Below are 49,796 nucleotides of genomic sequence, written 5' to 3'. Positions count from 1 at the left end.
ACATGATCACCGGCACCGTGCCTGCTCTGCTGTCCGGATACCCCTGCCCAACACGGACATGACACCACGTCACTCACGAGACCGGCGAACCGGACGAATCCCGTTCGTGCAATGCCCCTGGGGCACCCGGTGCGCCCATGTGCCCGATCAATGCCCGACTGCGCGTGCTGCGAGCCTTTCACCTGCGGGAACGTTTCCCCAACCCCTGCCAGAGGAAGGGGTTGGACCAGCCGCCGGTCCAGACGGTGGGGAAGGGCGCGGCGAGGCCGGCGAGCCGGCCGTCGACGTGGACGCGGACCTCGCGGTACGGGCCGTCGGCCGCCTTGCAGGAGTACGGGGCCGCGTCCGGGACGGTCAGGTACCAGTACTCCTCGCAGCCGCCGCCGGAGCCGGTCGCGTACACCTCGGCGAGGAGCCGTTCGGTGTTGCGCGGGGTGGTGACGGCCGGGCTGGTGAGCGGCAGGACGCGGTCGGGGGTCGCGGCCGGTCCGGTGGGGCCCTCGGCTGCGTGGAAGGTCAGGGTGACCGTGACGTCGATGACTCCGGTGTAGGTGTCGTCGACGACGTTCCCGATGAGCATCTCGACTGGCTGCGGCCGGGCGAGGGTGTCGCGGTAGCGGGTGACGTCCTTCTCCACGGACCAGGTGATGCCGTCGGGCGAGGGCTGGGGCGTGGAGGTGCGCAGGATCTCCACGCCGCCAAGGGAGAGGTGGCCGAGACGGTCGTACTGGCGGCCCTTGACCTTCCCGTCGAGGCGGAGCACGACCGCGGCCCAGTGGTCGGCGCCGCAGCCGGCGGGGGGTGCGTAGGAGCCCCGGTACGGGGTGAAGTCGCGGAACCGCGCCTCCGCGAGGGTCACCCGGCAGGACCGTGTCGCGGGGCGGGCGACGGGCGGAGCGGGCGTGAGGGGGTCGTGCCAGTCGGTGCCGAACTCGGCGGGCGGGGTCACGCCGCCGGGGGCGGGGGCCGGGGCCGGGCGGAGGTCGGCGGCTACGCCCGGGGCCGCTGCACGGTACGGGGCCGCTGCACGGTACGCAGCCGGGCTCGCGGCTGCCGTCGCGGGTTCCGAGGCGCCGGCCAGGCCGGCCGCGGCGAGGGTCAGCGCGCCGAGCAGGCGCATGATCCGGTGTCGTGTCATGGCCCCGGAGTGAAGCCCGGCGTCCGGTGGCACACCAGGGCGGGCCGCCCCGCCCTGGCGCGATCCGGCCCCCGCGACGGGACTCAAGCTCTGTACGCGGGGCGGTGGCGCCCCGGCGCTCTTCCGGCGGGAGCGCTCGCCTCCCAGCGGGGCTCTGGTGGCCCACTGGACGGGGCCGTTGCCCCGCGGCCGGCCGACCGCGTGCCACCGGGGGCTCCGCCTGCGGGCCGGGTGGCCCCGACCGGTGCCACCACGGGTCACGGCGGGGGTGACCGCCCACCAGCGGGAGTCCGGCGGCCGTTTCCCGCCGGGGCCGCGGACGCCTCAAGCCGGGCGAGGGAACAGCACCCGCCGGGGGCCGGTCAGCTGCCGGTGGGGAGGACGGCCACGCCGTCGTCGTCCGCGTACACGGTGTCCCCGGGGCGGAACGTGACCTCGCTGATCGTGACGGGCCCGTCCACGGCGCCCGCGCCGCTCTTGCCGCTCTTGCCGCTCTTGCCGCTCTTGCGGGGGATCGTGCCCGAGGCCTTGACGCCTCTTCGCCGGCCCGGTCCGCACGCTCGCCGGCCACGGGGACGACGCGCTGCTGCGCGAGCTCGTCCACGGCCCCGGAGAGGGAGCCGTCCTCGTCGTGGACGGCGGCGGCTCGCTGCGCACCGCCCTCGTCGGCGACCTGATCGCGGGCGCCGCCCGGCGCAACGGCTGGGCCGCCCTGATCCTCCACGGCGCGGTGCGCGACAGCGTGGCCCTCGGCGGACTCGACCTGGGCGGTCAGTCGCGGGAGTTGCCGAACAGGATGCGGTAGCCGATCAGCAGGACCAGCGAGCCCGCGATGGCGGAGCCCCAGGTGGCGAGGTCGAAGAACTGCGTCTGGATCGGGCGGTCCAGGAACGTGGCCGAGAGCCAGCCCCCGATGAAGGCGCCGGCGACGCCGATGAGGATGGTGCCGATCAGGCCGCCCGGGTCCCGGCCGGGCAGCAGGACCTTGGCTATGCCTCCGGCCAGCAGTCCCAGGATGATCCAGCTCACGAACCCCATGACCAGTCACTCCGTTTCGGTGGTGCGTCGCGTTCACCGGGGAGGACGCGAGCGGAGCCGAAACGGTTCTCGGGGCCGTGCTCAGCGGCGCGCAGCCGGCCTGGTCAGCGCGAGCACGGCGAGGGTCGCGACGCCGACCGCGCCGACCGCGCCCGCCGCCAGGAAGGCGCCGCGGGAGCGCCAGGAGAGCACGGAGAAGGCGGACTGCGCGGAGAGGACCGAGCCCACGCTCAGCCACGAGCCGGCGGAGCCGAGCGAGAGCGACGAACCGATGGAGGCGGCGGACAGCGCGGAGCCGACCGATCCGATGGACAGCACGCTCCCGACCGAACCGACGGAGAGCACGGAGCCCACCGAGCCGATCGACAGCACCGAGTCCTTGGACCACAGGGAAAGGGACGATCCTTCAGCCATGCGCGTCATGCTGCCACACGGGTGGCCGGTCCGGCGGGAGCGGCGGGGGCGGCGGGAACCGCGGGAGCGGACGGCACCGCCGGGGCGATCGGGGCCACGGGGACCATCGGAGCCGTGGGAGTGATCGGAGCCGCGGGAACGACAGAGCCCGCCGAGGCAGCGGCGCCCGCGGCCACGGCGGCGCCCGTCGGCGCCGGTGGCGTCCGGGTGAGCAGGAGCACGCCGCGCGCGGCCGCCAGGGCTCCCGCCGCCGCCAGCAGCACGCCCGCCGCACCGCCCTGGAGGCGTTCCCCGAGCAGCACCATGCCGATGGCCGCGGCGGCAAGGGGGTTGGCCAGGTTCACGACGGCGAGCGGGGCGCCCAGACCGCCGCGGTAGGCACGCTGGGACAGCAGCATCCCGCCGACCGCGAAGACCACGACGAGCACGGCCACCGAGACGACCCGGACGCTGAGCAGGGCTCCCCCGCGGCCGCCCGCCACGGCCACCGTCTGGGTCAGGGCGGAGGCCGCCGCGGAGGCGAGTCCGGAGGCCGTGGCGTGCCGCAGCCCCGAACGCGGATCCCGGGCGGCGGTCAGCAGCAGGATCACCGCCGCCGTGGCGCCGGAGACGGCGAACGCCTCGGCCAGGGTGAGGGTGTCGTCGGGAGCCGGCCCGGACGCGGGGAGCAGCAGCAGGCCGAGTCCGGCGACGGTGGCCAGCGTGCCCCGCCATTCGGTGGCCGCGACCCGGCGCCCGGCTCCGCGTGCCCCCAGCGGAACGGCCGCCACCAGGGTGAGCGCGCCGAGGGGCTGGACCAGGGTGAGCGGGCCGTACCGCAGGGCCGCCGCGTGCAGCAGCGCCGCGGCGGCGTTCAGCCCGGCCGACCACCACCAGGCGCCGTTGCCGAACAGCGCCTTGGCGGTACGGGCCTCGGCGGCGCGGGCGAGCCGCTCCTGCGCGACGGCGGCGGCCGCGTACGTCACGGCGGAGGCGAGGCAGAGCCCTACGGCGAGGACGGTGGCGTTCACCGTCCGGCTCCCACGGCGGCGCACTTGCCGCCCGGGCGCGGCAGGCGGCGTACGGGGACGGCTCCGGAGGCATCGGGCACGCCCGGGCCGCAACCGGCCACGCCGCCTCCGCCACCGGCCACGCCGGCCACGCCGGCACCGGCGCGTTCGGTGGCGGAGGGTGCGGGTGCCGCGGAGTTCTCGGACGTCTCGGACGCCTCGGCGATGCCGGGGCCCGCGCCCGGCGTCGGGCCCGCGGCGCCCGGTCGGGAGATCAGCAGCAGCGCCGCCCCCAGCAGCACGGTGGCCACGATCGCGTCGAGCCAGTAGTGATTGGCGGTGCCGACGATCACGAGCAGGGTCACCAGCGGGTGGAGCAGCCACAGCACCCGCAGCCGGGAGCGGGTGGCGGCCATCATGCCCAGCGCGAGCATCAGCGCCCAGCCGAAGTGCAGCGAGGGCATCGCCGCGAACTGGTTGGCCATCGTGTCGGCGGCGGGCGCGGCCCGGTAGACGGTGGGGCCGTAGACCTGCCCGGTGTCGACGAGGTGCGCCGCGCCGAGCATCCGCGGAGGTGCGAGCGGGAGGGCGAGGTGGAGCGCGAGGGCGGCTCCGGTGAGCACGACGAGGACCCGGCGGGCCCAGAGGTAGTGGGCGGGGCGGCGGGCATAGAGCCAGACCAGGAACAGTGCCGTCGCGGGGAAGTGGACGCCCGCGTAGTAGGTGTTCGCGGTGCGCACGAGGGTCTCCCCGTGCAGCAGCAGCCCCTGCACCAGACCCTCTCCCGGGAGGTGCAGGGTGCGCTCGGCGTCCCAGATCCACCCGGCGTTGCGGAAGGCCTCATCGGTGCGGCCGGTCGAGAGCGTCCGGCCCGCCTTGTAGACGGTGAAGAGTCCGGCGACGAGCAGCAGCTCGCGTATGAGGCGGCGGCGCGCGGCTCTCGGTCCGGCTGCCGGGCCGGCAGGCGTGGTGTGGGAGGTCATCCCCCGGTCTCGCTTCCTGTATGCGCGCACATCGACACGCCAGTGTATCGATACATTCGCGTATCGATACGCCGCTGTACCGATACGCTCGCGTTCCCGTACACTCCGGACTGGAACGTGCCACCGAAGCGCCCCCGAGGAGAGCCGCAGCCCATGACGTCGACGCCGGTCACCGCGCGCCGCTCCAAGATCAGCCCGGAGCGGGAGCAAGAGTTCTACGACGCCGTCCTGGACCAGCTGCGCGAGGACGGCTACGAGGCCCTCACCATGGAGGGCATCGCCGCACGGGCCAGCTGCGGCAAGTCCACGCTGTACCGGCAGTGGAAGACGAAGCCCCAGCTCGTCGCCGCCGCCCTGCGGGCCGGCCGGCAGGGCACCCTGGTCGCGGTGGACACCGGGTCGCTGGCGGGCGACCTGCGCGAGGCGGCCCGGATCGCCGGCTGCACCTCGGGGCGGGACACCCGGCTGATGCAGGCCCTCGGGCACGCGGTCCTGAGCGACGAGGAGCTCCAGGCCGCCCTGCGCGAGGCCCTGGTCGGGCCGGAGCTGGCCGCCTTCGACGAGATGGTGGCGCGGGGCGTGGCGCGGGGCGAGATCACCGCGGACCACCCGGCCGTGGAGTTCCTGCCGGCGCAGCTGATGGGCGTGCTCCGCATCCGGCCGGTGCTGGAGGGTCGGTACGCCGACGCCGAGTACCTGGTCCGCTTCGTCGACGCGGTCCTGCTGCCCGCCCTGGGTCTGACCCCGCCCGGCTCCCCGGACGGCCCGACCCCCTGATACCGGTGGCCCGCCGGCTCGATGACCGGACGGCGGACCGCCCGCGCTGCCTCGTGGGGACGGCGGCAGCGCGCCACCCGGACCGGGCGGCGGCCACTCCCGAGCGGAGTGCCCGCCGCCCGATCTGCGCGGCCCGCCACCGCTCGAGGTCTGTCATGATCACGAGGTGCACCATGCGAAGCTGCCGACGGCACGTGCCGTCGCATCGCACGTCGGGGCACGACCATGATCGCCCACTACCACTGCGGCGGCCATCAGCCGGCCCTGGAGCACAGCATGCCCATCGGTGAACCGTGGGTGCCCGGCTCGACCTGCGGCCAGCTGCTGATCAGCCTGCCCCTACCTCCACGGCCCGGATCTTGAGCACTGTCCGCTACCCGGGGGCCACGCCCGCATCCTCTGGACTCCGCCGGTGACAGCTGCCGAAATCGCGTTCCGCAGGCGTCAGGGGCACGAGGCGTTGGAGCGGCTCTTCGGCGAGGCGCAGATCGTTCCCGCGGACCCCTTCCGGGCGTCGGCGGTCTGACCCCCGCCGTGGAGGCGCCGGACGCGCCGGCAGACCGCCGCCTCCACGGCGGGAGGCCGCTCGGGGGCGTCAGCGGGCGGCTCCCATGATGCGGGTGAACTCCTCCGGGTCGGAGTCGAAGCCGTGCAGGCGCGCGGTCAACGACCAGCCGCCCGAGTCGTCCCGGGCGAACTCGGCCACCGTGGCCGCGTTGGCGGTCGCGATGGAGTCGAAGTCGGTCGCCGCCAGGTCGATGTGTCCTTCGCGTATGCGGACGCCCGCGCCCTCGATGTCGGCGAACGTCTTCCCGGCGTCGCCCGCGTCGGCGCGCTGTATGACCACGCCCACCACGACCCGGCGCAACTCCGCTGCCATCCGGTCCAGTTCGAGGGTCATGACCTCGTCGAAGCCGAAGCCCTGGCCGGTGTGGCTGTCCCGGTTCAGGGTGATGGTGCCGTCGGGGGACCTGCTGCCGAAGTGGACCAGGTGGACGGGGCTGCCGTGCAGGTCCGCCGCGCCGTAGACCGCGACGACTATGTCCAGGTCGTTCGCCGGTGTGCCGGCCCGACTCGGGTCCCACCGCAGTGCGACCTCTACTTTGGCCAGGCCCTTGCGTACACCGGTCACCGAACTCCCCCTCCGTTTGCCGGGATCTGCCAGGCCATCGTGCCACGCGGCCCGGGCGGCGGGCCGGGCGACCGTACGATCCCGGCCGCGGGCCCGCCGCCCGGAGGCGTCACCAGTTGCCGTCCTGCACGGGTTTGCCCGGCCGCGGGGCGTTTCCGAGCGGCTTGATCTGGCCGGGAACCGGCTCGGACCACGGGGTGTGGTCGTCGCCCAGCCACTCCCCCACCGGCTTGACCTGACCCAGGGGTCCGGCCGGGGCGAGGTCGGTGCCGGACTCGTCGTAGTAGTCGAACCAGGGCAGCCCGGCCCGTGTGTAGGCGGCCCGGTCGACGGGCGACGGCGGCGCCTCCTCCCCGGTGATGCGGCGCCACGCGGGCGGGGTCACCAGGTGGACGAAGACCCGGGCGGCCGGCTGCTCGTCCCAGTCGGACAGCGGCCGGTCGTCGCGGTAGACCTCCTGGTGCATGGAGCCGCCGGCGCCCAGCCCCATCGCGGGGGCGGGAGCGGGCGCCGCCGCGGCGCGCGGGGCCGATCCGGACTGCGGGAGGCCGCCCGGCGCCGCCGCCATCGGCATGGGCACCGCGCCGCCGTACCCGCCGACGGCGCCGGGAGCACCCGGGGGCGGGCCGGCCCCGTACCGCGGGAGGGCCGCGCGGAGCCTGGCCTGCTCCACCCGGAGCCGTTCCTCCTCCGCCCGGCGCCATTCGGCGAGCGCCCCCGCGCGCAGCGGGAACGCCTGGAGCTGCACACCGCCGGTGGTCTCCTCGCCGGTGATCTGCCCCTCGACGGTGGCGCCGAGCCCCAGCGGCACTGCGACGAACTGGCGGACGGTGCCCTCGCCCGAGTTGATCCCGTCCAGCCACGGCTGGCGCGGCAGCACCAGGTAGTTCTGCGGGGTGCGCGCGAGCCGTCCGGTCCAGCGCTCGCCGGAGACCGCGCACACCTTGCCGACGCCGACCTGGAGGGCCCCGGGCTCCCGGGTCCCGCCGAAGCTCAGCCACATCGCCTCGCGCAGGTACACGGGCAGCATCACGCCGCCCTTCGCCAGCCACTCCGGCGGCACGGTGTCCGGATAGTCCTCGACCCTGCGCAGCGGGAAGTCACCGAGACCCGGGGGCAGCGCGTGCGTACCCCACTCGGGCAGCCGCAGGGTCCGGACGAACCGGATCCGCACCCCCTCGCCCAGTAGCAGCGTGCTTCCGTCGATGCGTACCGAACCTGCTCCCATGCCCACCCCTTTATCCCGCTCCGGCCCGTTTCGACCGCAGATCCTGTGGCCGATCCGGATCGTTATCCTCAAGTTTTACTCAGATCTAGTGACGCTGCGCCCGTCGTCTTCCTAGCTTCCTCGTACACGTGTCACGACGTCCCCCCGCGTCCCCGTGGTTCCACGTGCGCCGGCGATCCCCGCGCACGTCCCGCGTTCCGAGGAAAGAGTGCAGCATGAAGGTTCCCCAGGCCGGCGCGGTCTCCGCAGTGATCGCCCTCGCGCTGACCACCTCCGGATGCGGTGGCGACGAAGAGTCCAAGGGGATCTCCATCGGCATCAAGTTCGACCAGCCCGGCATCGGGTTGCGCGAGGCCGACGGATCGTTCACCGGCTTCGACGTGGACGTCGCCACGTACGTGGCCAAGCAGCTCGGCTACAGCGCGGACCGGGTCGAGTTCAAGCAGGTCTTCAGCAACGACCGCGAGCTGCTGCTCCAGTACAACGAGGTCGACTTCGTCGCCGCGAGCTACTCGATCAACGCCAAGCGCAAGGAGAAGGTCGACTTCGCCGGCCCGTACTTCGTCGCGCACCAGGACCTGCTCGTACGCGCCACTGACAACAGCATCACCAGGGCGGAGGACCTCAACAGCAAGAGGCTCTGTTCGGTGACGGGCTCCACGTCGGCGGAGAACATCAAGACCAGCCTGGCGCCGAAGGCGAGCATCCTGGAGCTTCCCGGCTATTCGGAGTGCCTCGTCGCCCTCCAGGAGAACCAGGCGGACGCCATGACCACGGACAACGCCATCCTGGCCGGGTACGTGGCGCGCAAGGGCAACGAGGGCAAGTTCAAGCTGGCGGGCCAGAGCCTGAGCAACGAGAACTACGGCATCGGCGTCAAGAAGGGCGACAAGGAGCTCCAGGTGAAGATCAACGACGCGCTGAAGAAGATGGTCCAGGACGGCTCCTGGGACGAGGCCGTGAAGAAGAACTTCGGTCCGGCCAACTTCAAGTACGACCCGGCCCCGCAGGTCGCCCCGGTCGGCTGACCCGCACCGGCCCGCGGCCCGCCCCCGCCTCCGCGCGGCGGGTCGCGTCCGGAGCCGTGCCGCGGCTCACGCCGTGGGCGGCGCGTAGTGCGCCAGGTAGCCGCGCAGCAGCGGGTCGAGGCCGGAGGGGTCGCCGCCGTGCACCGCCCTCCACAGCCGGTTCTCTATCCAGAAGCGGTGGGCGAACTCCTCGAAGGAGGGCGCGCACCACAGCATGGCGGTCCGCTGCTCCTCCGTGTCGCCGAGGTGGTCCCCCTCGTATGCGTAGTCGAGGTGCGAGTGCACGACGAACGCCTCGCCCGACGGTCGCAGGTAGAGGTACCAGATGACGCAGTCCTGCTGGTCCCGCAGGAAGCGGACGAGGAAGGCCCCCGGCTCGACCGGGCTCGGTATCGGGTCCGAGACGTCGCTCCAGCAGCCCGTCACGGAGACCTCGTCCAGCATGCGGTGCAGGCGCGCGGAGGTCTGGAAGACGGTGAAGTCCCGTGGCAGCCGCAGGCCCTGGGCGTCGAGCAGGCCGGCCAGGGCTTCGAGTTTGGCCACCTGCTGCGGGACGGCGTCGCCCGCTCCTCCGAGTTCCTCGAAGGCGCCGGTGAACCGGCTCGGGTCGAGCGGCGGCAGCGTCTCGTAGGGGTAGCGCTCGTACGTGTAGCGGCAGGCGCGGTACTCGCCGAGGTCGGTGGCGCACCAGGCGGCGCCGAAACCGGCCGGGAGCAGGGCGGATCCGGATCGTTCACTCATCGAAAACCCCGTTGGTCACTGCGAGCGGTTCGTATCGGATCCAGCCTCGCACCCGCTACTGACAACAGCCCCGGCTGCGGGCGCCGATCAGGCATCGGGCGGACGCCCGCCGCACGCGTTCCGCCCCGACACCGCACGTGGCGCGGCGTTCCGCCCCGGCGGGAACACTGATTTCCGCGTTCCGGACACATGGTTTTCATCTGATCAGCACATGACAATGCGAGCCTCAATCAGCCACCTGACACCCCGCCAACCGCAAGGGCGGGGACGGTGCGTGTGGAGAGGAACCCCCACGTCATGAGATTCTCCCGCCTCACTCCCGGGGCCGCCGGCCTCGCGGCGATCGCCCTGCTGGCCGTACCGGCCACCGCTTCGGCCGGACAGGAGCGGACGGCGGCTCCCCACGCCGCCGCGACCGGTACCGCCGCGATCGAGCCGTACTACGCGGCCGCCGAGGGAAAGACCGGCGCCGCGTTGAAGTCGGCCCTGCACAACATCATCAAGACCCAGTCCACGGTGAACTACGACGGGGTGTGGAACGCCCTGAAGGCGACCGACCAGGACCCGGCGAACCCGAACAACGTCATCCTGCTCTACTCCGGCCGCTCCCAGTCCAAGTCCACCAACGGCGGCGGGGCCAACGACTGGAACCGCGAGCACGTCTGGGCCAAGAGCCACGGCGACTTCGGCACCGTCACCGGCCCGGGCACCGACCTGCACCACCTGCGCCCCGAGGACGTCACCGTCAACAGCACGCGCGGGAACAAGGACTTCGACAAGGGCGGCAGCCCCGTCGGCGAGGCCCCCGGCAGCTTCACCGACTCCGACTCCTTCGAGCCGCGGAACGCGGTCAAGGGCGACGTGGCACGGATGCTGCTGTACATGGCGGTCCGCTACGACGGCGGCGACGGCTTCGCGAATCTCGAAGTGAACGACAAGGTCAACAACGGATCCGCACCCGCCATGGGCCGGATCAGCGTCCTCAAGCAGTGGAGCCAGCAAGACCCGCCGGACGCCTTCGAGAAGCGTCGCAACCAGGTCATATTCGACAGCTACCAGCACAACCGGAACCCGTTCATCGACCACCCGGAGTGGGTCGCCTCCATCTGGTGACCCTGCGGCGGTCCGGTGACCGCACGGCGCGGGGGTTGGGCCGCGCCAGGAAGGGTATTTCGCCGGTCACAGGCCACCGACCGCACCCCGCGGCCGGTGGCCGAGCCGACGGAGGTACGTCGCCATGGACGGAGCCGGACTCTCGGATCGCGAGCAGCGCGCCTTCTCCGCGATCGAGGCCCAACTCAGGCAGGACCGCCCCCTCGACCGGATGCTGCGCTCGGCTCCCCGACGCCATCGCATCGTGGTGGCCTGCCTGCTGGGCACGGTGACGGCGGCCCTGTTCGTGGCGGCCTCGGTCACCGTGTCGCAACCCCTGATCTGGGCGTTCGCCGCCACCTGGACCCTGACCGTGGTGACCGCGCTACCGCTGCTCGGCCGGTGGCTCCTCCGCCACTGGCAGCGCCGGGACCACACGGCCGGCCGAAACCCCGACGGCCGGGTATAGGCCGCGCCGCGGGATCACGGGGTGTGACATGCGGCCGACCCCACCCGCGGGGCGGCGCATGGCTGTGTGCCGCTGCCATCGCTGTGACATCGGCACACAGGACACGGGGCACGAGCTAGTCGGTGCAGTACCTCTTGAGCGCCGAGTCGAAGGCGGCCGTGTAGGCAGCGTCGTGCGCTTCCTTCGCGGCCTTCTGCGAGGCGGCGTCAGGCACGAGGCCCTGCGGCGGCGGCTTCAGCTTCGGCTTCGCGTCACAAACACCGGACTGGGCCAGGTCCTTGCCGTCCGTGAAGCCCTCCTTGGCGCCGGCCTTCCGCGCCGTGTCGACGGCCTTCTGGTTGACGGCGTCCTGGGCCGCCTGGCCGCCCAGGCAGGTCGCGTTGATTCCGCCGCCGCCCGCCTGCGTGGCCGTGTACTTGCCGGCGGGTACGTCGGCGGCCGTGAACTTCCCGTCCTCGCCCACGGTGATCAGCACGCCGCCGGGGCCGTCGGTCTGGTCGATGGTGACCTTGGTCCCCTTGGTGAACCCTTCGCCGGTGACGATGGCCTTGGTCGCGTCGCCCGCTTTCGCTTCGACGAAGCACGCCGCGGACGGCACGGCCTGCGGACTGGCCGCCCACACCGCTGCGGCCGTCGGCCCGATGGCGAGCGAACAGGCCAGGAGGGGGGTACAGAAGATGATGCGAGTGCGCTTGTTCATCTCGTGGTCCTCACCTTGGTGGGAGAGGGGTAAAGGACGTCAAGTCCGCGCCTCGGAGGCGGGCATGCGGACCGGGACCCCGAGCGGTTTCGTCGTACGGGACGGGTACGCTCCCCACGCACGTACCGAACCGCTCGAAAGACAGGCCTTCGCTTCCATAATCCCCTGCCCTCCAACGCCTGTCGACTCGCGGCATCAGGACGCTCGAGGCGATACATGAACAGGGGCATATCGCATTCCTGTGATCGTCAATAGACGCCGCCCGCCTCGCGGTCAGAGGCGGTCGGACAGGGCCTTGAACTCCGCCCAGGTGCGGGCGGGTTGACGGTCGTCCCAGACCTTCTGGGAGAGCGCGGCCAGCGGGGTGCGGATGCCCTGCGCCACCTGCGCCTGGGTCTGGGCGTTCGCCAGGTCGCTCCACACGGCGAGCCGGGCTCCGAGTATCTGCGGCCCGTACCGGGCGGGGACCGGGGTCGTGCCGCGCAGCACCAGCGGGGTCCACTCCTCGTAGATGCGCCGGCCGGTGGGGTAGGTGAACTGGTTGGGCTGGCCGAGGACGTAGTACAGGTACTCGTCGTTCAGGTTGACCACCTTGCGGCCCTCGCGCAGGTACTCCAGCGGCGGGCGGGCGCCGAGTTCCCTGCCCGTCCAGTACTCGACCTGGAGGTCCCCGGCGGCCTTCGCGACCCCGCCGGAGAAGAAGCCGTCGTTCCAGGCCTTGAGCGCCTTGCCGGACGGACGGACCACGTCCGCGCGGTCGTTGAGCCAGCCCGTCGCGAGGTCCTGGACGCGTGCCGTGGGCCCGTAGCGCTCCCGGGCGGCCGCGGCGAGCTGCGGGAAGGAGGCCTGCGGGTCGCGGACGACGAGGGCCTGGTACTCGTCGGCGCCCAGGTGCCAGGCACCGCCGGGGAACAACGGCAGGTACTCGTGCAACAGTTCGTCGATGAGCTTGGCAGCGGCCGGGTTGGATATGTCCACCGCGCCCTTGACGGCCTTGCCCTGTACGTCGCGCAGTTGCAGGTCCGGGTGGGCGCGCAGCACCGCGCCGAGGTGTCCGGGCGAGTCGATCTCCGGGACCACGGTGATGTGCAGGCTCGCGGCGAGGGCCGTGATCCGGCGGACCTCAGCCTTGGTGAGGTGCGGGGTGGAGACGATCTCGGGATGGCTGTCGGACTCGATCCGGAAGGCCTGGTCGTCGGAGAAGTGCAGGCCGAGCTGGTTGAGTTTGAGGTCGCCCATCTCGCGCAGCCGGTCCTCGATCCAGTCCGGGGTGAAGTTCTTGCGCGCGATGTCGAGGTTGAGGCCGCGCTGGGGGCGGGCCGGGGCGTCGCGCACGGTCCCCTCCGGGGCGGAGCCGGCGACCTTCACGGCCTGTTTGAGGGTGCGTGTGCCGTAGAAGACGCCGGCCTCGTCGCGGGCGGTGATCCTGGCCCGGCCGTCCTTGACCGTGAGGGTGTACGACTCGGGCGCCTTGGAGGCGGCGTCGTCCATGGACAGCTGTACGTCGCCGGGGTCGGGGTCCTGTGCCTCGGCGAAGCCCATGCCCAGTTCGCCGGCGAGCAGCTTGGCCTCGTCCGTGAGTGCCGCCGCGTCGTCGGCGCCGACGATCACGCGTGCGCCGGTGGCGGGCTTCCAGCCGGGACCGCGGGCCGGGACGTGCTCGCGTACGGCGGGGATGGTGCTCGGGGCCGTCGACATCGGGTACGTCTGCGTCGGAGTGGGGGCCGGGGTCGGGTCGGCCGCTCCGGGGGTCGTGGCCCGGGCCGGGGTGCTGTTTCCGGGGGTGGGGGCGGCTGCCGGGGTCTTCTCGGATGCGGCGGAGCAGCTCGGGACGGCGAGGGTCACCAGCGCGGCCACCGTTGCCGTCGCCATGGCGTGGACCCTCATGTGTCGCCCCCTCATGTGTCGCCTCGGATTTCGCATCGTGCGCCCGTGTCCCCCGTACCAACGTGGCACGGGGGACACGGGCGCGCGACCCGGCGGGTTCAGACCAGGGCGTCGAGGGCGGCCGCGGCGAACCCGTGGTCCTGGTCGGGGGCGCCGCCGCCGACGCCGATGGCGCCGATCAGGCGGCCGTCGCGGTGGACGGGCAGGCCGCCCGCGATGAAGAGGAGTGGCCGGTCGAGGGCGGTCGGCAGGGTGTGGAAGAGGCCGTCGGGCCGGACGGCGGCGGCCAGGTCGGCGGTGGGCGCGTCCAGCTGGAGGGCGGTGAAGGCCTTGCGGGTGCTGGTCTCGCCGGAGATCAGGACGGCGCGGTCGTCGCGGCGGAAGGCCAGCAGGTGGCCGCCCGCGTCCAGGACCGAGACGCCCACGGTGACCCCGGCCGCGTCGGCCGCGTCGCGGGCCGCGGCGACGAGCAGCTCGGCGTCCCCGGTGGTGAGCGGGGCGACGGCGGTGCGGGTGGGGTGGGTGGTGGTCGGCATGGTGCGTGCTCCTTGAACGGTACGGGCTGGGTGCGGGGATTCGGTACGGGCCGGGGTGGGGGTCGGCGGGTGTCAGTGGTGGGCGGGGACGGGTGCGGCGCTCCCCGCGGCCGCGCTCCGGTCCGCGTCGGCCGGGAGGACGCCGGCGGCCGTACGGCGCTCCAGCGCGCCCGAGACGAGGGCGACCACGAGGGCGGAAGCCGCCAGGGCCGCGCCGACCCAGTTCGGGGCGGTCCAGCCGAGGCCGGCGGCGATCACGAGCCCGCCGAGCCAGGCGGCGAGGGCGTTGCCGAGGTTGAAGGCGCCGATGTTGACGGCGGAGGCGAGGGTGGGCGCGCCGGCGGCCTGGTCGAGGACCCGCTTCTGCAGCGGCGGGACGGTCGCGAAGCCGAGGGCGCCGATGAGCACGATGGTGACGGCAGCGCCGGTCTTCGTGTGGGCGGTCAGGGTGAACACCGCCAGCGTGACGGCGAGGGCGCCGAGGGACACGTACAGCATGGGCATCAGGGCGCGGTCGGCGAACCGGCCGCCGATGAGGTTGCCGGCGACCATGCCGAGGCCGAAGAGGACCAGCAGCCAGGTGGCGGAGCTGTCGGCGAAGCCGGCGACGTTGGTCATCATCGGGCTGATGTAGGTGATCGCGGCGAAGACGCCGCCGAATCCGAGGACGGTCATCGCCATCGCGAGCAGCACCTGCACGTTGCGGAAGGCGGCGAGTTCGCTGCGGATGCGGACGCCGCCGGCGGGCCGGGGCAGTTCGGGCACCAGCTTGGCGATGCCGAGCAGGCCGAGGACGCCGAGTCCGGCGACGATCAGGAAGGTGACGCGCCAGCCGAGGGTCTGCCCGACGAGGGTGCCGAGCGGGACGCCGATCACGTTGGCGACGGTAAGGCCGGTGAACATCATCGCGATCGCGCCGGCCTTCTTCTCGGGGGCGACGAGTTCGGCGGCGACGACCGCGCCGATGCCGAAGAAGGCGCCGTGGGCGAGGGAGGCGACCACGCGCCCGGTCAGCATGACGCCGAAGGCGGGGGCGAGCGCGGAGAGCACGTTCCCGGCGATGAACAGGCCCATGAGCAGCATCAGCGTCCGCTTGCGGGGGATGCGGGTGCCGAGGACGGTCATCAGCGGCGCGCCGATGACCACGCCGAGGGCGTAGCCGGTGACCAGGAAGCCCGCCGTGGGGATCGAGACGCCGTAGTCGCCGGCGACCTCGGGGAGCAGGCCCATGATCACGAATTCGGTGGTGCCGATCCCGAAGGCCCCAATGGCGAGGGCGAGGAGTGCGAGAGGCATGAGGGGAGGTGCCCTTCAGGGAGGTGGTGGAGCGGGGTGCGGCGCGCGGCCGCCGAGGGCGACATGCGTTGCTGTCGCCGCTTGCATGCGTCCAATTTAATTGCAGACGCGGGATATACGCAAACGCGGGATATTGCGCGAGTGGCCTATCCTGGTGGTGCACGTGCCGCCACGCCCCGCACCGAAGCACCGAAGCACCGAAGCACCGGAACCACCGCATCCGCAGTTGGAGGAGCCCATGACGGCCACGGATAGCGCGCTCACCGCCCTTTCGCAGGGCTGGTGCGCGCTCTCCCTGTTGCATGGGCGGATCGAAGCGAACATCGAGCGGGCGCTGCAGGCGGGGCACGGCCTCAGCGTGCGCGAGTTCTCACTGCTGGACGTCCTCAGCCGCCAGCACAGCGGACCGGGCGGGCACCTGCGGATGCATCAGGTCGCGGACTCGGTGGTTCTCAGCCAGAGCGCGACGACGCGCCTGGTCAGCAGGTTGGAGGACCGCGGCCTGCTGAACCGCTACATCTGCGACACGGACCGGCGCGGCATCTACACGGACGTGAGCGCGGCGGGCCTGGACCTCCTCGCCGCTGCCCGCCCGACGAACGACGCCGCCCTGCGCGAGGCCCTGGACGAGGCCGCGCTCGACCCGCAGCTGGCCCCGCTGGTCACGGCGGTGGAGAACACCGCCCCCGCAGCGCCCCGGGGGCACTGACCACGAGTGGGCGGTCCCGTCAGCGCTGCCCCGGTGACGACGGCGTGGACCCCGGGCCGGCCGACGGGGCCGACGAGGACGAGGACGGCTGCCGGGACGGGCTCGGCCCGCCCGGCGGCTGCGGCGACGAGGCCGCGGGGGCTGCCGACGGGTTCCCCGCCCTGGACGTCGGGGTCACGGACGGCGTCGCCCGCGGGACCGGGTACGACGCCGTCGCGTCCGGGCCGGGGGCCGAAGTGGGCTCCGCCGGCTCCGCGGTCCCGGCCGACGGGGACGGGTGCACGGACGGTGACCGGCCCGGCGTCGGGGTGGACGGCGTCAGCTCCGGCGGCGCGGCCGGCGGGACCGGCCGGGGCGGTCCGGGGTCCGGCGCGAGCACCAGGTAGCCCACCATGGCCGCGGCCGCCGCGGCGAGACCGGCCAGGGGCAGCGTGAACCCCCGCAGCCGCGCCACCGGAGACCGCCGCAGGCCCGTCCCCGGCGGGTCCGCCGGGCGGAGGTCGCGCACGGTGATCCCGGCGGCGCGGGCGTCGAGGGCCTGCCGCAACCGCCGCTCGGCGGGGTGTTCGGCGTCGTGCGTCGTACGCGTCATACCCGACCCTCCAGAATCCGTTCCAGCGCGTCCAGTCCCCGGCTCGCGTTCGACTTGACCGCGCCCCGGCTGATGCCGAGCGTGGCCGCTATCTCCGCCTCGCTGAGGTCGGCCCAGTACCGCAGCACCAGGACCTGCCGCCGGCGCGGGGTCAGTCTGCCGAGCGCGGCGAGCACCTCGCGGTGTGCCTCGCCGAGCACGACGTGCGCCTCCGCCGACGGCACGTCGGCCGCGGCCGGCGGTGTCCACGCCCGCACGGTCCGCCGGCGGCGCAGTACCGAGCGGGAGGTGTTGACCACCGCCGTGCGCAGGTAGCCGAGGGCGTTGTCCACCTCGGTGATGTGCTCCCCGTGGCGGCGGTACAGGGCGGTGAAGGCGTCCTGGACCACGTCCTCAGCGGTGGCCAGGTCGTCGACGAGCAGCACGGCCAGCCGCACCATGCCCAGCCGGTGGGCGTGGTACAGCGCGCTGACCGTGGGCGGGGCCCCGTCCCCAGGGGCGGGCCCGTGGCCGTGGGCGGGCCCGTGGCCGCCGGGTCGCTCGTACGGGTACGCGTACGCGTGCCCGGCCGCAGGCGGGGAGGAGCGGTCGCGGCGCAGGAACGACCACAGGCCCCGCCGCGCCCGGTCGATGACGGGAGCGGCGGGGCCGGCGGTCGGTGCGAGGTGGAGCACGTGGTTCCTAGGCGTTGGCGCGGCGCCGTACGGCGTACAGGGCTCCGCCGCCGACGACGATCAGGCCGACGGCCCCGGCGCCCAGGGCGGTGGTGGTGGCGGACGAGCCGGTCTCGGCGAGCTCGGGCGTACCGGACGGTGCGCCGGGGGCCGCGCTGGGAACGGCGGCGGGAGCGCCGGTGGGCCGGACGCTCGGGGCGGAGCTCGGGGAGGCGCTCGACGGGGTACTGACGGACGGAGTGGGCGCCGGGGCGGCGCTCGGCGTGGCGCTCCCGGGAGCACTGGGAGCGGCGCTCGGCGTGGCGCTCGCCGGAGCGCCGGGGGCGGCCGGGGCGGGGGCGGCCGGGGCGGGGGCGGCCGAGGAGGTGGTCGCGGCGGAGGCGGGCCCGGCGAGAGCGACGGCCACACCCACGGCGGCAACGGTGACGGCCACCGCTCGGCGGACGGGCTGGGGGACGCGCTTCAGGTTCTTCACGGTGGTTCTCCACGGTCGGTCGAGGACGCCGGATCACGCCCTTCACCCCCGCACGACGCGCGACCCGCCGTTCGGTTGCCGCCGTCGGCGAAGAATTTTCCGCCGGCCCGGAACTCCGCCGCGGCCGCGCCGGTCGGCGGACGTCCGGGCGCTGCGTGCGCCGCGGGTGTCAGCGCGCGGGCAGGGGACGGGCCGGGGCGGGGCGGGGCGGGGCCCGTAGGACTCGTCGCCCGAGCTCGCACCCGCCAGCATGACGAGCAGCCTGACCCAGCCGATCAGCGGGACGACGACCGCCAGGATCCACCAGCCCGCCCGGCCGATGTCGTGCAGCCCGCGTACGGTCACGGCGAGCGTCGGCAGCAGGGCGGCGAGACCGAAGAGGAACGCGGGGCGGTCGTTGCCGAGGAGGAGATCGCCGAGGCGGACGCACCCCGCGATGATCAGCGCGTTGACCGGCCAGAACGTCCAGAACTCGCGGCGCGGGGCCCGGCCGCGGCAGACGGCGTACTTCCCGAGGACATCGGTGGGGTGGTGCATGACTTCCCAGGGGAGCAGGAACGGGGCCCCGGGCCGCAGTTGAACGGGCCGGACTCGGACCGTAGAGCGGACGGGCCCGCTCGTCAAGGGGCATCGGCCCAGGTCAGAAGGGCCGGGCGGGGATCCCCGGCCGACCCGCTTCCCGCTCCCCCGGCCGACCCCGTCCGCCCTCTCAGTCCCCTCAGTCCCCTCAGCCCGCTCAGCCCGCTCTGCCCCCTCCGCCCCGTCACCCGCTCGGCCAGCCCCCTCAGCCTCCTCGGCCCGATCCGCCCAGCCCGCTCAGGGCCGTGGCCAGGATGGCGACGCCCTCCTCGATCTCGCCGGCCGGTCCCGCCGCGTAGCCGAGGATCAGGCCCGGCGGCCCCGGGCCGAGGCGGTGCCAGGACAGCGGGTGGGTCTTGACCCCGAGCGCGAGGGCGGCCGACGCGAGCGCGGTGTCCTCGAAGCCGGCTCCGTCGAAGGTGACCATCAGGTGCAGACCAGCCGCCGCACCGTGCACCCGGGCCCCGGGCAGCTGCTCCGCGAGCGCCCGGAGCATCGCGTCCCGGCGGCGCCGGTGCCGGCGCCGGACGAACCGGAGGTGGCGTTCGAGCTCGCCCGAGTCCATCAGCCGGGCGAGCACCAGCTGGGCGAGGACCGGGTTGCCGAGGTCGGCGTAGCGCTTGGCCTCCGTCACCGCGTCGCGCAGCCGCGACGGCACCAGCAGCCAGCCGAGGCGCAGTGCCGGGGCCAGCAGCTTGGACACGCTCCCGGCGTAGCAGACGCCCTCGGGTACGAGGGCCCGCAGGGCGGGCACGGGCGCCCGGTCGTAGCGGTGCTCGGCGTCGTAGTCGTCCTCGATGACCAGTCCCCCGCCGGCGGCCCAGCCGAGCAGGTCCCGGCGCCGTTCGCCGTCGAGGACGACCCCGGTGGGGAACTGGTGCGCGGGGGTGAGCAGGACTGCGGCGGCCCCGCACGCGCGCAGCCGGGACACGTCCAGCCCGGCTTCGTCCACCGGTACGGGGACCGGCTCCAGCCCCCAGTGCTCCAGCTGTTGGCGGGCGCCCAGCGAGCCGGGGTCCTCCACCGCGACGCGCCGTACGCCGTCGTCCCGCAGGACCTGCGCGAGCAGGGCCAGCGCCTGGGCGACCCCGGCGACGACCACCACCTCGTCGGGGTCTGCGCGGATGCCCCGGTTGCGGGCCAGCCAGCCCGCCACGGCCGCCCGGAGCGCGGGCGCGCCCTGGGGGTTGCCGTAGCCGAAGTAGGCCGGGGTGAGCCCGGCCAGCACCCGGCGCTCCGCCTGGAGCCAGGCGGTACGGGGGAAGGCCGTCAGGTCGGGCACGCCGGGCGAGAGGTCGATCCGGCACGGCTTCGCCCGGAGCGCGTCGACCAGCCCGCCGCGGGCCGGGACGGTGGACGGTCCGGTCGGCGCGGGCGGGGCGGCGACGACGACCGTGCCGCCGCGGCCCCGGCCGGAGACCTGGCCGGTCTCCGCCAGCCGTTGGTACGCCTCCGTGACGAGGCCCCGGGACACGCGGAGCTCGGCGGCGAGCACGCGGCTGGCCGGGAGGCGGGAGCCGACGGGCAGCGTGCCGTCGGCGATGGCGGCGCGGAGCCGGGCGGCCAGCCACTCGGTGCGCCCGCCGGCCGGCGCTCCGGCCAGGTCGAGCTGGAGGAAGTCGGAGCTCCCGGCGCCCGCGCGCCCGTCCGGAACCGCTGTATTGGACCCCTGAGACGCATCGTCATTGGACCTGCTCACGGGACCATTGTGGGACCAGGATCAGCCGCATGAGAACACCCGCCCCTACACCCGCCACCCCGACACCCACCGCGACATCACCCGCGACATCGGTCGCGGCTTCCCGTGCCACGCCCGCCACGGCGACCAGCGCCCTCCGGGATCTGGCGCCGGGCATCGTCGGCATGGCGCTGGTCGGCAGCAGCGTCACCGTCTCCCGCTCCCTCGTCGACGCGCCGCTCTTCGCCGTCCAGGCCGTCCGGTACACGGCGGCCGCCCTGCTGCTGCTCGCGCTGGCGCGGGCCGCCCGGGTTCCGGTCCTGTGTCCGCGCGGCCTCGAATGGCTCTGGCTGGCCGGGATCGCGGCGACCGGGCTGGTGCTGTTCAACGTGGCCGTCGTCCGCGGGGTCGCGCACGCCGAACCGGCCGTCATCGCGGTCGCCGTGGCCTCCGTACCGGTGTTGCTCGGGGTGATCGGCCCGTTCCTGGAGGGACGGCGGCCCAGTCGCCGCGTGCTGTTGGCCGCCCCCGTCGTGGTCGCCGGGGCGGTGCTGGTCGAGGGGACGGGCCGGACCGACGCCGCCGGGGTGGCCTGGGCGGCGCTCGCGTTGGGCTGCGAGGCCGGCTTCACCCTGCTCGCCGTGCCGGTGCTGCGGCGGCACGGCGCGTGGGGAGTCTCGGTGCACGCGGTGTGGATGGGGGCGGTGATGCTGACGGGGCTCACGCTGGTCTTCGAGCGCCCGGCCGACCTGGCGTCCCTCGGCACGGGCCAGTGGGCGGCCGCGGCGTACCTGGCCGTCATGGTCACGGCGGTGGCATTCCTGCTCTGGTACCGCACGGTGGCCGCCGTGGGCGCCGGCCGGGCCGGGCTGCTGACCGGGGTCGCGCCGCTCGCCGCAGCCGGCGCCGGAGCCCTCACGGGCGGCGGGGTCCCCGGCCCGGCGGTCTGGCTGGGGCTGGCCGTCGTGGTCGTCGGGCTCGCGGCGGGACTGCGGCCCGAACACGGCGCCGCGACGCCCCGAGCGGCGTCCGGCCCCGCGCCGGCCCCCGCCCCGCGCGGTGCAACGTACGCCCCGGCGCCCGCGATTGCGGACCCCGCACCCCACCCCGCAACCCCGCACCCCATCCGGCACCGGCCGCACCGGCCGGCGGCGCGGCCGCCCCGGACCGCCGCGACGGCCGGGGGCCCGCGTGACGACCGGGCCCGCCCCGGCCTGCCGGTCGCGGGGATCGCCCGGCGGGTCGGCTACGAGGACCCGGCCCACTTCAGCCACCTGTTCAGCCGCCGGGTGGGCACGGCTCCCGTCAGGTTCCGGGCCCAGTAGCCGGTACGGGGTCCGGGGCCGGTCCGCTGAGCTGCCCGTCGGGGCGCCGCGCGTAGCAGAACAGGTGCTCCTCCGGTTCGGCGAGGCCCCCGGCGGGCTGGAAGAGGACCGTACGGTGGTGCAGCACCTCCAGCCCCCCGGCCGCGAGCCGGGCCAGGTGGTCCCCGGTGGACAGGCTGCTGACGGTGACCCGGTGGCCCATGAACTCGATGCCCAGGCCCCGGATGTCACCGGGCACGGTCGCCAGCACGAGGTAGCCCCCCGGCCGGACCCACGACGCCATCCGCTCCAGGGCCGCCGCCACCTCCGGCTGGTCCATCATCAGCAGCGGGAAGAACGAGCACACGGCGTCGAAGCCGGCCTCACCCGGAGCGTATGAGCGGACGTCGGCCTGCTCGAAGCGGGCCTGCGGTACCCGGCCGCGGGCCAGGGCGACCATCGCCCCCGAGACGTCGATGCCCGTCACCGCGCAGCCCGCGGCGGCGAGCCTTTCGGCGGTCGGCCGGCCGGTGCCGCTCCCCACGTCCAGCACCCGGGCGCCGCGTGGCAGCCGGGCGGCGAGCCAGTCGAGGGCCTCCAGCTGCGCGGGGTCCTGCCCGAAGGCCTCCTCGTAACGCGTGGACAGGGCGTCGAACACCTCGGCTGCGGACGGTTCCCGCTCGTTCGTCGGCACGTACGTTCCTCCCGGTCGGTCGTCGGCTGTGCGGGGTGCCCCAGCACAGGTCCAGGGCGTGCATGCAGGCCCAGGGCGTTGCAGGTCCGGGGGCAGGTCCGGAGCCGGGCCCGGGGTGGGTCAGCGCAGGATGCCGGCCCGGCGGGCGTCCTGGATCCAGGACGGGAACTCCGACAGGAGCCGGTCGTACAGCTCGGGGTCGGAGAGGGTCTCGATGTCGTCGACCGCGAAGAAGCCGACGTTGTCGACGCGGCGGCCGGGCAGGGTGTCGAAGCGTTCCAGTACCCCGTAGTCGGCCCGGCCGAGGCCGATGAACTGCCAGAAGACCGGCTCCTCCACGGCTGCGCGCAGTTCCCGTTCGATCACGTCGTTGCGGTAGACCCCGCCGTCGGAGAAGAACAGCACCAGCGTCGGTTCGGGCACCGGATGGTCGCGGACGAACGCCCGGACCTCCGCGATGACCTTCTGTTCCTCGTTGCCGATGCCGACGGCGCGCATGTCGACCTGGCCGGGTACCAGTCCCTTGGGCGGCTTGCGGCGGCCGAAGAGGCTGAACTCGCCTCCGCGCACGTGCAGGCGCAGCCATTCGGGCAGGGCGCCGATCGTCAGGTCGGGCAGCCGCGCCGGGTGCGAGGCGAACGTCCAGGCCTGCATCTCCCCGTCCTCGTCGAGCTGGGCGGCTACGGCGGCCATCCGTTCGGCGACGCGCGCGACGGTGCCGCGGCGGTAGAGCCCGGCCATGGAGCCGGACGCGTCGAGGACGAGGACGACCCGGGCGGACAGGCCCGTGACGCCCCGCTTGCTCAGGCTGACGGCGACCTGCCGCTTGCGCAGGGACAGGCGTTCGCGCACGTCGGAGGGGAGCCGCTCCTCCCCCTTGGTGAACCGTACGGCCGGCTCGGCGGGCGCGGGGGCGGCAGGGGTGGGCGGCGCGGGCGCGGGGCGCGCAGGGGCGGCGGCCGGAGCCGGGCCCGCCCCCGGGCCCGCGGCCCGCGGTGCGGCCGGCGGCTGCGGCTCGTCCACGGTGATGCCGAAGTCCTTCGCGAGGCCGGCCAACCCACTGGCGTACCCCTGGCCGACGGCCCGGAAGCGCCACGCCCCGGAGCGCCGGTAGAGCTCACCGCTCACGAACGCGGTCTCCGGGCCCGCCCGCATGTCGAAGCGGGCCAGCTCGACCCCGGACGGCGCGTCGAGGAGGACCAGGTGGAGCCCCGGCACCTGCCCGAAGCTCCCACCGTCCGCCGACGCGCAGAGCAGGACCCGTTCGACATCGGGTTCCACCGCGGCCAGGTCGACGGCGACGGTGTCGGCGCCGGGCCGCTTGCCGAGGTGGCGCACGGCCCCGGAGGCGTGCCGGGGCTGGTTGTAGAAGACGAAGTCGGCGTCGGAGCGGACGCGTCCGCCGCCGGTCAGCAGCAGCGCGGACGCGTCCACGTCCGGCACCCCGGGCTCGGCCGCCCAGCCGAGGACGGCCCGGACGCCGGTCGAGGTGATCGGCAGGTTGGCGCCTTTGTCCATGAGGGTCACGGCGTCCAGTCTGCCGCTCCACCCCTACGGGCGGTAGCCGATGTTCAGTTCCGCGACGGACGTCCAGGGGCTGCCGCCCAGCTCCCGGGTCGCCTTGAGCCCGACGGAGCACGCGGTGTCCTAGCCACGGCACAGCGCCGTGTCCACGACCGCCTCCACACGCCTCGTGCCCGAGATGTCGGCCGGAATACTTGTCACCGCGATGTTCGCGGCCTGGCGGCCGTCGTCGGTCACTCCGCCCCGGGTCTCGTATCCCACGAGATCGCCACCGTGGCCCCAGTAGACGCCGCCGCAGGAGAGTTTCCTGCTCATGAGGCCCAGGCCGTAGTGGGCGCCGGTGTCCCCGACCGGAACGGTGGTACGCATCTGGACGAGCTGGGCGTCCTCCAGGAGGTCGCCGCGGAGGAGCGCGGTGAAGAAGCGGTTGACGTCGGAGTTGGTGGAGATCATCTGGCCCGCCGCCCCGCCCGCCGAGGGGTCGACCTCCGTGGAGTCGCGCAGCTCCCCATCCGCCATCACGCGGTAGCCCTTCGGGTGGGGTTCCCGGATGGTCTTGTCCCCGGGGGCGGGGAAGTAGGTGTCGCGCAGCCCGATGCGCTGGACGACACGCCGGTCGATCTCCTCGGCGAGGGGCCGGCCGGTGACCTTCTGGATGATCAGGCCGGCGACCACGTAGTTCGTGTTGCTGTAGCTCCACCTCTCCCCGGGGTCGAACTCGGCCTTGTGCTTCAGGGCGATGTCGACGAGGTCCCGGGGCTCGAAGTACCGGTGCGCGATTTCGTCGTCGCTGATGTGCACCCCGTAATCGGGGAGTCCGCTCGTGTGCTGCAGGAGCTGTCGGACGGTGATGCGGCGTCCGTCGATGCCGTCCCCGCGCAGCAGCCCCGGGAGATGGGTGTCGACCGGGTCGTCGAGGCCGATCCTTCCCTCACCGACCAGCTGGAGCAGGACCACCGCGACGAACGTCTTGGTGTTGCTGCCGATCCGCACCTGGCCGTCCTTGGGCACCTTCGCGCCGGTGGCCAGGTCCCCGACCCCCGCCGTGTACGTCCGGTTACGGCCGTCGTCGCCCCTGACGGTCGCCAGCGCGGCGGGCTGGCCGTCCCGTACCAGCGCGTTCAGACCTTGCTGCACGCTGTCCGGCCGCGCGGCGGCGAACGACGTGGTCGGGGCCAGGACGTTGGCGGTCACGATGGCCGTGGCCACCGCGGCCACGGCCGCCAGCGCTCCGCGGCGCCCGCCGCTCCGCCGCTCGGTGGAACGGGGCCAGTGCCGTGTCTGCTCGCGCATGTGTCAACTCCGTTGGAATCGTGGGGTCCTGCCGGCTGTTCCGGCCACCCGTCGACCGGGCAGGGCACGATCATGGGTTCACGGGGCTCCGGCGCGCATCCCGGGAAGGCGGGAGAACGGCCTCCCCCGATCGGGGGAGGCCGCGGGTGAGCCGCCCGTACATACTGGGTGATCATGATCAAGGGACTCCGGCCGCTGCTGCGCCACTCCACGTACGCGGGTGCGCTGTTCGCCTACGGCGCCGTTCTCGCGAGTCTTCCTCTGCTGCCCTTCGCGATGGTGCCTGCGCTGGCGTGGCGATCCGCTCCCGAAGGCGTGCAGATCGTCGTGGTCCTGCTCGTCTGGGCCGCCCTGATCGGCCTGGTCGGACTCGCCCGCACCACGCGACGGGTGCTGATCGTGTCCGCCCGGCGACTGCTGGGGGTGCCGTTGCCCGAGCCTGTCGCCGTACGGGCGGCCGGGAGTTCGTCCGTCGGACCGGCTCTCGCTCTCACCGTGCCGGCCCAGGCCGCTCCGTCCCGCGCCGACCGCTGGCGCACTCCGCTCTGGCTGCTGCTGCACGTGGCACTCGGGTGGACGGGCGCGCTGACCAGCGGTCTGCTGCTCTTCGCGGGCCTGACCCTGCCCGGAGGCTGGCTCGACGCCAAGCTGAGACTGAGCCTGTTCGGCCGGTCGGTACGGGTGGAGGGCGGCTGGCAGAGCTGGGTGGTCGGGGTCGGCTGCCTGCTCCTCGCGGCCTCCGTGTGCGTGCTGGTGACGAAGGCCCTGCGGTGGTCGGCGCCCAGGCTGCTCGGCCCGTCCGCGGCCGAGCGGCTCGCGCTGGCGGCCGACAGGGAACTGCGGCTGGCCGAACGCAACCGACTGGCCCACGAGTTGCACGATTCGATCGGGCACACACTGACGACCACCACTATCCAGGCAGCGGTGGCCGGTGAAGTGCTCTCGTCCGACCCGGCGGCGGCGCGGGCCGCACTGCGCAGCATCGAGGAGTCTGCCCGGGCCGCCCTGGAGGACCTGGACTACGTGCTCGGCCTCCTGCGCGAGAGGGAGACCGAGACAGCACCTACCCGCACCCTGGTTGATCTGCCCGAACTGCGCGACAGGGTGCGGCACACGGGCTCGGTGGTGGAGTGGGAGCTGACCGGGGATCTGACACAGGTGCAGGGGACGCTCTCACGGGCCGCGTACCGGATTCTGCAGGAGGGGCTGACGAACGCGATGCGACACGGAGCGGGCGGCCCGATCGGGGTCCGCGTGGTGGCCGCGCCGGAAGGACTGGAGCTCGGTGTGGTCAACACGATCGGTGCGGGTACGGGTACGGGTACGGGTACGGGCCAGGGCGGGCGTGCCTTTCCGGCGTCGGGGCATGGTCTGCCCGGCCTCGCGGAGCGCGTGCGGTTGCTGCACGGCGAGTTCGACGCCGGCCCGGACGGCCCGCGGCACTGGCGGCTGGCCGTCAGGCTGCCCGTACGGTGGTCGCCGTGACCGATCCCGGCAGCGCACCCGTCACGCTACTGATCGCGGACGACGACGACGTGACCCGAAGCGGTCTGCGCACGCTGCTCGCGGCACAGCCCGGGCTCACCGTGGTAGGAGAGGCCGCCGACGGTGTCGAGGTGGTCGAGCAGGCGCGGCTGCTGCGTCCGGACGTCGTGCTGATGGACGTACGGATGCCCCGCCGCAACGGGATCGAGGCCACCCGGCACCTCCTCGCCGAACCGGGCGGATCGGTCACGTCGGGCGGTCCGGCCCGGCATGCCGGCCTGAACGGGGCGCCGGGAGCGCCGAAGGTCGTGGTGATCACCACCTTCGAGAACGACGACTACGTGACCGCCGCGCTCAGCGCCGGGGCCAGCGGCTTCGTGCTCAAGCGGCTTCCGGTCCGGCAGATCGCGGAGGCGGTACGCGTGGTGGCGACGGGAGAGGCGATCCTCTTCCCGGCCGCCCTGCGCCGGATGGTCGCCGCCCGTCCGCTGGACTCCGCCGATGCCCTGCCGAAGGCGGCCCTGACGGGGCGGGAGGAGCAAGTCCTGCGGCTGATGGCCACCGGTCTGTCCAACCCGGAGATCGCGGAGTCCCTCACGGTGAGTCTGGAGACGGTCAAGACGCACGTCGGGAACGTGCTGACGAAGCTCGGCGCGCAGAACCGGACCCACGCGGTGGTCATCGCGTACGAGTCGGGACTGGTGGCTCCCGGATTCACGGGCTGAGGCACCGCGAAACGCGTTCCGGTGCGCCGTGCGGTAGGCCCCTCCCCCCGGGCGCCACCTGCATCGGGTGACGGCGATCCGGCTCCGAGGTCGACCCGGATCCACTGCGGGTCCTTGCCTTGGTCGCTGGCCCAGTGGTGGGTAGCTGCGGAGTCGTCGAAGGCATTGGCGGGCTGCCCGCGCGAGATGAGCGGGTCGGCGGCGGCTCCGGCTCGGGGCGCTCACGGCTGGACGTCCCCAAGCGCGAGAGGTGGGGTCCGGGGGTGACGGGACCGGCCGTGCAGCGGCACAGCCGTCTGCCCCGGCCGGTCCCGTACGCCTCGTCGCGGACGGCGGCGCGATCCCGGCCGACCGGCCCGCAGCGGGACGAGGGTCGACCGGAACGGCCGCACCGCGGACCGGGGCCGTCCCGTGGACGAAGGGGAGCGTCGTGCCGGAATTGCGTGCGCGGGCGTCGTGTACGGCCTGCGCGCGTGCGGGGACAGGGCGCTGGGGCATCCGTGCACGCGGCGGGCGGGGAGCGGGGAGCGGGACGACGGTCAGCCGGAGGCGGGGACCAGCACGACGGCCGTCCCGTAGGCGCACACCTCGGTCCCGACGTCGGCCGCGTCGGTGACGTCGAAGCGCATCATGAGCACCGCGTTGGCTCCGCGCGCCTTGGCCTGCTCGATGAGCCGGTCCATGGCCTGGTTGCGGGTCTCCACCAGGGTCTTGGTGAGGCCCTTCAGCTCCCCGCCGATCATGGACTTCAGGCCCGCGCCGATCTGGCTGCCCAGGTGGCGGGAGCGCACGGTGAGGCCGAAGACCTCGCCGATGACCTGCTCGACCCGGTAGCCGGGGACGTCGTTGGTCGTCACGACGAGGACGCCCGTCTGCTGGGCCCCGGGGCCGCCGCCGTAGTCGTCGATTCCCATGGCACCCACTCTGGCGCCGCGGGACAGCGCCCGCATCCGGAGGGGCCGGGCGGTGGCATGCGGCGCGGCGGTCAGCGGCTCCGCGCGTCCGGACCGGATCCGGCCCGGGTCGTCGAGGCCCGTTCCGGCCGGGGTACGGGGATCCGCAGCCGGACGTGGAACCCTCCCTCGGGGCGGGCCCGGCGATCACCGTGCGGGGGCGCCCCACCGCGCCCTGTCCCGTGCCCCACCCCGCGCCCTCCGCCGGGCGTGCGGAACGTCGCACGTCAACCCCTCCGTGTACACCCCTGGTTGTACGAGGTCTCCCCCGAGGCGGTAGCCGACTTTCAACCCGTGGATGGGCGCGGGCGGATGCCGTCCGGCCGTAGATTCGCCAGCGCCGGTCCACCGGCCGGCGCCGGCCCCTCCCCCCGGGGCCCGCCGCGCGGCCGTGCCCGTTCGGGGGAGGGCACGGCCGCGCATGCCCATGCGCATGCGCACGCCCCGGCGCGGACCGGTCGGGCCGGGCCGGGCGGTGGCCGGTTCAGGCGAGCCAGGCGGTGAAGCGGGTGCCGAGGAGGCGGAAGCGGAAGGAGTCCGCCGGACCGGGCGACGGCGTCGCTCAGCACGGGCCCGGGGACGAACTACGTGGCGAGCCACGCCGCGGGGTCTTCGGTGTCGGCGTCCACGACCGGGACGGCCCAGCGGCTGCGGACCTTACGGGCGACCGCCACCTCCAGCCGGAAGCGGACGCGGAAGGCGGGCCGTCGGCGCACTCGGCCCGGACCAGTGTGACGGCGGCGAGCGCGCCGCCGGCGGAGCGGCCGAGCAGGACCACTCCCATGCCGCCGGAGCCGAGCCGCCCGAGCGTGCGGTACGGGTCGTGCGCCACCGTGCCCGCCGACCGGGAGTCCGGGTCGAGCGCGGCGGCGCAGGTCAGACGGCGCGCCTCCCTCCCCGGTCCGCAGGACGCGGGCCGGGTCGGGCGTGAAGGTGTACGCCGTCGGCAGCGTGCCCGGGGGCGTCCTTCCGGGCACGGCGGGTCCACGGACCACTCGAGAGGGACAGATTGGGCATTTCGGGCTAAACGACGGTGAGTCAGCGGGGCTGCCGGGCCCGGCGTCGTCATAGTCGACCCTGGCAGCCGCCTGGTTGCCGCCCCGCGCCGCACGTCGCGGCCGGGTGGATGTCTTCGTAGAGGAGCCGGCTCATGCTGAAGCCCACCAGGACCATCCTCGCTCTCGCCGCCGGAAGCCTGGTTCTCGGCCTGGTCGGGACGGGCGCCGCCGTTGCGGACGAGAACCCGATGGCCGGGGCGCCGTCGCAGGCCTCCGCGGTCCGGGACGGCCACGCCGTCGGCCGGGTCGTCTCGAAGGGCCCGCTGAAGGTCCGCAGCAAGCCGTCCACCCGCTCGCGGATCGTCGGCCAGGTGTACCCGAACCGCAAGGTCGAGATCGAGTGCAAGAAGTACGGCGAGTCCGTCGACGGAAACCGCCTCTGGTACCGCCTGGACGACCGCAACGGTGAGGTGGAGAACGGCAACGGCGACATGGACGAGCGCGAGGACGGACGCGAGGACGGACGCGAGGACAACCGCGAGGACGAGCGCCAGGACGACCGCGAGGACAACCGCGAGGACGAGCGCCAGGACGAGCGCGAGGACGGACGCGAGGACAACCGCGAGGACGAGCGCCAGGACGACCGCGACGACGACCGCGAGGACGAGCGCCAGGACGACCGCGACGACGTCAGGGCCGGCGACGGCGACCGCTGGGTCTCCGCCCGTTGGGTCAAGAACCTCTCCCCGGTGAGGTTCTGCCGCTGACCGGCTCCCCGTCGAAGCCCCCGTGCGCCCGGTGCCCGCTCAGGGCGCCGGCCGCACGGCGCGCGGGCCCACGCACTCGGCCCCGTACGCCCGGACCCGCTCGCGCAGCTCCCGGTCGGCGGTCACCACGGTGCAGCCGCGCTCCGCGTGGGCCGCAGCCAGCTCCACGATGAGGTCGTCGCCGCTGCCGGGCGCCGACTCCACGCGCACGCCCGGTACGGACTCGACGCCCCGGGCCGCTCCTTCGACGACGAGGACGACCTCCTCCCCGCCCTCCCACCCGGCGAGCCGGTCGCGCAGGCGCTCCGCGGCGCCCCGGCGGTCGCGCCACCAGCCGTCCGGAACCGAGCCGACGACGTTCGCTCCGTCCACGATGAGTACGCGGGCCACGGCGGCTAGAAGTCCCCGTAGTTGACCTGCCAGGTGGGCAGGCCCATCCGGCGCCAGACCGCGACCACCCGGTCCCGGTCGTCGAGCGACACCCGCACCGCGTACCGGTGGCGCACGTGCGCGTCGAAGAGCTCCGCCTTCACCACGTCGTCGCGGCGCCCGTCGCCGGCCGCACGCATCCACAGCTCGTCGTACGGCACCTCGTGCCGGCGCAGCCAGGACTCGGTCTGCGTCCGGTGCTCCTCGCTGCGTCCCGACAGCAGCACGATGGTGTCCCCGTCGGCTCGCCGGAAGGCGTCCAGGGCGTGCTTGACCGACTCGTTGAGCAGGTCGAGCTCGCAGCGCGAGAAGTCGTACGGGCCGCGGTCGCCGGTCAGCGCGAGCGTCCCGTCGATGTCGCACATCACCGCGGACGGCAGAGCCGGATCGGGGACGTACTCCGTCACGGGCGGCACGGCCGCGCCGGAGCCGCCGTTCATCCACTCCGCCGTCAGCCGCCAGCCGCCCTTGCGGACCTTTTGGTGCTTCTCGGCCAGGATCCGGATGATCTCCTCGCCGACGGGGCGCTCCCGGGCCGCGTCCCGGCGCAGGCACTCCTCCAGGGGGACGTCGGTGAAGTCGTGCACGACGAAGGTAGCCAGACCGCCGACGGCGGCCTTGAGCCGCTTGGGGATGTGCTTGGTCAGGTGGGTGTTGTCGACGACCACGTCGAACCCGCCGTCGACGGCCGCGCGGAGCGCCGCGTCCTGGACGGCCAGCACCGTCTGTTCGTGCGCGAAGCTGCGGCCCCGCTCGGGGTCCGGCAGGTCGAGCATGCTCCTCAGGTCGTCGAGGTTCACGCGACGCATGCGCCCGCCGGCCTCGGCCTGCAGGGCGCGCGCGGCCGTCGTCTTGCCGGAGGCGGGCAGGCCCGTCATGACGTGCACGACGGGCAGCGGGGCCTCCTCGGCGGCGGCGAGCGCCTCTGCCGCGGCGTCGGCCCCTGGCACGGTCCGGGTCTCGGCTTCGGCTTCGGCCACGGGCTCGGGCTCGGGCTCGGCCACGGGTTCGGATGTCTCCTGGGACACGGGTCAGCTCTCCTCGTCGTTCGTGAAGGGGGCGGCGGTCTCGGGCCGGACGAAGCGCCAGACGACGAGGTCGGTGGCCTTGCCGTCCAGGCGCAGGAACATCGCCGCGCGGATCCCGCCGTCGGACAGTTCCTTGGCGGCGCGGGCGAAGGCGCCCCGGTCGGCGGCCAGGTGCGCGAGTCCCGCGTACGCCTCCTCGACCGCGCGCTCGCGGAGCGCGGCCTCGTCCTCCAGGCGGGCGATGACTTCGCGGACCCAGTTGTCGAACTCGTCGGGCACCTGCTCCAGCAGTGCGTCGAGCGGCTTGCCGCCGGCCGCCTCGACGTCCGCGACCCGGCAGTTCAGGCCCTGGGCGAGCTGCTTGGCGGGCAGGCCGGCGAACCGCTGGACGCCGTGGGACCGCCAGATGTCCCGCTCGGTGACGCCGGTGAGCACCTTGTGCAGGCGCACGTACTCCGACAGCTTGGCCTTCGCCCGGACGCCCGAGGCGAAGCGCAGCACGAAGCCCTCGGCCTGGGTGCCGGTCGCGGGGGCGCCGCCGGGCAGGGTGTTGGAGTCGGCGAGCGCGATCAGCTCGTCGAGGGGCATCGCGGGCCACACGGTGACGACGGAGCCGATCCCCTCCCAGTGGGGCGCGGCCTCGGCGAGCGGCACCTCGGCGCCGTCCGTGGTGAAAGCGGCGAGGAGGACGAGGTCCCGGCGGTCGCCGTAGTCGACGACGATGCGGTTCTGCGGGTGGAGGACCTCCGCGAGGTAGGTCGTCCCCGGCACGAGCGCCGTGGTGTCCCGGGCGTCGAGGTGGCGCTGCGCCCAGGTGGCCTGGGTGCTGGTGAAGGACCCCTTGGATGCGGCGCGCCAGCGGCCCGCGTAGTGGAAGACGACCGCGAGGCTGCCGTCGACCTTGTCGTAGACCTCGAACGGCTCGTCGGGCAGGGCGGGCGCGTACGGCTGGCCCGACTCGTGCTCGCCGACGTTGAAGAACTTCGGCAGCGGCAGCGCGACGATCGCGCCGGTGGCGTCGTCGGCGACGAGTCCGCGGCAGCGGGTGGTGACCTGGTTCCAGACGCGCTCGTACTGGGCCGTCCGCGTGTACGTGTAGATGGACAGCGGCAGTTCGGGGTGCGCCTTGCGGGTCACGTACCCGGCGTCGATCGAGGCGGCGAGCTCCTGCGCGGGCATCAGGTCGTGCAGAGTCAGGCGGTCCTGGCTCATGGGGTCCTCCCGGATTGAGATGGTCCATTCTCACGTGCGGGAGGGTCTGCCCGGTACTCGATTATGACTGGTCGGAGCCCGTTGCCAGCCGGTTGATGTCGCGGGGGCGCAGGATGCGCTCCGGGACACCGGCGTCCGGCGGGACGGCCGCGACGGCGATCATGCCGGTCGCGCCGAGGAGGATGACGTTCACGGCGGCAGCTTGGGCCGTGGCGGCGGGCTCGGGCCCGCCGCGCCCGTCCCCGCGCGTGCTCAGTGGGGCAGCCGGGTGCCGCACCGGGCGCAGTAGCGGGCGTCCCGTTCGGCGGCGAGGCGGGCGCACTCGGCGCAGACCCGGTCCAGGAGGCACGCCGGATCCCCCGCGTCGCCGACCGGGTCGGCCGCGCGGACGGCGGGGGGCGGGCGGCGGCGGTGCGCCGTGGCGCAGGCGAGCCCCTCGGCGCCGGCCCGCACGGAGCGGACGGTCCCGGCCGGGAGCCAGGCGACGGATCCGGGGACGAGCTCCCGGGCGGCGTCCAGGGTGCGGAGTTCTCCCGTACCGGAGACGACGAGGAGGACGCCGAGGGCCGTGTCGGTGTGGTCGCCGATGCCGGGGCCGAGCCGGACCAGGTTCGCGTCGAGGTCACGGGCACCGTCGCCGAGCGCCCACACGACGCCGGCCGGCGCGTCGTCGGCGGCCGGGTGCGGCGGGGCGAGGAACACCGGCGAGGCTGCGGGACCGGGCGTGCTCATCGAGGGCTCCCCTGCTGCGGAGGCGGTGCGGGCGGGACGGGGCGCCCGGGCGCGCGGCGGGGTGTGCCGGAGGGGACGTGACGGCAGGGGTGTGACAGAGGGGACGTGACGGCAGGGGTGGCGGCGGGGATGTGACGATGCGTCAGTTCGAGATGCAGATCTCGTTGCCCTGCGGGTCGGCGATCGTGGTCCAGACGCTGGGGCCCTGGTGGCCGTCGTGCAGGAAGGTGGCGCCCTTGGCGAGGAGCCGCTCGACGACGCTCTTGTGGTCCTCGTCCGGCCCGGTGCGGACGTCCAGGTGGACGCGGTTCTTGACCGTCTTCGGCTCGGGCACGAACTGGAAGAGGACGCGGGGCGCGCGCTCCGGTCCCTCCGGGTGGCGGATGGCGGCGCCCGCCTTCCACACGAGTTCGCCGTGGTGGGTCGTCGTGTCGTCCTCGGCCGCGTGGCCCGCGGCGATCAGCCCCCGGATGAACGCTTCGTCACTCGGTTCCACTTCCCATCCGAGTGCGTCGGCCCACCAGTCGGCGAGGTCGTGCGGGGAGGCGGAGTCGATGGTCACCTGGAACGTGTATGCCATGCCGGGACCCTACTGAGCGGACGCCGTGCCCGCCACAGGAGCCGGCGCGTAGTGGGAGGCGACGGCGGGCTGCCCGGTGTGGTTCGGACCCGCGGCCGGATCGGCGCCGAGGTAGCGGAAGGGCAGCCGGACGGTGCGCGGGCCGTCCAGGGAGATCCGGTGGTGACGGGCGCTGCACCGGAACCCGGCCGCGCGCAGCGCCGCGACGGCCGCCCGACCGGCGGGCGCGCCGTCGGCCCGGCGCAGGGACCCGGGGTCGAGGTGCGCGACGAGCAGCCCGCCGGGCGCGAGCCAGGAGGCGGCCCGGGCCAGCAGCCCGAGCTGGTCGCCGACGTAGTGCAGGCCGTGGACGCAGGTGATCAGGTCGTACGTCCGATACGGGGCCCAATGCGCGACGGAGGCCCGCAGCAGCTCCAACCCCGGCGGGACGGGGGCGGGCACGAGGGGACCGACCAGGTCGACGCCGGTCAGTACGGCTCCGTCGGGCAGCCGGGAGGCGGCTTCGCGCAGGGCCCGGCCCTCACTGCTGCAGAGGTCGAGCCAGGCCGGGGCGGTGGAGCGGACGGCCAGGTGGGCGGCGGGATCGAGGCCGAGCTCGCGGGCGTAGCTGTTGACCCCGGACAGACCCCGCTCGCGGTTCATCGTGTTGTTCGCGACCACCGGGGATCGTTCCAGTTCGTCGGCGGGGAACAGGCGGGGTGCGGTCATCGGGCCATTGTCCGAGGCGGTCGCCGGCCCCGGAGCGGCGTGTCGCGCGGGACGCGGCGGCCGCGGCAAGCACCATGCAGGGGGGACCGCGCGGGCCTCCCACGCCCGTCGGCGGCACGGACCGCGCCGCCGGACGGGCGGCACCGACCGGGGTGGCCCGGCGCTGCTCGGCGCGGCGCACGGGAGGGACCGGACGGACGGACCTGCACGGCACGGCACGGCACGGACGTGCACGGCACGGCACGGCACGAACAGGCACGGGTGGCACGGATCGGCACGGCACGGGAGGACTTCATGACGTCAGGCACAGCTGTCCTGTCGCACTGAAGCTGTCGGATTCCCACTCGGTCTCGTTCGTGCTGGCATATTCTCGGTGCGGCGGCTCTTGAGCGGCGGTGCAGTAGGCCGGCAGCCGGGCCGGAAGACCCCGGCCGTCCGCCCGGACGGTGTGTCAGACCACGGCGAGCCGGTCCACCAGCAGCTCCACCCTCCGCTCGGCTTCCGCCGGTGGCAGCCGTCCCGCCCGGGTCAGGGTGGCCAGCCCGTGCAGGGCCGCCCAGAACACCTCGGTGAACAGCCCCGGGTGGACGCCCTCCCCGGCGACCTCACCGAGGCTTTCCAGCAGGGCGGCGAAGCCGTCCTTCAGCGGCTCCGGGGTGTCCTCGACCGCGAAGGCCAGACCGCCGTCGAGCTGGAACATGGCGTCGTAGACCAGCGGGTTGCGCTCGGCGAAGTCGAGGTAGGCGCGGGCGAGAGCGGTGACCCGGGCGCGCGGGCCGTTTGCGGCGGAGGTCGCGGCCCGCAGCGCCGCGGCCATCTCGGCGGCACCCTCCAGGGCGACGGCGCCGATGATCTCGCGCTTGCCGCGGAAGTGGCTGTAGAGGACGGGCTGGCTGTATTCGATGCGCTCGGCGAGCCGGCGGGTGGTGACCGCGTCCCAGCCCTGCTGCTCGGCGAGTTCGCGGGCCGTCGCCACGATGAGGCGCTCGCGGGCCGCCCGTTCGCGTTCCTTGCGTTCCTGTACCGACATAACCGGATCCTAGCACCGCTAGACAAGTGAGCGGCAGTAGTACTAGCGTTGCCTCATCATCTAGCGACGCTAGATCTCAGGAGGGGTCATCATGCTCGACACACTCAAGGTCGTCACCATCGTGGTCGTCGGAGTGATGGTGGGGGTGGAGTTCTCCGTCGCCTTCGTCATCAACCGGATCCTCGACGCACTCCCCGGCGACAACGGCCAGCTCGGCCGCGCCCACGGGGGCCGGATGCTCGGCGCCGTGATGCCGGTCTGGTACATCGGCTCGCTCGTCCTCGCCGCGGTCTGGGCCATCGCCGGATGGCACCACCACGGCACCGGCCTCGTCGTGACCGCCGCCGCGCTGCTGATTCTCAGCGTGCTCATGTCAGTCTTGCTGCTCGTCCCGATCAACAACCGGAGCAAGACGTGGACCCCCGAGAACCGGCCCGAGGACTGGAAGGAGCAGGCGAATCGCTGGGACCGCTTCCACTACGTCCGCGTCGCCGTCATCATCGCCGCCTTCGCCCTGCTGGCCGCCGCCCTCGTCTGAGCCCGCGGTCCGAGACCGCGCAGGCGGCGCGCGCTCCTCTGCTCCGCGGGCGGCAGACGACGATTCGCACGGATCCACACCGCCCTCGGAACCCAGGACCCCCTCTGACGGAGGTTCTTCCTCTATCGAGATCGCGACTTCCGCGAATGCCGGGTCGTTCGAGAACCCGGGCCTCCGCCTTCTCGAACGCCTGGCATCCCGGCAGGTCAACGGCTCACCATCTGACAGATGCGCTGCAACAGGACAATTGCGCTGGCGCCGTCGGCGAGGAAGAGCATGAAGGCCCACGTCCGGTCCGGTGAGAAGGTGCAGCCGATCCTGACCTGAACGACTTCGAGGCGGGTGAGGATGTCGACGGTGGATGGCAAGGCGAGAGTCTCAGTACCCCGCCTCCTCGCCCGTCGGGGGCGAGCCGCGTAGATGTCGGCAAGCTGCTGGCTGGGAACGCTGCCGTCCCGTACAACGAACCCGCCTCCGTCGAGAAGCGCCGCTCTGACGGGTTCGCAGGCCCTGGTCTGGCCTCTCAGCATCCCGGCGAGTTCTGCCCGGTCCATCTGTTGCCCTTTCGCCTGCTGTCCTGCCGTCCTGCCGTCCTGCTGTCCGCTCAGTCGTCAAAGCGGAGCTCAGGTCGGGTCCAGAGGGTGAGGTCGCTGCTGGTGGCGACCGCCAGGGTCAGGCCGGAGGGAGAGAACCCGGCTGCGCGGAGTTCTGAGTACTCGGAGTGAAAGATGTGCCACCACGTCCCTCCCGCCGGGCCTTCGTGGGACCCGCCGTCGGCGGAGAGGATGACGCGGTCGTGGGGCCACTCGGGGCTGACGACGTCCAGGGTCCAGCCGTCTGGTGTGGTGCTGTGCAGGCCGCCGCCGAAGAGCCCGGCGATACGCACCGGCGTGCCCTCGATCGGGCCGAGCCCGGGGCAGGTGAGCTCCGGCGACGCGTCCGGAGTGCCGGTGTCGGGGTCTGGATCCCGATCGCGGGCGACCTTCTCGCCGCTGACCGCGTCGAAGAGTCCATGGCCACCATCGCTGGACACGACCATGACGAGGTCGTGCCCGCTGTCGGGATGGACGGCGAAGCCGATGCCGAGTAGACCGCCGATGGGGGTCCTGTGGTCCAGCACCGGCTGCCACGGCTCCGGGGCCGGCATGACGGTGGCGGCGATGTAGCGCTCCCGCAGCTTCTGCTGGTACTCCGTGATCAACTCGTCTCCTCTGGGCTGTCTGTGTCGAGGGTCAAGACCACAAACGATCTCAAGGTGACAAGAACGATGCACCTTCAGTGACAGCAGTCCTGCTCACGCCGGCACGGAGGACGGGGTCGGGGCAGCTGTCAGGTGACAAGTTCCGTGCTCAGTCACAGCAGCTGGCGGTGGTCGCGCCGCCGGCCCTCGGGATGGGGGTGCAGAACGCGGTCGTCCACCGGCTCGGCGTCCCGGATCTGACCACCACCCTCGTCACCCGGACCCTGACCGGCCTGGCCGCCGATCCGTGGGGCGCGGCCTCCGTACGCCGTCTGGTGTCGGTCGGCGCGCTGGTCTGCGGGGCGCTGTCCGGGGGCCTGCCGATGCTGCGGCACGGATCCCGGTGGGCGCTGCTGGCGGCGGTGGCCCTGCTGGTCTGGGTGGCGGTCCCGGGGTGGTGGAGGCGTACGGAACTCAGCCCGGCCGCCCAGCCGCCCGGCGCGAGGTGACCATGGCGGCGAGGGTCAGCAGCCAGGCACTCACGGCGATCCAGAGCAGCACCTGGCCCAGCGGGCGCAGCCAGCCGATCCCCGCCGGTCCGGCGGCGGAGAGGCAGGCGGTGGCGGTCATCCCGAGTGGGAAGACGGTGGACCAGCGGCGGATGTCGTAGCGCGTCCGGGGGTGGCGCAGCTCGGCGACGAGGAGGACCGCGTACCAGGCGAGGGACACGGCGAGGGTGACGAGCGTGGCGGCGCGCAGGGCCTCGTGCGCGGGACCGGTCCACACCGGTGACGCCGTGAGCTTGGAGCCGGCCAGTGCGGAGATGGACAGGGCGCCGCCCGCCACCCAGTGGTCGCCGGCGCCGCCGACCACCTCGCGGAGGTCGAAGTGCACGAGGGCCCGGGCGTAGAGCACCAGCCCGAGGCCGAAGGCGGCCAGGGCCGCCCAGGCCAGCCAGGTACGGGACAGGGCGACGGCAAGGACCGCCGCCAGGACGGCGAGCCCCTGGGTGGCCACGCAGACGAGGAAGGCGACGCCGGGCATCCGCCGCCGCCAGTGGCGTACGACGTGGAGCATCAGCCAGGGACACAGCGCGGCGGCCACCGCGAGCAGCGCGGCCGCGGCGCCCTGCCACCCGAGCCCGGAGATCCGGGTGCCGATCACGGTGGTGGCGGCGACGGCGGTCAGGCCCGCCGGGGTGTCGGCCTCGGCCCGGAACCGGCCGCGGTCGCCGATCAGCCGGGCGGTGAAGTCGATGCCGAGCACCAGCCACAGCGCCACGGCGACGGCCAGCGCGGCCAGGGACAGCACCTCGTGCCCGACGAGTCCCAGGCCGACGGAGAGGATGCCGGTCGCCATGACGGCGGCTCCCGCCGCGGGCGGGAGCCCGGCCCACCAGCCGCGCTCGGGAAGAGGGCTCACCCCTCCAGCGGACACCACCGCTCGGCGCCCCGCCAGCGGAACCCGGCCCGCACGGTCGGGACGAACGGGGCGGGCGGGCGGCCGGGCCGGGACCGAGCGCGGGCGTACGCACGGGCCCGAGGCGGCGGCCGTGCGGGTGGGCCCGCTGAGTAGGGTGGCGCGCATGGAGTCCTACACCATCGGCCAGGCGGCACGCCTGCTGGGCGTCAGCGTCGACACCGCCCGCCGGTGGGCGGACGCCGGCCGCTTCCCCACCCGGCGCGAGGCCAACCGGCGCATCGTGGACGGCTCCGACCTGGCGGCGTTCTGCGTGGAGGCCGCCCGGGAGGGCGCCGAGGACGAGAACCCTGCGTACACCTCCGCCCGCAACGCCTTCCCCGGCATCGTGACCGGGATCCGGCTCGGCGACGTGTCCGCCCAGGTCGAGGTGCAGGCGGGCCCGCACCGGGTGGTGTCGCTGCTGACCCGGGAGGCGGTCGAGGAGCTGGGCCTCGAAGTCGGCATGCGGGCCACGGCGCGCGTGAAGTCCACCAGCGTGCACGTCGACCGCGGCTGAGCGACCGCCGTGGAGTGGGGGACGGTCCTGGGCGGCCTGGCCGCCGGGCTGCTGATCGCCGTGGTGACGGCGCCGGTCGGGGTGTCGGGGGCGGTGTTCCTCCTGCCGGTGCAGGTGAGCGTGTTCGCCGTGCCCAGCCCGGCCGTGACCCCGACGAACCTGCTGTACCACGTCGTCGCCGGACCGGGGGCGCTCCTGCGGTACCGGCGCACCGGCGCCCTGCGCGGGCCGCTGGTACGGCAGTTGGTGCTGGGCACGCTGCCGGGCGTCGTCCTCGGGGCGGTCATCCGGGTGTTCGCCGTACCCGGGCCCGGTGTCTTCCGGGTGCTGGTGGCCGCGCTCCTGCTGCCGCTGGGGGTGTGGCTCGTCGTCCGGACCCTCCGGCCGGCCAGGCGACCGGCCGGATCCGGTTCCCTGCCGCGGCCCCGGACGGTCACCGGGCTGGCGCTGGCGGTGGGAGTGCTCGGCGGGATCTACGGCATCGGCGGCGGCTCGCTGCTCGGTCCGGTCCTCGTGGGGCGCGGCGTGCCGGTCACGCAGGTCGCCCCGGCCGCGCTGGCCGCCACCTTCGCCACCTCGGTCGTGGGCGCGGCCACGTACGCGCTGCTGTCGCTCACGGGCTCGGACGAGATCGCGCCGCACTGGCTCCTCGGCCTGTCCTGCGGCGCGGGCGGGCTCGTCGGCGGCTACCTCGGCGCCCGGCTTGCGCCCCGCCTTCCCGACCGGGCCCTGCGGCTCCTGCTCGGCACGCTGGCGGCGTTGGTCGGCGCCCTGTACGCGACGGGAACGCTGGGCTGACGGGTCCGCGGTCACGCACCCGCGACGCCTGCACACATTGAAGCGATTCGCCCCTTTTTCAGCCGAATTGCACCGACGCTACTCCGGACGCATGGTGAGCTTGCGTGACCAATCTCCCCAGGAAGGAACGACCCCATCATGAGCAAGGCGAAGGCGAAGGCCAAGCAGGTCAAGGGCAAGCTCAAGGAGACCGCGGGCAGCGCCACGGACGACAAGAAGATGCAGGCGGAAGGCAGCACCGAGCAGATGAGCGGCAAGACCGAGGGGATGGCCGCGAAGGCCGGCGACAAGATGAAGAAGGCCAGGGGCCACCACTGACGCTCCGGCCGGCGCAATGAAGCGGCGCCCGTCACCCGTACGGGCGCCGCACCTGACTCTTTACCCGTGCTGACACGTACGCCCCCTCGGCGCATCCCCGTCCACACCCCGGGCACGCACGAGGGGCCACCCCCTGCCGAAGGGACCGTCGTGATCTTCACCGTGCTCCTCGTGCCGCCCCTCCTCCTCTGCGTCATGCTCGCCCTCGGCCGCTACGAGGAGCACATGTTCGATCCCGACCGGCTGCAGCCGGCCCCACCGCTCCGGCATCTGACGCCCGTCCCCGAGGCGGAGACCGAGACGGCGGGCGAGACGGCGCCCGCCCCGCCCGCCGCGCCGGTCGTCCCCGGCAGCCAGGCCGCCTGAACCGGGCCGCCCGAACCGGGGCCGCGACCGAGGCCGCCCGAGCGGAGGCCGCGCACCAGCCTGGCCCGCTTCGCGCGGGCACGCCGGAGCCCGAGCCCCCTCCGCCTCAGGCCGGCTTCAGCGCCAGGCGCCGGATCGGGCGTACGGCCAGCAGCGCGAGGGCGCAGCCGAAGCCGACCACCGCCCCGGTTGCCAGGAGCCGGTGGACGCCGAAGAGGGCGCTGGCCGGGCCGGCCAGCGCCTGCCCGAAGGGGACGGCCAGGATCGATCCGGCGACCTCGTAGGCGGTCACCCGGCCCAGCCGGTTGGCAGTACAGGCCACCGCGTACGGCTATCCCCGACAGCGCCCCGTACTGGTCGGACCGGTCACCTGCCTGCTCCTGGCCAAGCCCGCCCCCCGTGTCGCCGCCGGCTTCGAGCCGATCACCCTACTGGACCAGTCCTACGGCACCCGGTACGTCCGCCCCCGGTCCTGGCCGGGGACATCTCCCGCCCCGAGCCGATGACCGTCCGCTGGACGACGTATGCGCAGGCGCAGACCGCCAGGCCGGTCAAGGGCATGCTGACCGGTCCCGCCACGATGCTCGCCTGGTCCTTCGTACGCGACGACCAGCCGCTCGGCGAGACCGCGCGCCAGGTCGGCCTGGCCCTGCGCGACGAGGTCAACGACCAACGACCTGGAGGCGGCCCGCTCCCACATGCAGGTCGCGACCGAGCTCACCGAGCACGGATACCGGCGCGAAGCCGGTCCCGGCGTGTGGGACATCCACTCGCCGCGCATCCCCTCCGCGCAGGAGGCGGCCCTGCTCCGCAAGGGGCTGGAGGCCATCCCCGCCGAACGCCTCTGGGTCAACCCCGACTGCGGCCTGAAGACCCGCGGCTGGCCCGGGACCCGCGCCTCGCTGGAGCACCTGGTATCCGCGGCCCGCGAGATCCGGGCGGAACTCTCCCACTCCTGAGGCGGTTGGGGCCGGGCCGGACGGGGCTTCCCGTACGGCCCGGCCCGCCTGTTTCCGGGGGCATATTCCACGGCTGGATCCCACCTGTCCCCCCAGCGCGCACACCCTTAGGTTAGGTTTACCTAAACAAGGGGGTGGGTGGATGCGCGAGAAGGCACGACGCCAGTCACAACAGGACGAGTGGGCCGACGAAGTGGTGGCCTGGCTGGGGTCCCAGGAGGACATGGACCGGGCGCTGCGCGATGCGCTGCGCCGCACGCCCAGCCAGCGTGAGGAAACGATTGCCCGCATGGCGGACGCCCTGCGCGGAGCCGCCCAGGGACTGACCCTCCCCGGATGTGCGGCCGTCGCCGGCGTTCCCGAGCGCACCCTGCGCGAATGGCTGGAAATCGACGCCAGCTTCGCCGCGGCGGTCAGCGCCGCGCACGCACTGGCCGAGGCCCACGGGCTGAGACCGGGGACGGCCCCCACACCCGCCGCGCTCCAGCTGATGCTGAACGCTATCCGCAAGGGCGCCGCGTGGCCGGCGGCGGCGACCCTCGTCGGGATCTCCATCCGCGGGTTCAACCGGCTGCGGGCCGAGGCGCCACCCGTGGGGGCCCTGATCGCGGCGGCCCAGCGGGCCCGGTCGGCGAAGGCGGCCGCGGGCCAGCGGCGCCGGCCGGCCAAGGCGGCGAGCAGCCGGGCGGGGTACCGGATCGTACAGCTCGACGACCCCCTTCTGTCGCCGCACGGTCAACCCGGCTCCCGCACGGACGGGTTGGAAGAGAGCGCCACCCACCGGGACTGAGCACCGGACGCCAGGCGGAGGGCGGGGCTCGCGACCGTATACCGGCCCGCACGCCGGAACCACCGCCGCAGAAGCCGGGGCCCGCCGCCGCAGAAGCCGCCACCGGCCGCCGAAGACGCCAACCTGGCGCGACGCCTACCACCGGTCCGCGGAGCACCGCGGCCGACGCCTCCGGCACGTGCGGACGGGCGTCCGTGGACGCGGCGCGCACCGCGTGGATCAGCCGCGGGTGGTCTTGCGCCAGCCGAAGGGGCCCGGCAGATCCACCGAGGTGGTGCGGCGGCCGGTGCTGCTGTGCGTGTGGCGCGGGCCGTGCTTGCCGCCGCCGGTGGTGATCGACCACGACTTGCGGTTGATGTTCAGCCGGACGCCGGGCAGGATCCTGAAGCTCTTGCGGAATGTCAGCGGCATGACGTCTCGCTTCCTCGGTGCGCGTAGGGACGGGCGGCCCGACTGTTCCTGTGTACAGGCCAGTTGGCATACGTGTGTCCCGCGCCGGCCGTTCCATGCACCCGAGTTCCGCCCGGGCGACGGTCAGGGGGTGTCGCCGTCCCAGACGAACCGCTCGTCGGGGTCGGTCGGGGAGGGGCTGTACAGCGTCCGCCCGCCCGGGCCGAAGAGGCCACGGTCGGTGGCGAGGAGCACGCCGTCCACCCGCTCCTGGTCGGGCAGGTTGGTGACGTCGAGGAGCTGACCGTCGAGAGGACCGCCCGTCAGCCTCACGTACACCCGGCCCGGGGTCGGGCGGACCCAGTGTCCTTCGTCGCCGCAGTACACCCGCTCGTCCACCGTGCCCACCTGCCCACCCGCCCCTCTCCCCGTCGGACCCGCTTCGGAGGCCATCCTCCCCTACGCGTCCGGGTCGGTGGCAGCCCGGTGGGGTGCCGGACGGCGGCCGGGCCGCAGCCGCCGTCCGGCCTCCCGGATGTCACCGGCTCCGCGCACGTTCCCGCAGGTCGTACCGATTGAACAAGTGCCGCCGCCCGCCTCCCAGTTCGTACCCAGCACGGTCCGGAACCCGAAGGCCGCGGCGCCGGCGGGCAGGGCGCGCTGACCGCGCCCTGCGCCCTCTTCGACGGCATCCGGGCCGACGCACAGCCCCTCGGCGAGGCCGCACCCACGGACACCGGCGGCCCGAACCCCAGGAGCCCACCACCATCGCCCGGCTGCCCGGGGTCACACCGACGAGACCATCGCCAAGCGCCTCGGCGCGCGCGGCCGCTGCGAAGCAGGCGTCGGATGCGTTTCAGCGCGGCTGGCCGCGGGGGTAACGACACCCGTCGCCCGGAACCCCGATCGGTCCGCACCTTGACTCGGCCTACGGGGTGCGGCCTACAGGGTGCGGGCCGCCTCGACGCCGTCCGCGATCGTGAACAGGTCCCGGGCCTGCGTGAGGAGCAACAGCCGGTCGAGCTGGTGCGGTACGGGTCCTGCCAGGACCAGGCGACCGGTGCGCAGCAGCATCAGCATCTGATTGAGCATGGAGGAGTCCGCGAAGGAGACCCGGCGGAGGTCGAGGACGATACGGCGGACCTCGGGATCGGCGGCGGCCGCCGTACCCACAGCCCGGAAGGGCTCCAGGGTGTCCTGGTCGAACTCCCCCGCACACACGATGACCCGGACCCCGCCGACGTCCGGCTCGACCCGCACCTGCTGTTCCATCGCCTACTCCCTCCCACCGGTGACCAGCCCATTCTCCCCCTTCGGCCCCGCGCCTCGTACAACAGGAGCGCGAGAAGCGGCGGACCGGGGGCCCGCGCGGCTCCCACAGGTTCCGTACCGCGTCGGTACGTGCACGGCCGCCGGGGGAAGGCGGTGATCGCGGGCCGATCATGGTGGTGCAGGCCGGTCCCGTGCCGGGAGACTTCCCGTGGAGATCACCGGAAGGTGTGTACCCGGCCGTCACCGCCGGGCCGGGCCCCGGTAGGTTCGACAGACGAGGGTGTGCGGCCTTGGCCAAAAGGGCCGCGACGGGGGCCGCACACCCCGGCCCCCACCGGTGAGCAGGCCGGCGCGCGACGTTACCGCCGACCAGGCGACCGCGGCACGATGAACAGCGGCACGATGAACAGGCGCCGGCGTACACCCGAGCCCGCGTAGGTGGCGTTCGAGGGCGGGCCCGGGGCAGTCGCGGCGCGGGGTCAGGGCTTGGCACCCGTGGTCTGCGCGTTCGTGAGGGTCACGGGCTGCCCGCCGGAGTCGTACAGGCGCGTGACGAAGATCCGGAAGCCGAGTTCGCGGAGTCTGATCTCGGCTTCGGCGGTGCCGGCGGATTCGCAGCCGCCGAGGACGGCGCGCATGAGCGGCAGAACGGGCACCAGGCGTCCGCCCACGTGGGCCATCACCCAGTAGTCGTTGCGGCCGTGGGCGGTGTACTCGGGTGTGTCGAGTGCGGCCTCCGCGACATCGGCGCGGGTGATCGCGATGAATTGGCCGCTCTTCGTCCTGACTGTGACCTCGGACCGGTTCTCAGGCATGGGTGCGCTCCTGGTTGCGTGGCATCTCGTCGAAATCGGGTGATCGTGACCCGGACCGTGACCCGGACCGTGACCGTCCCGCCCGGCCGTCGGGTGTGGAGCCCTCACGGATCATTTGGCGTCGAGGTCATTCCTGATCATGGACACGGCTGAGGCCAGTCGGCTGAGGCCGGTCAGCACCTCGCGGATGCCCTCCGCTGCCTGCGGTTCGTCGTTCTTGGCGGCCCCTGCGACGCACTCGTTGCCTCCGTGCTCGAAGGCGGTCAAGGCTTCCGTCCAGAATTCCCGGGCGTTGTCACTCGGGATGGTGTTCAGCTTCTTGGCCTTCGCCACCGCGGTGAGCAGCTCCCGGCAGGCGGTGTCCCGGCTGTCCATCGGGCCCGAGTACACGTTGCTGACCCCGTTCGAGGCGTCGGAGAGGGCCGTGACGCTGCTCTTGCCCCCGGACGACCACCAGTCCTCCAGTTCCTCGGCCGGGGTCGAGCTGCACCCGGCGAGCAGCAGCCCGGTGGCCGCAGCGGTGGCGGCGCGTGTGAGTAAGCGGGCGCGGAAGCGCATGGAACTCCCCAGAGATCGGTTGTGCCGATGCTGCCAGGAATCGCCGCGGCCGGGAGGGCGCGTGACAGTACCGTGACTGCGCGGCCATCGGCGCGCACATCCGGGCCCGCACCGGGCGTACGTCCTCGGACGACAGGAAGCTGACATGACCACATCCCGTACGCACCGCCACCACGGCGGTATCGGCGCCCTCTTCACCGCCGCGGCGCTCGCGGCGACGTTGGCCGGGTGTTCGATGAAGGACGCTGTCTGCCGTGGTGGGGAGTACCCCGTCATGACGGTCGGGGACACCGGCTCCGCCTGCGTCACGAACGGGAAGCCGCCGCCCGAGGGCTACGCGCGCTATCCCGAGGGCAAGGTGCCGAAGCACGTGGACGACACCTGGGACGTGTACTGGCGCACCCACACCCTCGACTCCGAGGGCAACACCGTCGACGCCCCGGCCCCGCGCTAGATGCCTCCTTGGCGGAGTCGGTGGGACCCCCTGCCGACCTCGACGCGCCGGGGACCCCGCGCCGTGCGCCCGGGGCCCGCGCACCCGGAGCCACGCGCACCCGGGGCCCGGCGACCCCGCGTGGCCGGCCACCCCGCGTGCCCGTCGACCGGTCTGCCGGGCAAGCAGCCGTCGGCGTCGGCGTCTCAGTCGATCCGGAGGGTCCCACTCCGCCTTACCTCGACGCCCATGGCACCCACCGCTCGCACCACCGCCCAGCGCTACCCCGATCGCGTCACCTACGCCGGGAAGCCGCCTACGCCATCCGAGACGAGGCACTCGCGGTACACATCGGCTTCACCACCGACGAGGGGCCGATGATCATCCCCACCCTGCACTGCGCGAGGGCAACCGGCTCCTCCTGCACGGTTCGGTCCACGGTCGCTTCATGACCTCCGCCGCGGCCGGCATCCCGGTCTGCGTCACGGCCACCCTCGACGGCCTGATCCTCGGCCGCGCCGCCTCGCACCAATCGGCCGCCTACCGCTCCGTGGTGGTCTTCGGGCAGGCCACCGAGATCGAGGACCTGGAGGAACGCACCGACGCGCTGGCGTGCATCGTGGAGTGCGTCGTCCCGGGCCGCCTCTCCGGGCCCCACGCGGCGCGCCGCCCCGGCGTCGAGGAATCGCAGTACACCGCGGTCCTCATGCTGCCCATCGAGGAGTTCCTCGATCAAGACCCCGCAGCGGCTTCGCCGGGGACGAGCCCAAGGACGACGCGGTCGAGACCTGGGCCGGCTTCATCCCCCTCACCTCCACCACCGGGACCCCCGTACCGGACGGCATCACCGGAACGCGCTTCCAGGCCCCCGCCCCCGCCCTCCTGGACCGCACCAGGCGCGGCCGCCCGGCACGCCCCCGGGCCCAGCCGTACGCCCCGGAGGAGTGGGAGCCAGCGTGCCCGTAGAACCCGTAGAGCCCGTGGGCCGCAACGGCGCCTCACCGGTCCCGGTTCAGGGGATCCGCCAGACGTTGGCGAAGGCCGCGTTCTCGATGGACCGCCGCTGGCGCACCGCTTCCAGCTCCATCACCGCGTCGTTGACGGCAGCCAGCACCGTCGCCACCGCATCACCGTCCCAGGCCGCCTCCTCGTCGGACGTGTCGCGGCCGATACCGACGGCCGCCGCGAGAGCCACGAGTACGGGCTCGTCCTCCTCCCAGCGGCTCCGCGCCCGGCTGCGGCCGGGGGTGTCGACGAGCTCCATGCGCTCGGTCCCGAACGGCAGGCGGCCCCGCCGGGCACGCGTCAGCAGGCCGTCCTCCTCGAACGCGGCCTGGTAGGCCGCGGACAGGTCGCGGCCCCGCCGCCACAGCCAGTCCTCGACGCGCTCGTACGGCACCTGCCGGACCAGCGCCGAATCCGCCGCGGCGAGCAACCGGTCCTCCGGCGCCGGCTGCGCGCCCGGCACGACGAGATCGCCGTCCAGGGCAACGACCTGCGCGGTCAGGAGATCGATCAGTTCGGCACCCGCGAGGGACAGGGACAGGTCGCCCTGCCCCACGGCACCCTCCGGGCGGGGTTCCATGGCAAGGCTGAACAGGTCTTTCGCCGTGGTCATGTACGACTCCCTCGTCGTCGGCCGGACCGGCGTCCCGGGGCCGGGGTGGTGCGGGTCACAGGCCGCTCCTGAGCGCCAGCTAACCACACGCCGCCGACGGACCGGGGCGAACGGACACCGGGCCCCGGCCCGCGGTGCGGTCCGTCCGACCGGCCGTCGGCCGGCGCCCTCCCGGCGGGTGTCACGGTCCTGCGCGTGCAGGCAGCGGTGCTGACAGAACGGGTCCTGGAACGGGTGCGACGCACCCCCGGGGCGTCCGCCCTGCATGCAGTACCTGCACGTGCCGTGGGTGACCGGCGCTGTCCCCCGGCCGATGGACGCAGCGGTGCGGGCGCGGGCCGCGTCCCCGTCCGGCCGGCCCCTGCCGCCGAGCCTGCGCGCATGGCTGACGTACGACAGCCTGCCGGAGCGGTACGTCGTGGCGGTTCTGCGAGACCTGGACGAGTTCGTCGTTTCTCTCGACCAGCTCGGATCGCGCCAAGCCTCTCGTAGTCGCGTGCGTGGCGTAGGGCGGGCATGAGCCGGACCAGCGTGCGCTCGACGACCCACCGGCGCGGCAGGACCACGAATCCGGTGACGTCCTCGGGTCAGCCGACCGTATCGATGGTGAGCGGTAGGTGGCCGACACCGCGGGCCTCCTGTCGATGGACTTCCCGACGTACGCGGCGCCGCCCGGGCCCGCCCCCGGGTACGGCGGCGGGCCCGGTGGTTCAGCCGGTGAAGGCCTCGACGAGGGTCCAGACGGCGAGGCCGGCCATGCAGACGGCGCCGATGCGCTGGACGGTCTTCAGCGGCACCCTCTTGGCGATGAACTGCCCCGCCACGAGGGCGAGTGCGGACACGGACATGAGGGCCACCGCCGAGCCGATCGCCGTGGGCAGCCATCCGTTGGAGGCGGCGAGGTTGGCGGTGGTGATCTGGGTCAGGTCACCCCACTCGCTGATGAAGACGGCCATGAACGCGGTGGTGTAGACGGGCCAGAAGCCCGTCACGATCTTGCTGTCGGCGTCTTCCCCGTCGTCGTTCCCACTGCGGAGCAGTACGAACGCACCGAAGGCGAACAGGGCCGCGGACACGAGCTTGACGGCCATGTTCGGCAACAGGCCGAGCAGGCTGCCCGCGCTCACCGCGATGGCGACGTGCACGATGAACGCGGTCGACGTGCCGAACCACACGTACAGGGGGCGCATGCGCGTGCCCATGGCCAGCGAGGCGAACATGGTCTTGTCGGGAAGCTCGGCGAGGAAGATCAGCCCGAAGGCGGTCAGGATCGCCACTGGGTCGAAGGTCATTCCGGGTCTTTCTGCTGGGGCCGGGCCGCCAGCTCCTTCTGCACCCCGGGCGGGCGACGGGAAGAACCACTCGGCCCGGCGCGACGAAGCAGCCCACATGGAGATGGGGGCCTGGTCATGCCGTAGCCGAAGGTCTCGTCCACCCCAGGATGCGGGGCCCGGTGGCCGGGATACCCAAGGGCATCCAGCGTGTCGACCAGCGGTATTACAGGACTACTCCCCTTCGCTGCCGACCATTCTAACCTCATCGACCCGCGGGCCCCGGCCGGCCGGCCCGGGTGCGCTGCGGGGGTCAGGCCAGGCCGGCCCCCAGGGCGAGGCGCGCCGCCTCGGCCACGTCCCGGATGCCGGCCTGGGCGAACAGGTTGTTGATGTGGGTCTTGACCGTGACCTCGCTGACGAGGAGCCGTCCGTCGATGGCGCGGCTCGGGAGGCCCTGACCGATGAGGCCGAGCACCTCGCGTGCGCAGGGTGAGGTTGCCCGGAAGGGGTGCGGGCGCGGGGGCGGGCCGTGGCGCGGGGGGCCGCGGACAGGTAGCGGGCCTGTACGGCGAGGTCGAGCACCGACTGCCCCGCGGCGTCGGCGCGGATCGCCGGGGCGATGTCCCGGCGTCCCGCGTGCTCGGTCAGGTAGCCGCGCACTCTGGCGCTCAGTGCGGCCATGATCGATTCGTCGTCGGCGAACTCGTGGGCGAGAGCACCGACAGGTGACCTCACGGCTCCACGGCTAAACGCGGCTAAACGGCTGGCGGTATGACATCGGGGCCCGGACCACATGCGGACGCTGTTGGTTTATTCGGGCCCGTGCGTGACGTCGGCTCCCAAGACCTGGTTGTGGTCTTGGGAGCCGGCGTTGTCGTATGGGGTGGGTGTC

The 49,796-nt window shown here is 73.7% G+C and carries 58 protein-coding genes and 6 pseudogenes; 21 read left to right on the top strand and 43 right to left on the bottom strand.

The features are described 5' to 3' along the window. Positions 1–208: 208 nt before the first annotated feature. Together ACFWTC_RS30615 and ACFWTC_RS30610 are read right to left on the bottom strand one after the other, a co-directional pair. Positions 209–1,138, bottom strand: a pseudogene (locus ACFWTC_RS30615) (peptide-N4-asparagine amidase); the annotation flags it as partial. 362 nt (positions 1,139–1,500) lie between these two features. Next, entirely contained in the window at positions 1,501–1,653 is a 153-nt protein-coding gene (locus ACFWTC_RS30610) for a hypothetical protein (protein ID WP_384029261.1), read from the bottom strand. A 68-nt stretch (positions 1,654–1,721) separates the two neighbouring features. On the opposite strand from ACFWTC_RS30610, the gene ACFWTC_RS30605 reads away from it, so the two are divergent. Further along, positions 1,722–1,943 (top strand): hypothetical protein, encoded by a 222-nt coding sequence (locus tag ACFWTC_RS30605; RefSeq protein WP_384074789.1) that lies wholly within the window; start codon positions 1,722–1,724, stop codon positions 1,941–1,943. Here ACFWTC_RS30605 and ACFWTC_RS30600 read toward each other — a convergent pair. From ACFWTC_RS30600 to ACFWTC_RS30585, 4 genes are all read right to left on the bottom strand, one after another. Next, on the bottom strand, positions 1,910–2,176 hold the full coding sequence (locus ACFWTC_RS30600) for a GlsB/YeaQ/YmgE family stress response membrane protein (protein WP_383919900.1): 267 nt from the start codon (positions 2,174–2,176) through the stop codon (positions 1,910–1,912). The genes ACFWTC_RS30605 and ACFWTC_RS30600 overlap by 34 nt on opposite strands. Before the next feature lie 81 nt (positions 2,177–2,257). After that, complete coding sequence (locus ACFWTC_RS30595) at positions 2,258–2,590, bottom strand: hypothetical protein (RefSeq protein WP_383919898.1); 333 nt, start codon at positions 2,588–2,590, stop codon at positions 2,258–2,260. 5 nt (positions 2,591–2,595) lie between these two features. Next, positions 2,596–3,600 (bottom strand): hypothetical protein, encoded by a 1,005-nt coding sequence (locus ACFWTC_RS30590; protein WP_383919896.1) that lies wholly within the window; start codon positions 3,598–3,600, stop codon positions 2,596–2,598. After that, a complete protein-coding gene (locus tag ACFWTC_RS30585; RefSeq protein ID WP_384029220.1) occupies positions 3,597–4,562 on the bottom strand; it encodes a phosphatase PAP2 family protein in 966 nt (321 codons plus the stop codon). Before ACFWTC_RS30585 ends, ACFWTC_RS30590 begins: the two co-directional genes overlap by 4 nt. Before the next feature lie 153 nt (positions 4,563–4,715). Here ACFWTC_RS30585 and ACFWTC_RS30580 point away from each other — a divergent pair, with 153 nt between their 5' ends. Then, on the top strand, positions 4,716–5,339 hold the full coding sequence (locus ACFWTC_RS30580; protein WP_383919890.1) for a TetR/AcrR family transcriptional regulator: 624 nt from the start codon (positions 4,716–4,718) through the stop codon (positions 5,337–5,339). A gap of 595 nt (positions 5,340–5,934) precedes the next feature. Here the strand turns inward: ACFWTC_RS30580 and ACFWTC_RS30575 are convergent. Further along, positions 5,935–6,471 carry a TerD family protein gene (locus ACFWTC_RS30575; protein WP_383919887.1) on the bottom strand — a complete coding sequence of 179 codons (537 nt, stop codon included), beginning with the start codon at positions 6,469–6,471 and terminating at the stop codon, positions 5,935–5,937. A 109-nt stretch (positions 6,472–6,580) separates the two neighbouring features. Continuing rightward, complete coding sequence (locus ACFWTC_RS30570; protein ID WP_384029222.1) at positions 6,581–7,699, bottom strand: hypothetical protein; 1,119 nt, start codon at positions 7,697–7,699, stop codon at positions 6,581–6,583. A 215-nt stretch (positions 7,700–7,914) separates the two neighbouring features. Between ACFWTC_RS30570 and ACFWTC_RS30565 the strand changes: the two genes are divergently transcribed. Continuing rightward, positions 7,915–8,727: a glutamate ABC transporter substrate-binding protein gene (locus ACFWTC_RS30565; protein ID WP_383919881.1), complete on the top strand. Its 813-nt coding sequence runs from the start codon at positions 7,915–7,917 to the stop codon at positions 8,725–8,727. 66 nt (positions 8,728–8,793) lie between these two features. Here ACFWTC_RS30565 and ACFWTC_RS30560 read toward each other — a convergent pair whose 3' ends face one another. Then, a complete protein-coding gene (locus ACFWTC_RS30560) occupies positions 8,794–9,468 on the bottom strand; it encodes a hypothetical protein (RefSeq protein WP_383919879.1) in 675 nt (224 codons plus the stop codon). A gap of 297 nt (positions 9,469–9,765) precedes the next feature. Here ACFWTC_RS30560 and ACFWTC_RS30555 point away from each other — a divergent pair, with 297 nt between their 5' ends. Further along, positions 9,766–10,581, top strand: coding sequence for an endonuclease I family protein (locus tag ACFWTC_RS30555; RefSeq protein ID WP_384029224.1), 816 nt, complete (start codon positions 9,766–9,768; stop codon positions 10,579–10,581). Positions 10,582–10,705: 124 nt separating this feature from the next. Then, positions 10,706–11,029, top strand: a complete 324-nt coding sequence (locus ACFWTC_RS30550) for a DUF3040 domain-containing protein (RefSeq protein WP_384029226.1) — start codon at positions 10,706–10,708, stop codon at positions 11,027–11,029. A gap of 115 nt (positions 11,030–11,144) precedes the next feature. Here the strand turns inward: ACFWTC_RS30550 and ACFWTC_RS30545 are convergent, their stop codons facing one another. The 4 genes from ACFWTC_RS30545 to ACFWTC_RS30530 form a co-directional block, all read right to left on the bottom strand. Beyond that, entirely contained in the window at positions 11,145–11,729 is a 585-nt protein-coding gene (locus tag ACFWTC_RS30545; RefSeq protein ID WP_383919871.1) for a hypothetical protein, read from the bottom strand. A 273-nt stretch (positions 11,730–12,002) separates the two neighbouring features. After that, complete coding sequence (locus tag ACFWTC_RS30540; RefSeq protein ID WP_384029228.1) at positions 12,003–13,601, bottom strand: glycoside hydrolase family 20 protein; 1,599 nt, start codon at positions 13,599–13,601, stop codon at positions 12,003–12,005. Between the two features lie 113 nt (positions 13,602–13,714). Then, entirely contained in the window at positions 13,715–14,152 is a 438-nt protein-coding gene (locus ACFWTC_RS30535) for a heme-binding protein (protein ID WP_383919866.1), read from the bottom strand. A gap of 72 nt (positions 14,153–14,224) precedes the next feature. Further along, complete coding sequence (locus ACFWTC_RS30530; protein ID WP_384029230.1) at positions 14,225–15,448, bottom strand: MFS transporter; 1,224 nt, start codon at positions 15,446–15,448, stop codon at positions 14,225–14,227. A gap of 238 nt (positions 15,449–15,686) precedes the next feature. On the opposite strand from ACFWTC_RS30530, the gene ACFWTC_RS30525 reads away from it, so the two are divergent. Together ACFWTC_RS30525 and ACFWTC_RS30520 are read left to right on the top strand one after the other, a co-directional pair. Further along, positions 15,687–16,157 carry a MarR family winged helix-turn-helix transcriptional regulator gene (locus ACFWTC_RS30525; RefSeq protein ID WP_383919863.1) on the top strand — a complete coding sequence of 157 codons (471 nt, stop codon included), beginning with the start codon at positions 15,687–15,689 and terminating at the stop codon, positions 16,155–16,157. Between the two features lie 44 nt (positions 16,158–16,201). Next, entirely contained in the window at positions 16,202–16,543 is a 342-nt protein-coding gene (locus ACFWTC_RS30520) for a BatC protein (protein ID WP_383919861.1), read from the top strand. 202 nt (positions 16,544–16,745) lie between these two features. Here ACFWTC_RS30520 and ACFWTC_RS30515 read toward each other — a convergent pair whose 3' ends face one another. The 4 genes from ACFWTC_RS30515 to ACFWTC_RS30500 all read right to left on the bottom strand — a co-directional run bounded on the left by ACFWTC_RS30515 (position 16,746) and on the right by ACFWTC_RS30500 (position 20,176). Beyond that, entirely contained in the window at positions 16,746–17,423 is a 678-nt protein-coding gene (locus ACFWTC_RS30515) for an RNA polymerase sigma factor (protein WP_383919858.1), read from the bottom strand. 7 nt (positions 17,424–17,430) lie between these two features. After that, the gene (locus ACFWTC_RS30510; protein WP_384029232.1) at positions 17,431–17,898 is read right to left on the bottom strand and encodes an LAETG motif-containing sortase-dependent surface protein; all 468 of its coding nucleotides are present in this window, start codon (positions 17,896–17,898) and stop codon (positions 17,431–17,433) included. 42 nt (positions 17,899–17,940) lie between these two features. Further along, positions 17,941–18,435 (bottom strand): DUF805 domain-containing protein, encoded by a 495-nt coding sequence (locus ACFWTC_RS30505; protein ID WP_383919852.1) that lies wholly within the window; start codon positions 18,433–18,435, stop codon positions 17,941–17,943. A 247-nt stretch (positions 18,436–18,682) separates the two neighbouring features. Continuing rightward, positions 18,683–20,176, bottom strand: a complete 1,494-nt coding sequence (locus ACFWTC_RS30500) for a PLP-dependent aminotransferase family protein (RefSeq protein ID WP_384029234.1) — start codon at positions 20,174–20,176, stop codon at positions 18,683–18,685. Between the two features lie 29 nt (positions 20,177–20,205). On the opposite strand from ACFWTC_RS30500, the gene ACFWTC_RS30495 reads away from it, so the two are divergent. Beyond that, positions 20,206–21,480: an EamA family transporter gene (locus tag ACFWTC_RS30495; protein ID WP_384074787.1), complete on the top strand. Its 1,275-nt coding sequence runs from the start codon at positions 20,206–20,208 to the stop codon at positions 21,478–21,480. On the opposite strand, the gene ACFWTC_RS30490 is transcribed toward ACFWTC_RS30495, so the two are convergent. The 3 genes from ACFWTC_RS30490 to ACFWTC_RS30480 all read right to left on the bottom strand — a co-directional run bounded on the left by ACFWTC_RS30490 (position 21,461) and on the right by ACFWTC_RS30480 (position 24,970). Continuing rightward, the gene (locus ACFWTC_RS30490) at positions 21,461–22,153 is read right to left on the bottom strand and encodes a class I SAM-dependent methyltransferase (protein ID WP_383919845.1); all 693 of its coding nucleotides are present in this window, start codon (positions 22,151–22,153) and stop codon (positions 21,461–21,463) included. The two genes, ACFWTC_RS30495 and ACFWTC_RS30490, sit on opposite strands and share 20 nt — an antisense overlap. A 120-nt stretch (positions 22,154–22,273) precedes the next feature. Further along, positions 22,274–23,671, bottom strand: coding sequence for a VWA domain-containing protein (locus ACFWTC_RS30485; RefSeq protein ID WP_384029265.1), 1,398 nt, complete (start codon positions 23,669–23,671; stop codon positions 22,274–22,276). 129 nt (positions 23,672–23,800) lie between these two features. After that, complete coding sequence (locus ACFWTC_RS30480; protein WP_383919842.1) at positions 23,801–24,970, bottom strand: serine hydrolase domain-containing protein; 1,170 nt, start codon at positions 24,968–24,970, stop codon at positions 23,801–23,803. Between the two features lie 174 nt (positions 24,971–25,144). Here ACFWTC_RS30480 and ACFWTC_RS30475 point away from each other — a divergent pair, with 174 nt between their 5' ends. Both ACFWTC_RS30475 and ACFWTC_RS30470 read left to right on the top strand, forming a co-directional pair. Continuing rightward, positions 25,145–26,455 carry a sensor histidine kinase gene (locus ACFWTC_RS30475; RefSeq protein WP_384029237.1) on the top strand — a complete coding sequence of 437 codons (1,311 nt, stop codon included), beginning with the start codon at positions 25,145–25,147 and terminating at the stop codon, positions 26,453–26,455. After that, the gene (locus ACFWTC_RS30470; RefSeq protein WP_383919837.1) at positions 26,452–27,180 is read left to right on the top strand and encodes a response regulator; all 729 of its coding nucleotides are present in this window, start codon (positions 26,452–26,454) and stop codon (positions 27,178–27,180) included. The genes ACFWTC_RS30475 and ACFWTC_RS30470 overlap by 4 nt, the downstream gene beginning before the upstream one ends. A 539-nt stretch (positions 27,181–27,719) precedes the next feature. On the opposite strand, the gene ACFWTC_RS30465 is transcribed toward ACFWTC_RS30470, so the two are convergent. Together ACFWTC_RS30465 and ACFWTC_RS30460 are read right to left on the bottom strand one after the other, a co-directional pair. Beyond that, positions 27,720–28,094 carry a YbjQ family protein gene (locus ACFWTC_RS30465; protein WP_383919834.1) on the bottom strand — a complete coding sequence of 125 codons (375 nt, stop codon included), beginning with the start codon at positions 28,092–28,094 and terminating at the stop codon, positions 27,720–27,722. A 626-nt stretch (positions 28,095–28,720) separates the two neighbouring features. Continuing rightward, positions 28,721–28,965: pseudogene (locus tag ACFWTC_RS30460) on the bottom strand (serine/threonine protein kinase); the annotation flags it as partial. Between the two features lie 318 nt (positions 28,966–29,283). On the opposite strand from ACFWTC_RS30460, the gene ACFWTC_RS30455 reads away from it, so the two are divergent. Next, on the top strand, positions 29,284–29,898 hold the full coding sequence (locus ACFWTC_RS30455) for an SH3 domain-containing protein (protein WP_384029239.1): 615 nt from the start codon (positions 29,284–29,286) through the stop codon (positions 29,896–29,898). Positions 29,899–29,937: 39 nt separating this feature from the next. On the opposite strand, the gene ACFWTC_RS30450 is transcribed toward ACFWTC_RS30455, so the two are convergent. From ACFWTC_RS30450 to ACFWTC_RS30415, 8 genes are all read right to left on the bottom strand, one after another. Continuing rightward, positions 29,938–30,288 carry an NTP pyrophosphohydrolase gene (locus ACFWTC_RS30450; RefSeq protein WP_383919828.1) on the bottom strand — a complete coding sequence of 117 codons (351 nt, stop codon included), beginning with the start codon at positions 30,286–30,288 and terminating at the stop codon, positions 29,938–29,940. 5 nt (positions 30,289–30,293) lie between these two features. Continuing rightward, the gene (locus tag ACFWTC_RS30445; protein ID WP_383919825.1) at positions 30,294–31,355 is read right to left on the bottom strand and encodes an AAA family ATPase; all 1,062 of its coding nucleotides are present in this window, start codon (positions 31,353–31,355) and stop codon (positions 30,294–30,296) included. 3 nt (positions 31,356–31,358) lie between these two features. Beyond that, positions 31,359–32,567: an RNA ligase gene (locus tag ACFWTC_RS30440; RefSeq protein WP_383919822.1), complete on the bottom strand. Its 1,209-nt coding sequence runs from the start codon at positions 32,565–32,567 to the stop codon at positions 31,359–31,361. A gap of 61 nt (positions 32,568–32,628) precedes the next feature. Continuing rightward, the gene (locus tag ACFWTC_RS30435) at positions 32,629–32,760 is read right to left on the bottom strand and encodes a hypothetical protein (RefSeq protein ID WP_383919819.1); all 132 of its coding nucleotides are present in this window, start codon (positions 32,758–32,760) and stop codon (positions 32,629–32,631) included. A gap of 59 nt (positions 32,761–32,819) precedes the next feature. Continuing rightward, on the bottom strand, positions 32,820–33,299 hold the full coding sequence (locus ACFWTC_RS30430) for a cupin domain-containing protein (RefSeq protein ID WP_383919816.1): 480 nt from the start codon (positions 33,297–33,299) through the stop codon (positions 32,820–32,822). Positions 33,300–33,441: 142 nt separating this feature from the next. Next, entirely contained in the window at positions 33,442–33,879 is a 438-nt protein-coding gene (locus tag ACFWTC_RS30425; protein WP_384029241.1) for a VOC family protein, read from the bottom strand. Positions 33,880–33,888: 9 nt separating this feature from the next. Continuing rightward, positions 33,889–34,587, bottom strand: coding sequence for a class I SAM-dependent methyltransferase (locus ACFWTC_RS30420; protein WP_383919811.1), 699 nt, complete (start codon positions 34,585–34,587; stop codon positions 33,889–33,891). Between the two features lie 451 nt (positions 34,588–35,038). Next, entirely contained in the window at positions 35,039–35,617 is a 579-nt protein-coding gene (locus tag ACFWTC_RS30415; RefSeq protein ID WP_383919809.1) for a TetR/AcrR family transcriptional regulator, read from the bottom strand. Positions 35,618–35,708: 91 nt separating this feature from the next. On the opposite strand from ACFWTC_RS30415, the gene ACFWTC_RS30410 reads away from it, so the two are divergent. Further along, positions 35,709–36,155 (top strand): anthrone oxygenase family protein, encoded by a 447-nt coding sequence (locus ACFWTC_RS30410; RefSeq protein WP_384029243.1) that lies wholly within the window; start codon positions 35,709–35,711, stop codon positions 36,153–36,155. Positions 36,156–36,361: 206 nt separating this feature from the next. Here the strand turns inward: ACFWTC_RS30410 and ACFWTC_RS30405 are convergent, their stop codons facing one another. Together ACFWTC_RS30405 and ACFWTC_RS30400 are read right to left on the bottom strand one after the other, a co-directional pair. Next, positions 36,362–36,709 carry a hypothetical protein gene (locus ACFWTC_RS30405; protein ID WP_383919804.1) on the bottom strand — a complete coding sequence of 116 codons (348 nt, stop codon included), beginning with the start codon at positions 36,707–36,709 and terminating at the stop codon, positions 36,362–36,364. A gap of 50 nt (positions 36,710–36,759) precedes the next feature. Beyond that, the gene (locus tag ACFWTC_RS30400; RefSeq protein ID WP_384029247.1) at positions 36,760–37,356 is read right to left on the bottom strand and encodes a hypothetical protein; all 597 of its coding nucleotides are present in this window, start codon (positions 37,354–37,356) and stop codon (positions 36,760–36,762) included. Positions 37,357–37,523: 167 nt separating this feature from the next. On the opposite strand from ACFWTC_RS30400, the gene ACFWTC_RS30395 reads away from it, so the two are divergent. Beyond that, complete coding sequence (locus ACFWTC_RS30395; protein ID WP_383919798.1) at positions 37,524–37,844, top strand: DUF1275 family protein; 321 nt, start codon at positions 37,524–37,526, stop codon at positions 37,842–37,844. On the opposite strand, the gene ACFWTC_RS30390 is transcribed toward ACFWTC_RS30395, so the two are convergent. Continuing rightward, the gene (locus ACFWTC_RS30390; RefSeq protein ID WP_384029249.1) at positions 37,810–38,757 is read right to left on the bottom strand and encodes a tellurite resistance/C4-dicarboxylate transporter family protein; all 948 of its coding nucleotides are present in this window, start codon (positions 38,755–38,757) and stop codon (positions 37,810–37,812) included. The genes ACFWTC_RS30395 and ACFWTC_RS30390 overlap by 35 nt on opposite strands. A 163-nt stretch (positions 38,758–38,920) precedes the next feature. Between ACFWTC_RS30390 and ACFWTC_RS30385 the strand changes: the two genes are divergently transcribed. The 4 genes from ACFWTC_RS30385 to ACFWTC_RS30370 all read left to right on the top strand — a co-directional run bounded on the left by ACFWTC_RS30385 (position 38,921) and on the right by ACFWTC_RS30370 (position 40,795). Next, positions 38,921–39,313, top strand: a complete 393-nt coding sequence (locus ACFWTC_RS30385) for a molybdopterin-binding protein (protein ID WP_383919794.1) — start codon at positions 38,921–38,923, stop codon at positions 39,311–39,313. Positions 39,314–39,322: 9 nt separating this feature from the next. Beyond that, positions 39,323–40,111 (top strand): sulfite exporter TauE/SafE family protein, encoded by a 789-nt coding sequence (locus ACFWTC_RS30380; RefSeq protein ID WP_384029251.1) that lies wholly within the window; start codon positions 39,323–39,325, stop codon positions 40,109–40,111. 138 nt (positions 40,112–40,249) lie between these two features. Beyond that, a complete protein-coding gene (locus ACFWTC_RS30375) occupies positions 40,250–40,429 on the top strand; it encodes a CsbD family protein (RefSeq protein ID WP_383919789.1) in 180 nt (59 codons plus the stop codon). 66 nt (positions 40,430–40,495) lie between these two features. After that, positions 40,496–40,795 (top strand): hypothetical protein, encoded by a 300-nt coding sequence (locus ACFWTC_RS30370; protein WP_384029253.1) that lies wholly within the window; start codon positions 40,496–40,498, stop codon positions 40,793–40,795. Between the two features lie 106 nt (positions 40,796–40,901). Here ACFWTC_RS30370 and ACFWTC_RS30365 read toward each other — a convergent pair whose 3' ends face one another. Beyond that, complete coding sequence (locus tag ACFWTC_RS30365) at positions 40,902–41,117, bottom strand: hypothetical protein (protein WP_384029255.1); 216 nt, start codon at positions 41,115–41,117, stop codon at positions 40,902–40,904. A 115-nt stretch (positions 41,118–41,232) separates the two neighbouring features. On the opposite strand from ACFWTC_RS30365, the pseudogene ACFWTC_RS30360 reads away from it, so the two are divergent. Continuing rightward, positions 41,233–41,754 (top strand): annotated as a pseudogene (locus ACFWTC_RS30360) (5-methyltetrahydropteroyltriglutamate--homocysteine S-methyltransferase); the annotation flags it as partial. 142 nt (positions 41,755–41,896) lie between these two features. Continuing rightward, positions 41,897–42,544 carry a hypothetical protein gene (locus ACFWTC_RS30355; RefSeq protein ID WP_384029257.1) on the top strand — a complete coding sequence of 216 codons (648 nt, stop codon included), beginning with the start codon at positions 41,897–41,899 and terminating at the stop codon, positions 42,542–42,544. 219 nt (positions 42,545–42,763) lie between these two features. On the opposite strand, the gene ACFWTC_RS30350 is transcribed toward ACFWTC_RS30355, so the two are convergent. The 5 genes from ACFWTC_RS30350 to ACFWTC_RS30330 all read right to left on the bottom strand — a co-directional run bounded on the left by ACFWTC_RS30350 (position 42,764) and on the right by ACFWTC_RS30330 (position 45,579). After that, positions 42,764–42,955: a DUF4236 domain-containing protein gene (locus ACFWTC_RS30350; protein ID WP_150521392.1), complete on the bottom strand. Its 192-nt coding sequence runs from the start codon at positions 42,953–42,955 to the stop codon at positions 42,764–42,766. 123 nt (positions 42,956–43,078) lie between these two features. Next, entirely contained in the window at positions 43,079–43,333 is a 255-nt protein-coding gene (locus ACFWTC_RS30345; RefSeq protein WP_383919779.1) for a hypothetical protein, read from the bottom strand. A gap of 543 nt (positions 43,334–43,876) precedes the next feature. Next, on the bottom strand, positions 43,877–44,206 hold the full coding sequence (locus ACFWTC_RS30340) for an STAS domain-containing protein (protein ID WP_383919776.1): 330 nt from the start codon (positions 44,204–44,206) through the stop codon (positions 43,877–43,879). A 479-nt stretch (positions 44,207–44,685) separates the two neighbouring features. Then, positions 44,686–45,021, bottom strand: a complete 336-nt coding sequence (locus tag ACFWTC_RS30335; protein ID WP_383919774.1) for a hypothetical protein — start codon at positions 45,019–45,021, stop codon at positions 44,686–44,688. 111 nt (positions 45,022–45,132) lie between these two features. Continuing rightward, positions 45,133–45,579, bottom strand: coding sequence for a hypothetical protein (locus ACFWTC_RS30330; RefSeq protein ID WP_383919772.1), 447 nt, complete (start codon positions 45,577–45,579; stop codon positions 45,133–45,135). 145 nt (positions 45,580–45,724) lie between these two features. Between ACFWTC_RS30330 and ACFWTC_RS30325 the strand changes: the two genes are divergently transcribed. Continuing rightward, positions 45,725–46,033, top strand: a complete 309-nt coding sequence (locus tag ACFWTC_RS30325) for an SCO0607 family lipoprotein (protein ID WP_383919769.1) — start codon at positions 45,725–45,727, stop codon at positions 46,031–46,033. Between the two features lie 427 nt (positions 46,034–46,460). Beyond that, a pseudogene (locus tag ACFWTC_RS30320) lies at positions 46,461–46,676 on the top strand (pyridoxamine 5'-phosphate oxidase family protein); the annotation flags it as partial. A 348-nt stretch (positions 46,677–47,024) separates the two neighbouring features. On the opposite strand, the gene ACFWTC_RS30315 reads toward ACFWTC_RS30320, so the two are convergent. The 4 genes and pseudogenes from ACFWTC_RS30315 to ACFWTC_RS30300 all read right to left on the bottom strand — a co-directional run. Then, positions 47,025–47,630, bottom strand: coding sequence for a GPP34 family phosphoprotein (locus tag ACFWTC_RS30315; RefSeq protein WP_384029259.1), 606 nt, complete (start codon positions 47,628–47,630; stop codon positions 47,025–47,027). Between the two features lie 479 nt (positions 47,631–48,109). Next, a pseudogene (locus ACFWTC_RS30310) lies at positions 48,110–48,214 on the bottom strand (IS5/IS1182 family transposase); the annotation flags it as partial. Positions 48,215–48,340: 126 nt separating this feature from the next. After that, complete coding sequence (locus ACFWTC_RS30305) at positions 48,341–48,922, bottom strand: TMEM165/GDT1 family protein (RefSeq protein WP_383933546.1); 582 nt, start codon at positions 48,920–48,922, stop codon at positions 48,341–48,343. A 292-nt stretch (positions 48,923–49,214) separates the two neighbouring features. Further along, a pseudogene (locus tag ACFWTC_RS30300) lies at positions 49,215–49,606 on the bottom strand (LuxR C-terminal-related transcriptional regulator); the annotation flags it as partial. Positions 49,607–49,796 lie beyond the last annotated feature (190 nt).

Source organism: Streptomyces sp. NPDC058619, from assembly GCF_042717785.1.
Lineage (GTDB): Bacteria > Actinomycetota > Actinomycetes > Streptomycetales > Streptomycetaceae > Streptomyces.
Note: the sequence above shows the minus strand (reverse complement) of the source record. Positions and strands in the feature narration are given on the sequence as shown.

Bases quoted from the DNA above. Each gene is read 5' to 3' on its own strand.
- ACFWTC_RS30600 (WP_383919900.1), bottom strand. From the start codon at position 2,176: ATGGGGTTCGTGAGCTGGATCATCCTGGGACTGCTGGCCGGAGGCATA.
- ACFWTC_RS30595 (WP_383919898.1), bottom strand. From the start codon at position 2,590: ATGGCTGAAGGATCGTCCCTTTCCCTGTGGTCCAAGGACTCGGTGCTG.
- ACFWTC_RS30585 (WP_384029220.1), bottom strand. From the start codon at position 4,562: ATGACCTCCCACACCACGCCTGCCGGCCCGGCAGCCGGACCGAGAGCC.
- ACFWTC_RS30580 (WP_383919890.1), top strand. From the start codon at position 4,716: ATGACGTCGACGCCGGTCACCGCGCGCCGCTCCAAGATCAGCCCGGAG.
- ACFWTC_RS30570 (WP_384029222.1), bottom strand. From the start codon at position 7,699: ATGGGAGCAGGTTCGGTACGCATCGACGGAAGCACGCTGCTACTGGGC.
- ACFWTC_RS30565 (WP_383919881.1), top strand. From the start codon at position 7,915: ATGAAGGTTCCCCAGGCCGGCGCGGTCTCCGCAGTGATCGCCCTCGCG.
- ACFWTC_RS30560 (WP_383919879.1), bottom strand. From the start codon at position 9,468: ATGAGTGAACGATCCGGATCCGCCCTGCTCCCGGCCGGTTTCGGCGCC.
- ACFWTC_RS30555 (WP_384029224.1), top strand. From the start codon at position 9,766: ATGAGATTCTCCCGCCTCACTCCCGGGGCCGCCGGCCTCGCGGCGATC.
- ACFWTC_RS30550 (WP_384029226.1), top strand. From the start codon at position 10,706: ATGGACGGAGCCGGACTCTCGGATCGCGAGCAGCGCGCCTTCTCCGCG.
- ACFWTC_RS30545 (WP_383919871.1), bottom strand. From the start codon at position 11,729: ATGAACAAGCGCACTCGCATCATCTTCTGTACCCCCCTCCTGGCCTGT.
- ACFWTC_RS30540 (WP_384029228.1), bottom strand. From the start codon at position 13,601: ATGGCGACGGCAACGGTGGCCGCGCTGGTGACCCTCGCCGTCCCGAGC.
- ACFWTC_RS30535 (WP_383919866.1), bottom strand. From the start codon at position 14,152: ATGCCGACCACCACCCACCCCACCCGCACCGCCGTCGCCCCGCTCACC.
- ACFWTC_RS30530 (WP_384029230.1), bottom strand. From the start codon at position 15,448: ATGCCTCTCGCACTCCTCGCCCTCGCCATTGGGGCCTTCGGGATCGGC.
- ACFWTC_RS30525 (WP_383919863.1), top strand. From the start codon at position 15,687: ATGACGGCCACGGATAGCGCGCTCACCGCCCTTTCGCAGGGCTGGTGC.
- ACFWTC_RS30505 (WP_383919852.1), bottom strand. From the start codon at position 18,435: ATGCACCACCCCACCGATGTCCTCGGGAAGTACGCCGTCTGCCGCGGC.
- ACFWTC_RS30495 (WP_384074787.1), top strand. From the start codon at position 20,206: ATGAGAACACCCGCCCCTACACCCGCCACCCCGACACCCACCGCGACA.
- ACFWTC_RS30485 (WP_384029265.1), bottom strand. From the start codon at position 23,671: ATGGACAAAGGCGCCAACCTGCCGATCACCTCGACCGGCGTCCGGGCC.
- ACFWTC_RS30480 (WP_383919842.1), bottom strand. From the start codon at position 24,970: ATGCGCGAGCAGACACGGCACTGGCCCCGTTCCACCGAGCGGCGGAGC.
- ACFWTC_RS30475 (WP_384029237.1), top strand. From the start codon at position 25,145: ATGATCAAGGGACTCCGGCCGCTGCTGCGCCACTCCACGTACGCGGGT.
- ACFWTC_RS30465 (WP_383919834.1), bottom strand. From the start codon at position 28,094: ATGGGAATCGACGACTACGGCGGCGGCCCCGGGGCCCAGCAGACGGGC.
- ACFWTC_RS30455 (WP_384029239.1), top strand. From the start codon at position 29,284: ATGCTGAAGCCCACCAGGACCATCCTCGCTCTCGCCGCCGGAAGCCTG.
- ACFWTC_RS30440 (WP_383919822.1), bottom strand. From the start codon at position 32,567: ATGAGCCAGGACCGCCTGACTCTGCACGACCTGATGCCCGCGCAGGAG.
- ACFWTC_RS30430 (WP_383919816.1), bottom strand. From the start codon at position 33,299: ATGAGCACGCCCGGTCCCGCAGCCTCGCCGGTGTTCCTCGCCCCGCCG.
- ACFWTC_RS30425 (WP_384029241.1), bottom strand. From the start codon at position 33,879: ATGGCATACACGTTCCAGGTGACCATCGACTCCGCCTCCCCGCACGAC.
- ACFWTC_RS30420 (WP_383919811.1), bottom strand. From the start codon at position 34,587: ATGACCGCACCCCGCCTGTTCCCCGCCGACGAACTGGAACGATCCCCG.
- ACFWTC_RS30415 (WP_383919809.1), bottom strand. From the start codon at position 35,617: ATGTCGGTACAGGAACGCAAGGAACGCGAACGGGCGGCCCGCGAGCGC.
- ACFWTC_RS30410 (WP_384029243.1), top strand. From the start codon at position 35,709: ATGCTCGACACACTCAAGGTCGTCACCATCGTGGTCGTCGGAGTGATG.
- ACFWTC_RS30405 (WP_383919804.1), bottom strand. From the start codon at position 36,709: ATGGACCGGGCAGAACTCGCCGGGATGCTGAGAGGCCAGACCAGGGCC.
- ACFWTC_RS30385 (WP_383919794.1), top strand. From the start codon at position 38,921: ATGGAGTCCTACACCATCGGCCAGGCGGCACGCCTGCTGGGCGTCAGC.
- ACFWTC_RS30375 (WP_383919789.1), top strand. From the start codon at position 40,250: ATGAGCAAGGCGAAGGCGAAGGCCAAGCAGGTCAAGGGCAAGCTCAAG.
- ACFWTC_RS30355 (WP_384029257.1), top strand. From the start codon at position 41,897: ATGCGCGAGAAGGCACGACGCCAGTCACAACAGGACGAGTGGGCCGAC.
- ACFWTC_RS30350 (WP_150521392.1), bottom strand. From the start codon at position 42,955: ATGCCGCTGACATTCCGCAAGAGCTTCAGGATCCTGCCCGGCGTCCGG.
- ACFWTC_RS30340 (WP_383919776.1), bottom strand. From the start codon at position 44,206: ATGGAACAGCAGGTGCGGGTCGAGCCGGACGTCGGCGGGGTCCGGGTC.
- ACFWTC_RS30335 (WP_383919774.1), bottom strand. From the start codon at position 45,021: ATGCCTGAGAACCGGTCCGAGGTCACAGTCAGGACGAAGAGCGGCCAA.
- ACFWTC_RS30330 (WP_383919772.1), bottom strand. From the start codon at position 45,579: ATGCGCTTCCGCGCCCGCTTACTCACACGCGCCGCCACCGCTGCGGCC.
- ACFWTC_RS30325 (WP_383919769.1), top strand. From the start codon at position 45,725: ATGACCACATCCCGTACGCACCGCCACCACGGCGGTATCGGCGCCCTC.
- ACFWTC_RS30315 (WP_384029259.1), bottom strand. From the start codon at position 47,630: ATGACCACGGCGAAAGACCTGTTCAGCCTTGCCATGGAACCCCGCCCG.
- ACFWTC_RS30305 (WP_383933546.1), bottom strand. From the start codon at position 48,922: ATGACCTTCGACCCAGTGGCGATCCTGACCGCCTTCGGGCTGATCTTC.